Genomic DNA, 46,867 nt, shown 5'->3' with positions numbered 1-46,867 from the left:
CCCCCCAGGCCATGCGTTCGACAGGGGGAGAAAGTCATGCCAACTCCGGAGGCCGGGCGCCCCATTGCGGGACCACCAAGAAGGTAATGGGGAGGGGGGTGGGGGCGGCTCGGGCCGGGGGCGCCTGCGGCGGGCTTCTCTCCCCGCCCCACCCCTTCCCGAACTGGGGCAAGCCCCCAGACCCCGTACCGCCCTTCGGGCGGTGTCCTCAAACGCCGGACGGGCTGGCAGTGGGGGCTCAGCCCCACACTCCAGCCCCGCCGGCGTTTGAGGCGCGGGGGTTCGGGGGCAGAGCCCCCGATTCGGGATGGGGGTACCTCCCAGGCGAAGCTCTGGGGGAGGGCAGGGTGGGGAAAGAAGCCCGCCGCAGGCGCCGCCCCACACCCGCGCCCGACGCGGGCGTCAAGAACCAGCCGGCCCCGCGAGGCCCTTCGCGCGGTAGTCGCCCGGCGTCGTGCCGAACCACTTGCGGAAGGCGAGGTGGAAGCCCACCGCGCTCCGGTAGCCCACCCGCCCCGGCACCGCCCCCTGCGGCACCGATGTCTCCGACAGCAGCCGCGCCGCCTCCTGCATCCGGCGGCCGGTCAGGTGGCGGGCCGGGGACTCGCCGACCAGGGTGCGGAAGGCGGCGGTGAGGGCCGAGCGGGACATGCCCGCCTCGCGGGCCAGCGATTCGACGGTCCACGGCTCCGCGAACCGGGTCGCGACGATCACCAGGGCCTTGCTGACACCGGCGTGCCGGAGGGCCGGGAGAGCGGCGGGGTTGTCGGCCAGTTCGCGCAGCAGCGGGCGCAGGGCCAGTACGAACGCCATCTCGAAGGCGCGCAGGGTGATGAGCCGATCGCCGGGGCCGGCCGGGCGCCCCGAGGACAGCAGTCGCAGCGTGTCGCGCAGCAGCGGCTCGTCGTCGACCTGGCGGCGGTCGAGGACGAGCGCCCAGGGCAGCGCCCCGTACAGCCCGGTGGCGGCGCCGGCGTCGTAGTGCAGTCCGGCGCAGAGCAGCCGGCTCTCGGGGCCGTCGCCGCCGATGCGGATCGCGCCCGAGGTGCCGGGGCGGCGTTCGGGCAGGACGGCCCGGAGCGGCACGCCCCGGCGTTCGGGCCGGTCGGCGAGCCGGTGGGCGGTGCCAGTGGGGAAGACGGCCAGGTCTCCGGCGCGCAGCTCCAGCGGGGTGCGGCCATCGGCTCCGACCCAGCAGTGGCCGTCGACGACGTAGTGCAGCACGGCGCAGCTCTGCTCGGCGTCGCCCTCGATCGCCCAGGGGGCGTTCACGTGCCAGCGGCTGTCGAAGACCCCGGTGAGGCGCAGAGGTTTCAGCAACTCGCTGACGAGGTCCTCCATGACGAGGTCATCCATGGACGAATCCTCAACCTCCGCGCCCGTTTGTTAATTGATGCGCCGACGCCCACGTCCGCAGTCTGGAAGTGGCACGAACACCCTAACGAAGGGCCCTTACACACATGTCCGGTCACAGCCCCATGCGGGTGGCGGTCGTCGGAGCGACCGGCTACCAGGGCGGCGCCGTCGCCCGTCTGCTCACCGAGCGCGGCCACCAGGTCCGTACGCTGACCCGCAGGCCCCCGGAGGGCCGCCCCGACCTCACGCGCCTCACCTACGTCCCCGGTGACCTGGCCGACCCGCACGCCGTGCGCGATCTGCTGGCGGGCGCCACGCACGCCTCGGTGGTGATGCCGCTCGAGTACGACCCGGTGAGGATCCGCAGGTACGCGCGGAACCTGGCGGAGGCGGCGCTCGCGGCGGGGATCGTCCGGCTGGTCCACAACGCCAACACGCGCATTCCTGCGGAGATCACCGGCGTCGCCGCGTTCGAGACGCGGCGACTGGCGGAGTCCGTGCTCCGGAAGCGGCTGTGGAACAGCCCGGTGGAGCTGGTGGTGCTGCGCCCGCCGGTCTATCTGGACAACCTGTTCAGCCCGTGGAACGGCCCGGCGCTGGTGCGGGACGGCACGCTCGCCTACCCGCTGCCCGCCGACACCCCCGTCGCCTGGCTCTCGCACCGGGACCTCCCGGAGGCGGTGTGCGCGGCGCTCACCGTGCCGGACGCGGCGGGCCGTACGTACGACATCGGCGGGGCGCGCACGGTCACGGGAGCCGAGCTCGCGGCGGCGTTCGGGACGGGATTGGGCCGCGACGTGCGCTACGTACCGCTCCCCGCGGATGCCTTCGAGCACGCCCTCGCGCGGGTCGTCGGCGCGGACGCGGCGGCCGGAGTGGCCGGGATCTACCACTACATGGCCAGTGGCGGGGCGAGCCAGGATCTGCTGGCAGGGGACGGCGGTATCTCGGCGGACGCCCTCGCGCTGCGGCCGGAGCCGGTCGAGTCGTGGGTGTCGCGTATGCCGTGGCAGGTGTGGGCGGACGAGGTGGCGGCCGCACGGGACTGACACCGGGACCGACACGTGAGCTGACACGTGAACCGACATGACTGATTCCGGACCCTCATGCGCTCTTGTGGTGATTCGTTCCGCACGAGAGGCTGCCGATGACGAGCGGGAGACGAGAGGGAGGGGAACCGGACTCATGAGACCGAGGACCGCCACAGCCGGATCGACCTGTCCGCCCTGGGGCACGGGCTCCCCGAACCGGCTGCTGCGGGTGACCGGCTGACCCCTGCACCAGCCACCAAAACCGGCCCCGCCGCCACCACCGACGCGGGGCCGGTTCCTCGTTTCCGTACGGGGGCGCTCCAAGTCCTTGCGCGCCCGCCCGCGCACTACTAGGTACAGAACCACCGGATTGCCCCCCGTCCGAGCCTGGGAAGGCTCCCCCCTGGAGTTGAGCCCGACAGAGCGAGCCCCACAGAGCAAGCCGACAGAGCGAGCCCCACAGAGTGAGCCTCTTCCATTCGAGTCCATTCGAGTGAACGCGGACAGGAGCGGCCATGCCCGCAGCCCGCCAGCAGTCGACGGAGCAGTTACAAAGAACGTCCACACCCCGTGCAGCGAAACCGCCCGCTCGACCCGCCATGCCCGTACAGCCCCCAGGTGATGCCGTGAACCCGCTGATTGGCCGCATTCCCGTTTCGGACGTACACCCGCTCGTCGAGTGCGGCCGAAGGCCCGCGAAGGCGGTGGCCGGCGAGACGTTCCGGATCACCGCCACCGTCTTCCGCGAAGGACATGACGCGGTCGCCGCCAATGTCGTCCTGCGCGGCCCCGGCGGGCGCAAGGGGCCTTGGACGCCGATGCGCGAGCTCGCCCCCGGTACCGACCGCTGGGGCGCCGATGTCACTCCCGACGCCGAAGGGCGCTGGACGTACGGCGTCGAGGCCTGGAGCGATCCTCTGGCCACCTGGCGCCACCATGCCGAGATCAAGATCCCGGCCGGGATCGACACCGCGCTCGTGCTCGCCGAGGGCGCGGAGCTGTACGAGCGGGCCTCGGCCGGGGTGCCGAAGAAGGGCGGTGGCAGGGAGGCGGTGCTCGCCGTGGCCGACGCGCTGCGCGACGAGAGCCGTACGCCCGCCGAGAGACTGGCCGCGACCCTCGCCCCCAAGGTGGTGGCCGCGCTCTCCCGCTATCCGCTGCGCGAACTGGTCACGGCCTCGCCCTCGTTGCCGCTCCAGGTGGAGCGCCCGCGCGCGCTGTTCGGGTCGTGGTACGAGTTCTTCCCGCGCTCCGAGGGCGCCACAATCAAGCGCGGCAAGCCGGTCTCCGGGACCTTCAGGACCGCCGCGCAGCGCCTCGCGGCCATCGCCGCGATGGGCTTCGACGTCGTCTACCTGCCGCCGATCCACCCCATCGGCACGACCCACCGCAAGGGCCCCAACAACGCCCTGACGGCGGGCCGGCACGATGTCGGCGTCCCCTGGGCGATCGGCTCGCCCGAGGGCGGCCACGACGCGGTCCACCCGGAGCTCGGCACCCTCGACGACTTCGACGAGTTCGTGCGCCGCGCCCGCGATCTGCGTCTGGAGGTGGCCCTGGACTTCGCTCTCCAGTGCTCCCCCGACCACCCGTGGGTGCAGAAGCACCCCGAGTGGTTCCACCACCGCGCCGACGGCACGATCGCGTACGCCGAGAATCCGCCGAAGAAGTACCAGGACATCTACCCGATCGCCTTCGACCAGGACATGAAGGGCCTGGTGGCGGAGACCCTGCGGGTGCTGCGGCACTGGATGGACCACGGCGTGCGGATCTTCCGTGTCGACAATCCGCACACCAAGCCGGTGGTCTTCTGGGAGAAGGTGATCGGCGAGATCAACCGCACCGATCCCGATGTCATCTTCCTGGCGGAGGCGTTCACCCGCCCCGCGATGATGCACACGCTCGCCAAGGCCGGCTTCCAGCAGTCGTACACGTACTTCACCTGGCGCAACACCAAGCAGGAGCTGACCGACTATCTGACCGAGCTGTCCGGCGAGGCCGCGTCGTACATGCGGCCCAACCTCTTCGTCAACACGCCGGACATCCTGCACGCCTGTCTTCAGGAGGGCGGCCGTCCGGCCTTCGAGGCGCGGGCCGTGCTCGCCTCGACCCTCTCCCCCACCTGGGGCGTGTACGCCGGGTACGAGCTGTGCGAGAACACTCCACTGAAGCCGGGCAGCGAGGAGTACCTGGACTCGGAGAAGTACCAACTGCGGCCCCGTGACTGGGAGTCGGCGGAGCGCGAGGGGCGCAGCATCGCCCCGCTGATCACCGCGCTGAACCGGATCAGGCGCCGCAACCCCGCGCTCCAGCAGCTGCGGGATCTCCACTTCCACCACGCGGACAACGACTCCGTCATCGCCTACAGCAAGCGATCGGGTTCGAACATCGTTCTGGTGGTCGTCAATCTCGACCCCCACCACACCCAGGAGGCGACGGTCTCGTTTGACATGCCGGAGCTCGGCCTCGACTGGCACGAGACCGTACCGGTGCGCGATGAGCTCACCGGCGAGACCTATCACTGGGGCAGGGCCAACTATGTGCGCCTCGAGCCTGGCGTCACGCCTGCGCACATCGTCGTCCTGCGACCGTCCCCGCCGATCGGAGGGTCACCCACATCATGATCGTCAACGAGCCCGTCCACGACCTCTTCGAGGACACCCCCGCCAAGGACCGGGACCCCGACTGGTTCAAACGCGCCGTGTTCTACGAAGTGCTCGTACGGTCCTTCCAGGACAGCAACGGCGACGGCGTCGGCGACCTCAGGGGCATCACCGCCAAGCTCGACTATCTGCAGTGGCTGGGCGTCGACTGCCTGTGGCTGCCCCCCTTCTTCAAGTCGCCGTTGCGTGACGGCGGTTACGACGTCTCCGACTACACCTCCGTGCTCCCCGAATTCGGCGACCTCGCGGACTTCGTGGAATTCGTGGACTCCGCGCACCAGCGCGGAATGCGGGTCATCATCGACTTCGTCATGAACCACACCAGCGACCAGCACCCGTGGTTCCAGGAGTCCCGCAAGGATCCCAGCGGCCCGTACGGCGACTACTACGTCTGGGCCGACGACGACAAGCAGTATCCGGACGCGCGGATCATCTTCGTCGACACGGAGACCTCGAACTGGACCTTCGACCCGGTCCGCAAGCAGTACTACTGGCACCGCTTCTTCTCCCACCAGCCGGATCTCAACTACGAGAACCCGGCCGTGCAGGAGGAGATCATCTCGGCGCTGCGCTTCTGGCTGGACCTCGGCATCGACGGCTTCCGGCTGGACGCCGTGCCCTACCTCTACCAGGAGGAGGGCACCAACTGCGAAAACCTTCCGGCAACGCACCAGTTCCTGAAGCGGGTCCGCAAGGAGATCGACGCCCACTACCCGGACACGGTCCTGCTGGCCGAGGCCAACCAGTGGCCGGAGGACGTCGTCGACTACTTCGGCGACTTCCCGGCGGGCGGCGACGAATGCCATATGGCGTTCCACTTCCCGGTGATGCCGCGGATCTTCATGGCGGTGCGCAGGGAGTCGCGCTATCCGGTCTCCGAGATCCTGGCCAAGACCCCGGAGAAGCCGGCGAACTGCCAGTGGGGCATCTTCCTGCGCAACCACGACGAGCTGACGCTCGAAATGGTCACCGACGAAGAGCGCGACTACATGTACGCGGAGTACGCCAAGGATCCCCGGATGCGCGCCAACATCGGCATCCGGCGGCGCCTCGCCCCGCTGCTCGACAACGACCGCAACCAGATCGAGCTGTTCACCGCGCTGCTGCTGTCGCTGCCCGGTTCGCCGATCCTCTACTACGGCGACGAGATCGGGATGGGCGACAACATCTGGCTGGGCGACCGGGACGCCGTACGGACCCCGATGCAATGGACCCCGGACCGCAACGCGGGCTTCTCGTCGTGCGATCCCGGCCGGCTGTATCTGCCGACCATCATGGATCCGGTCTACGGCTACCAGGTCACCAATGTGGAGGCGGCGATGGCGTCGCCGTCGTCGCTGCTGCACTGGACCCGGCGGATGATCGAGATCCGTAAGCAGAACCCCGCTTTCGGGCTGGGCTCGTACACCGAACTGCCGTCGTCCAACCCGGCGGTGCTGGCGTTCCTCCGCGAGTACAAGGACGACCTCGTCCTGTGCGTGAACAACTTCTCGCGGTTCGCCCAGCCCACGGAGCTGGATCTGCGGGCCTTCAACGGCCGTCACCCGGTGGAGCTGATCGGCGGGGTGCGGTTCCCGGCGATCGGTGAGTGGCCGTACCTGCTGACGCTGGCGGGGCACGGTTTCTACTGGTTCCGGCTGCGCAAGGAGGCCGCGCCCAAGGAGACCGTGGTGAACGGGACCGTGCGGAAGGAATCCGCGAAGCCGGCGAGGACGGCGGAGCGGGCGCGGGTCGCGCGGGCGTAATCCGGCACATGCCAGCTCGTGTGCGGGGCGGTTGTCACCGCCCCGCACGGGGCACGCTCCCCCTCATATCGAGATTCCGTACCGATTCCGTACGGAGCCCGTACGGATCATCCTCAGCCGACACTCCCCCTGCCTTCGGCGGGAGGACCCCCACGCACAGCCCGGACAGCCTGTATTGTCGCAATCCGGGACACTCTTCGCATCCTGTGGTGTGCCCGGGGAAAGGACGCGATGCCATGTCGGAGGCTGCATCCACCCGCACCCCCGTGGCTCTGCTTCCCTCGCTCACCCCGCTGCTGCACGAATGGCTGCCCCGGCAGCGGTGGTTCGCGGGCAAGGGACGCCCGGTCGCCGGCTTCCTGCTGGTCTCGGCCGCCGAACTGCTGCCGGTCGACTCGACAGGTCCCGGTCTGCTGCATCTGCTCGTCCGTGTCCAGCAGCCCGGACCGGCGGGCGGCAAGGGCGCGAGCACGAAAGCCACCACCCGGGAGACCGCCGACTGCTACCAGCTGCTCCTCGGCGTACGCACCACCCTGCCGCCGCATCTCGCCTCCGCGCTGATCGGCCGCGTCACGTCGGGACCGCTGGCCGGCCGGGCCGTCTACGAGGGGCTGCACGACCCCCGGCTCGCCGCCCTGCTGCTGGAGCGGCTGCGAACCCCCGGCCGGTTCGGGCCGCTGCGCTTCGACCGGGCGGCGCCGGTGCGGGGCGGACTGCCCGCCCGGGTGCTGGACGCCGAGCAGTCCAACTCCTCGCTGGTGTACGGGGATTCGTACATTCTGAAAATCTTCCGCCGGGTGTATCCGGGCATCAACCCCGATCTGGAGCTGCCGCTCGCGCTCGCGCGGGCGGGCTGCGACCGGGTGCCCGCGCCCGTCGCCTGGTACGAGTCCGACGCGCCCGAACCGTGCACCCTGGGTGTCCTCCAGCCGTATCTGCGCGGTTCGCAGGACGGCTGGCAGCTGGCACTGAAGGCCCTCGCCGACGGTCGGGACTTCACCGGCGAGGCGCGCGCGCTGGGGCGCGCCACCGCCGAGGTGCACACCGCGCTGGCCGCCGCCCTGCCGACCGTCTCGCTCGGCCGCCCGCAGACCGAACACCTGGCGACCGCGATGAACGAGCGCCTGGACGCCGCCGTACGGGCCGTGCCCGCACTGCTGCCGTACGTACGAGGACTGCGCACCGCCTTCGACGCGATCGCCGACGCGGGGCCGGGCGGCGCCGGGCGCGCACAGCGCGGCCAGCACAGCCAGCGCATCCACGGCGATCTGCACCTCGGCCAGGCCCTGCGCACCCCGGACGGCAGCTGGTCGGTCATCGACTTCGAGGGCGAGCCGGCCCGTCCGCTCGCCGAGCGCCGCCGGGTGCAGCCGCCCGTCCGGGACATCGCGGGCATGCTGCGCTCCTTCGACTACGCGGCCCACTCGCACCGCCCCTGGAACCCCGCCTGGGCGGCGCGCTGCCGGGCGGCGTACTGCGAGGGGTACGCGGATGCCTCGGGCACCGATCCACGGGCCGAGCCGGAACTGCTGCGCGCCTACGAGACGGACAAGGCGGTCTACGAGGTCGTGTACGAGGCCCGGCACCGGCCGGACTGGCTGCCGGTCCCGATGTCGGCGATCCAGAGGCTTGCCCTTCCGGGGGGCTGACGCGCCCCGGACCCCGTGACCGCACCCCCGACACCCCGCCAAGGAGGCCGCCCCCGTGACCGCCCGCAAGCCTGCCGCCAAACCCCCCACCCCCTCCGCCCGTACCAAGGACGCCGCCGCCAAGGACACCCGTCATGGCGTACGACCGGCCGAGCCCCTCGACGGCGCCGACCGGGAGCGGCTGCTCAGCGGCGCGCACCACGACCCGCACGCACTGCTCGGCGCGCACTCGGTGCGCGGCGGACTGCTGTTCCGGGTGCTGCGCCCGTACGCGCTGTCGGTGACGGTCATCGCCAAGGGGCTGCGCGCGGAGCTGCACGACGAGGGGGACGGCTTCTTCGCCGCCGTACTGCCGCTGCGCAAGGTCCCCGAGTACGCGTTGCAGGTGGCGTACGAGGACGCGACGCTCGAGTTCGCGGACCCGTACCGGTTCCTGCCCGCGCTCGGCGATCTCGATCTGCACCTGGTCGGCGAGGGCCGCCACGAGGAGCTGTGGCAGGCGCTCGGCGCCCGGCCGATGACGCACCAGGGAGTGACCGGCACCCGCTTCACGGTCTGGGCGCCCAACGCCCGGGGGGTGCGGCTCGTCGGGGACTTCAACTACTGGGACGGCACGGCCCACGCGCTGCGCTCGCTCGGCGGGAGCGGGGTGTGGGAGCTGTTCGTGCCGGGTGTGGGCGAGGGCGCGCTCTACAAGTTCGACATCACCCGGCCCGACGGCTCCCACACCGTGCGCGCGGACCCGATGGCCCGCCGCACCGAGGTGCCGCCGGCCACGGCGTCGGTCGTGACGGAGGCGCACCACGAGTGGCACGACGAGGAGTGGATGGCGCACCGCGCCGACCGTCCCGTCCACGAGTCGCCGGTCTCGGTCTACGAGGTGCACCTGCCGTCCTGGCGGCCTGGCCTGACGTACCGCGAGCTGGCGGTCCAACTCCCGGCCTACGTCCGGGAGCTCGGGTTCACGCACGTCGAGCTGATGCCGGTCGCCGAGCACCCGTTCGGGGGCTCGTGGGGGTATCAGGTCACCGGCTTCTACGCGCCGACGTCCCGGATGGGCACCCCCGACGACTTCCGGCACCTGGTCGACGCGCTGCACCGGGCCGGCATCGGCGTGATCATGGACTGGGTGCCGGCGCACTTCCCCCGCGACGACTGGGCGCTGGCGGAGTTCGACGGGCGTCCGCTGTACGAGCACTCCGACCCGGCCAGGGCGGCGCACCCCGACTGGGGGACGCTGGAGTTCGACTACGGCCGCAAGGAGGTCCGCAACTTCCTGGTCGCCAACGCCGTCTACTGGTGCGAGGAGTTCCACATCGACGGGCTGCGGGTGGACGCGGTCGCCTCGATGCTGTATCTCGACTACTCGCGCGAGCACGGCGCATGGTCCCCGAACGAGCACGGCGGCCGGGAGAACCTGGACGCGGTCGCCTTCCTCCAGGAGATGAACGCCACGGTCTACCGGCGCTGCCCCGGCGTGGTCACCATCGCCGAGGAGTCCACCGCCTGGGACGGGGTCACCCGGGCCACCCACCATGTCGGGCCCGGCGGCTTCGGCGGTCTCGGCTTCGGCCTGAAGTGGAACATGGGCTGGATGCACGACTCGCTGGTCTACGTGTCGAAGGAGCCGGTGCACCGCAAGTACCACCACAACGAGATGACCTTCTCGATGGTGTACGCGTACAGCGAGAACTACGTCCTGCCGATCTCGCACGACGAGGTGGTGCACGGCAAGCAGGCCCTGGTGTCGAAGATGCCCGGCGACTGGTGGCAGCGGCGCGCCAACCACCGGGCGTACCTCGGTTTCATGTGGGCGCACCCCGGCAAGCAACTGCTCTTCATGGGGCAGGAGTTCGCGCAGGGTGCCGAGTGGTCGCACGAGCACGGCCCCGAGTGGTGGCTGATGGACGAGACGTACCACTCGGCGGGGGACCACCGGGGCGTGCGTGACCTGGTGCGCGAGCTGAACCGGGTCTACGCCGTGACGCCCGCGCTGTGGCAGCGGGACACCGTTCCCGAGGGCTTCGCGTGGGTCGACGGCGGGGCCGCCGAGGACAACGTCTTCGCCTTCCTCCGGTTCGACGCCCAGGGTGCCCCGCTGCTGGCGGTGTCGAACTTCTCCCCCGTCGTCCGGGAGGAGTACCGGCTGGGGGTCCCCTCCACCGTCCCCGTCTGGGCGGAGGTGCTCAACACGGACGCGGCCCGGTTCGGCGGCGGTGACGTGGGCAACCCCGACCCGCTGAAGCCGGAGTCGGTCGCCGCCCACGGTCACCGCACGAGCGTCGAGCTCACTCTGCCGCCGCTGGCGACGGTGTGGCTGAAGCCGGCGTGATCACGCCGAGCCGCTGGGTGGCCCGGGTCAGCGCCACATAGAGGTCGTTGGCGCTCATCCGGTCCGGGTCGACGACGAGGACCGTGTCGAACTCCAGGCCCTTGGCCTGGCGCGGGTCGAGCAGGACGACGGGCCGGGACAGATCCAGTGGCCCGTCGTCCCAGAGGGCGGGGTGCAGCTCGCGGGGCGCGATGACCGCGAGCCGCCCCTCGGCCGGGGCCTCGGCGCGCGCGAGCCGGGCCACCTCGGCCAGCGGGAGCGTGCTCTCCCAGGGCCGTACGCCCGTCGAACGGATGGAGCGCGGCGGGGTGAACGCCGGGTCGGTGGCTCGGCGGCGCTCGGACGCGTAGTCCATGATCTCCGCGGGCGTACGGTAGTTGACGCCGAGCCGGGCGAGCTCCCAGCGGTCGCCGACGTACGGCTCCAGGATCTCCTTCCAGGAGGCGCATCCCGCCGGGTCGGCGGTCTGGGCCGGGTCGCCGACGAGGGTCATGGAGCGGGTCGGGGCGCGGCGCATCAGCAGCCGCCAGGCCATCGCCGACAGCTCCTGCGCCTCGTCGACGATGATGTGGCCGAACGCCCAGGTCCGGTCGGCGGCGGCGCGTTCGGCGGCGCTGCGGTGATCGGCCTCCTCCTGACGCTCGGCGAAGCGTTCGGCGTCGATGATGTCGTGCGCGGCGAGGACCTCGGAATCCTCGTCGTGCTTGTCCTCGAACTCGTAGGTCCGGGACGCGTACGAGACGTCCAGTACGCCCTGCGCGTAGGCGATCTGCCGCGCCCGCTCGGCCTCGGCGGCGGCGAGGGCGGCGGAGTCGTCGTGGCCGAGGAGTTCGGCGGTCTCGTCGAGGAGGGGTACGTCGGCGGGCGTCCACGGTCCGCCCGCGCGACGCCGGATCAGCTCCGCGTCCAGGTCCGCCAGATGGGTCGGGTCCTCCAGGTAGTCCGCGAGGAACTCCTGGGGGGCGAGCGGGGGCCAGAGCGAGGTGATGGCGGCGTGGACGTCAGGGCTGGCGGCGATGGCCTTGCCGAGCTGGGCGATGTCGTCGGGCCCGAGGAAGTTCGGTCCGCCGTACGGGTCGGCGCCGATGCGGTCGGCGAGCTGGGTCGTCAGATCGTCGATGATCCGGAAGGCGAAGGTGGGCAGGGCGAGGTTGTGCGGCAGCCCGGTCTCGCGGGCCTTGTGCCGCGCCTCGACGGCCATGTCCCAGTCGAGGACCAGGTCCCCGTCGTCGTGCGCGATGACGAGCGGCTCGTCCTTCTCGGGCACCCGCTGCCGGTCGCGTACGGCTTCGGCGAGGGCACCGGCCATCTCCGCCCTTCCCTTGACCTCGGCGGCGGCGGGCGTGTCGGTGCCGGTGGCGTGGACGCCGGGGAACAGCTCGCCGACGGTCGCCAGGAGCACTCCCGTCTCACCGAGCGAGGGCAGCACCTCGCCGATGTACCCGAGGAAGGTGGGGTTGGGGCCGACGATCAGGACGGCCCGCTTGGCGAGCTGCTCGCGGTGCGCGTACAGCAGATAGGCGGCCCGGTGCAGCGCGACGGCCGTCTTCCCGGTCCCCGGCCCGCCCTCGACGACGAGCACTCCGCGCTGCGGGGCGCGGATGATGCGGTCCTGCTCGGCCTGGATGGTCGAGACGATGTCCCCCATCCGGCCGGTGCGCGCGCTGTTCAGCGCGGCGAGGAGCACCTCGTCGGCGTCGTGGGACTCGTATCCGGTGCGGGTGGGGTCGTTGAGATCCATGATCTCGTCGTGCAGCCCGGTGACCGTGCGGCCCTCGGTGGTGATGTGCCGCCGGCGCCGCAGCCCCATCGGTTCGTAACCGGTCGCGAGATAGAACGGCCGCGCGACCCGGGCCCGCCAGTCGATGAGCAGCGGGGTGCGTTCGGCGTCGTCCCGCCGGATTCCGGTGCGCCCGATGTGGTGCGTCGTGCCGTCGCGCCGGTCGATCCGCCCGAAGACCAGTCCGCTGTCGGCGGCATTCAGCGCGGCGAGCGTCGCGGAGTGCTCGATGACGGCGACATCGCGCTCGACGCGTGCCTGGCGGCCGGTGCCGTTCTGCCCGACGGCGCCCTGTACCGCGGCCTCGGCCTCGGCCCTGAGCTGGTCGAGCCGCTCATGGACGAGGGAGACGAATTGTTGTTCCTGCCGCAATTCCTCGGTTGACAATTCAGCTCCTGACGCGATACAGTGCGTTTATTGAATTTCTCCGCGCTTTACTGCAGGCTTCACCTGCGCGCGGATAGCAACTATCAAATATACGCGAATAAATACCCCGACCGTCAATTCGGTCGGGGGTTTTTGTTTGCGTAGGGCATGCCGGGCATGCGGGCGTGATCACGGAGGGACTCATGGCGGGTCGGGCGGCGGAGTTGCTGCGGGCCTGTGGCGCGGCGGGGTTGGAACACCCCGGTGGGACCCTGCTCGCCCATCTGGAGCGGGTGCGGGAGCGGCTCGCCTGGTGGGGAGCGCGGCCCGAGCTCCAGCTTGCCGGGCTGTGCCACGCCTTCTACGGGACCGACGGTTTCAGCACCTCGCTGCTGCCGCTGGAGCGGCGCGGCGAACTGGCCGCCGCCATCGGGGAGGAGGCGGAAGCACTCGTGTACTTCTACGCGAGCTGCGACCGCGAGCTCTCGTACGCCACGCTGGCCCAGGACGACGCCGTCTTCCGCGACCGGTTCACGGGCGAGACGTTCACGCCTACCCTGCGGCAACGGCAGGAATTCGCCGAACTGACCGCCGCGAACGAGCTCGACCTCGCGGAGGTCAACGACGCGTTCCGGACCGAGTGGGGCGGCCGGCTCCTCATGCTCTTCGCCCGCTTCGCACCCCTGCTGAGCGAGTCGGCGCGCAAGGACCTCCGTACCGGTCTCGACCCCGGCATCGAGGCCCGCACCGCCTTCCTCCAGGGGCTGGAGCCGGGTGAGGTCCGGCGCGGGGTCGTGTCCGGCACGGAGAGCTTCGGCGTGTTCGTGGAGCTGGGCGGCGGGAAGGACGGCTTCATCAACTGCGCCGAACTGACCTGGTCGTCCGAGTACTTCGCCCATACGTCCGAGCTGCTGAGCGTCGGCCAGGAGGTCACCGCCACCGTGCTCGAGATCAACTGGACGCGCGTCGAGGCCGAGCTGTCCCTCAAGGACCTGGAACCGGACCCGATGCGGGAGTTCGCCCGCAGCCAGCTGGGCCGGATCGTGCCCGGGGTGGTCATCACCAAGCGCGCGCCGATCGGGACCTTCGTGCGCATGCGGGACGGGATGGTGGGTCTCGTCCCCGTGGCCGACCTGGCGGAACGGGAGCCGCAGGTCGGCGACGAGGTGAGCGTCGAGGTCGTCGGCGTGAACATCAACCGCCGCCAGATCACGCTCGCGCTGCGCTGACGGCGCGCACGGAGACGTCCCGCGGGCCTCGGACGGGCCGCGGGACGTCTCCGTGGTCTCGGCGGTTCAGTTGTGGACGCCCGGCGGTTCAGTTGGCGACGCCCCGCTTGAAGGCCGACTTCGCCCAGACGTAGCCGAGCAGGGCCAGCCCGGTGCACCAGACCAGCGAGATCCAGCCGCTGTTGCCGATCTCGGTGCCCATCAGCAGGCCCCGGACGGTCTCGTTGGTCGGGGTGAAGGGCTGGTGGTCGGCGAACACGCGCATCCAGGACGGCATGGTGTCGGTGGGGACGATGGCGCTGCCCAGGAACGGGAGGAGGGTGATCGGCATAGGCAGGTTCGAGGCGGACTCGACGGTCTTGGCGACCAGCCCCATGGCCGCCGAGATCCAGGTCAGGGCGAAGGCGAGGAAGGCGAGGAGACCGGTGGCCGCCAGCCACTCCACGGCGGTGGCGTCGGGACGGAACCCGATGGCGAGGGCGACGGCGGTGACCACGGCCGTGCCGAGGGCGGTCTGGACGAGGTTGGAGAGGACGTGTCCGGTGAGGAAGGAGGCGTGGGACATCGGCATGGTCCGGAAGCGGTTGACGATGCCTTCCGTCTTGTCCATGCAGACGCCGAGCGCGGCACCGATGGAGCCGGTGGCGACGGTCATCAGGATGATCCCCGGAGCGATGTAGTCGATGTAGTCGCCCTCGAGCTGGGGCCCCTGGATTCCCGCCCCGAGCGCACCGCCGAAGGCGTAGGTGAAGAGCAGGAGAAAGAGGACCGGCATCATGATGATGGTCATGACCACGGACGGGTAGCGCACGGCGCGCTTGATGTTCCGGCGGAACATGGTGACGGAGTCACGGGCGGCGTAGGCGAGGCTGCTCATCGGGAGATCTCCTGCTTCTCGGAGCCGGTCAGGGTGAGGAAGACGTCGTCGAGGTCCGGAGTGTGCTGGGAGAGGGCCTCGGGGGTGATGCCGGCGCCGTCGAGGATGTCCAGCACGGCGCGGAGGGTGGGCACGGTGCCGTCGGAGGGGATCTGGAGGGTGAGTTCCTCGTCGTTGCGGCCGGTGGCGGCGAGGTGGGTGGCGGCCAGGTCCAGGGTCGCCGCGTCGGCGAACTTCAGGGAGATGTGGCCGCCGGGGATCAGGCGCTTGAGCTCGTCGGCGGTGCCTTCGGCGATCAGCTTTCCGCCGTCCAGTACGGCGATACGGTCGGCCAGTTGGTCGGCCTCCTCCAGGTACTGGGTGGTGAGGAAGATCGTCACGCCGTCGTCGGCGACCAGGGAGCGGATGATGTCCCACATGGTGCGGCGGGAACGCGGGTCCAGGCCGGTGGTGGGCTCGTCGAGGAAGATGATGCGCGGGTCGCCGACCAGGGTCATGGCGAGGTCGAGCTTGCGGCGCATACCGCCGGAGTAGGTGGTGACCGGCTTCTTCGCGGCCTCGGTGAGGTCGAAGCGGCGCAGCAGTTCGGCGGAGCGGCGGCGGCCCTCGGCGCGGGGCAGATGATGCAGGTCCGCCATGAGCATCAGGTTCTCCTCGGCGTTGAGGAGGTTGTCGACGGCGGCGAACTGGCCGGTGACGCCGATGATCTTCCGTACGGCATCGGGCTCGCGGCCCACGTCGTACCCGGCGAGCTGGGCGGTTCCGCCGTCGGCGGTGATCAGTGTGGAGAGGATCTGGACGGTGGTGGTCTTGCCGGCGCCGTTGGGGCCGAGCAGGGCGAAGACGCTGCCGGCCGGGATGTCCAGGTCGATGCCGCGCAGGACCTGCTTGTCGCCGTAGGACTTGGTGAGGTTGGTGGCGCGGAGGGAGGCGGGCGCCTGGGTGGCGGTCGCGTGGCGCTTGAGTTGTGATGTGGGCATGACAGATAGCTCCTTGGCGGAGTGGAAGGCAGGAGGCGGTGAGGCGGTGAGGCGGTGAGGTTACGGGCGTGGGCCGCCCTTACGGGTCAGGCGCGGCGGATGTGGATGTCACCGACCGTGGTGCGGGCGCGGAGTTCGACGGTGTCGATGGCGTCGCCGGGGCCGACGGCGTCCGTGAGGGAGTTGCGCAGGGCGCCGACGCCGGTGTGGACGTCGACCCACGCGGCGGTCGTGGCGGGGATGCCGACCTCGATGTTGCCCACGGAGCCGCGCAGGGTGACCTTGCCGCGGGTGATCCGGTCGATGCGGATGGGCCCGTTGGAGGACTTGGCCTCGACGTCGGCGTGAGCGGTGCCCACCTCGATCCGGCCGTTGGCGGCGGAGATCTCCAGCGCGCCGGTGACCTCGTCGAGCTCGGTGTCGCCGTTGCCGTTCTTGACAGTGAGGGTGCCGTCGACGCGGCCGACGGTGACCGGGCCCGCGGCGGTGATCTCGCCGGCCGCGGTGGCGCGTTCGAGGCGGATCGCGCCCAGGTCGTTCCGGAGCCGGACGCCGGCGGCCTCCTCGACGCGGATGTCGCCGACGGAGGACCTCAGACGGGTGTCACCGAACCGGCCGGTGCAGTGGAAGTCACCGACCCCGACGGTGCCCTGGAGCTCGGAGCCGGCCGGCAGGCCGATGAGGACGTCCACGGCGCCCGGCTTGTTGAACGGGGAGCGCCTGCGCGGGGCCTTGACCGTGAGGACCCCGCCCGAGCAGGTCACCGTGGTCTGCTCCGCGTCACGCACATCGTTGTCGGAGGCCGCGTTGGCGGGGAGCACCTCGACCTCGGTGTCGGTGCGGTCGGTGGCGACGATCCGCGCGGTGCCGACCTGGAGGTCGATGACGGCGGTGATCGGCTTGGGGGTGTCGAAGGAAGGCATGGCGATGTTCCCGTCCTGTCGGAATGGGTGACCAAGAAGAGGGGGAAGTGGTGCGGGGCGGGCGTGTGGGCCTGTGGGCCTGTGGGCCTGTGGGCGTCAGCGAACCCAGCCGGTGAAGCCCCGGCCGCCGCGGGCGCGGTCCGCCGCGGCGGCGGGAGCTGCGGCCGGGCGGGCCGCCGGGTCCAGCGCGGCGGCCGTGGCACGGACCAGCCAGGCGTTGACCGAGAGGCCCTCGCGGCCCGCGGCCTCCTCCAGGCGGGCCTTGAGATGGGCCGGCAGGCGGAAGTTGATACGGGCCGAGGCGCCGTCGTCGCCCTCCGGGACCGGGGGCGGGGCGAGCGGCGCGGCCACCTCGGCGCGCGGCGGGGCCTCCTCCTGCACCGGGGCCGGGGGCAGCGTGACCACGAACTCGGGGTCGGCGCCGCGCAGCCGTACGTCGACCGATCCGGGAGCCAGCTCGCGGGTCACCTCGCTCATCGCCGCGGAGAGGGCGGTGAGGAGGGTGAGCCGGGCGGCCGAGTCCAGCGGTGCGGTGAGGCGCTCGGCCAGGGCCCGGGCTTCCTCGCCGCCGGTTTCGGCGGCGACGGCGAGCTCCTGACGGAGGCGGTCGACGTACGGGGTGAGGTCCATGACGCCATCATGGCACACGTATGGCGTCATGGGTAGCCCAGATGGTGCGCGTCGAGGCGAGGAGGGGGGCGGGGCGGGGGCGAACACCACTTGACTCGGCAACAGTAACCGGAGAAACGTGCAGGTCAGAAGCGTTAGCGTCGACCCGTGGCGCCACGGCGGAAAATCTTTGGCGCCATGGCGCGCCACGCGGCGCCAGATGGCGCCATTCGGTGCCACGTGGCAGCGGATGGCGTCATGCGGCGTCCCTCTGCCGGACCGGTGCCGGGGAGACGTGCCACGCCTCAAGGCGTGGCACGTCTTCGGCGGCCGGAGCGCCGGACCTCTTGCCGGCGACGGGGAGGGTCCGGTCCGCCGCCCGGTTCGGGGGCGGCCATGGCTGCCGTCCACGTCCGGGAACGGTGGCCCCGGGGTGCGGTGGGACAGCTCAGCCGCGGCGGGCGAGGGAGAGAAGCGCGCCCGCCGCCAGCAGCGCGGCGAGGGTCGCGTAGCCGTAGGTGAGGGTGGAAGCGGCGGCGACGCCGGCGACGAGCAGGGGGCCGCCCGCGTCGCCGAGTTCACGGCCGAGTTCGGCGGAGCCCATGGTCTGGCCCATGCGCTCTTCCGGCGTCGCGGCCGCCAGAGCCGCGAAGCCGAGCGGGGTGATCAGTCCGGTGCCGGTGCCGATGAGAGCGGCGGCGGCCAGCACGCCGGTCAGGCCGGGCAGCATCGCGGCGGCGAGACCCGCCGCGGTCAGCCCCAGTCCGGCGAGCAGGCCGACGCGGGTGGTCAGGCGCCCGGTGTCCAGGGCGTGGCCCGCCTTGGGCTGCACCACGGCGGCGGTCGCGGCCAGGACGGAGACGGCGGCACCGGTCGCGATGGTGCCGAGCCCGGCCGCGGCGCCGGAGACGGGCAGGAAGCCCACGCCGACGGAGAGCGCGGCGGTGGCGGCGGCAAGGCAGGCGGTGGGCGCGAGGAAGGAGCGGTCGGCCAGGCGCCGGGCGAGGTCGGCGACGGTCTGCCGCTTGCGGGGCAGCGGCGGAACGACGGGCACGGCGAGCGCGGCCCACAGCGCCACGCCGGCCGCGCACAGCGCCATCACCGTGAACAGCAGGCGCAGGCCACCGGCCCAGACCAGAACGCCGCCCAGGAGCGGGCCGAGGGTGTAGCCGATGGACTTGTAGAAGCCGTAACTGCCGAACGCGCGGCCGCGCTTGGCGGCCGGGTTGAGCCGGGCCACCATGGCGGAGGCGGAGGGGGAGAACGCGGAGGCGGCGGCGCCCTGACCGAGGCGGGCCGCCCACAGCCAGCCGGGGCTGTCCGCGACCGCGTAGAGCGCGGAGGCGGCGGCGAAGGCGATCAGGCCGCCCAGGAGGACCGGCTTGCCGCCGATGCGGTCGGCCAGCGAGCCGAAGACCGGCTTGAGAACGACCTCGGCGCCGTCGTACAGGGCGAGCAGTCCGCCCAGGACGAGCAGGGAGGTGACGGCGTCCTCGGAGAAGCCGCCGAGGTTGGCGGCGATGCCGTGCGCGCCGAAGGCGGTGGTGAATCCGGCCGCGTACAGCGGCCACATGGCCCGACGCGGGGCCGCGGATATGGGCTGCTGGGTCATCAGGCGTCCTCACCGGTGGTGTGCAGGGCGGCGAAGACGCGTTCGGCGTAGTCCTCGCACGCGGTGGCGCACCGCCTGAGCCGCGTCGCGGCCTCGGCCGCTTCCGGGGCGCCGAAGACGTCGCGCGCGGTCAGGTCGCGGTGCCAGCGGCGCAGCCGTTCCAGGCTCTGCTCCTCTTCCTCCAGCTCGGCCAGCGTGAACTTGGCGTTGCGGATCTCCTTGGCGATCTCTTCCTCGAACTTGCCGCAGTCCGCCAGGAACTCCGCCCAGTCCGCCGAGCGGGCCGCGTTGAACATCCCCCTGAACCTGGCGGCGTCCTCGGGGGTGCGGCCGGACGCCTGGAGCGTCACGCCCTGTCCGCCCGCGCTGTCGGCCAGGGCCAGGGCACGCCGGACGCCCTCGGCGAAGACCGGCACGTCCGGGACCGCCCAGATGCCCTGCCCCAGCGACAGGGCCCCGATCTTGCGCAGCTCCCGCCACACCGCCACCCGGTGCCGCGACGGCTCCGCGGGCAGCTTGATCACCAGGACCAGCCACGACGTTGCCTGCTCTGCCTCAGTCACGGCCGTGAATGTAGCAGGCGTTACACACCTTCACGTGACCCGCGGACGCGGAGCGGGTCCCGCCATCCCGCCGGGGCCCGCTCCGTACTCATGACGGTTGCGTCGTTCCCGAGGCCGTGGCCGTGTCAGAGCACGTCCTCGAGCTCCTGCAACAGCTTCCGCTTCGGCCGCGCGCCCACCATCGACCTCAGCGGCTCCCCCGCCTTGAAGACCATCAGCGTGGGCGTCGCCAGCACCGCGTACCGGGCCGTGACCTCCGGGTTCGTGTCGACGTCGAGCTGCACGACCTTGAGCCGGTCCGCCTCCTCCCCCGCTATGGCGCTGAGCACCGGATCGAGCTGGCGGCACGGCCCGCACCAGTCCGCGGTGAACTTCACCAGGACCGGGCGGTCCGCGCCCAGCACCTCGTGGTCGAAGTCCGCGTCCGTCACCGACGCGACGCCCTCTGTCTGCATCATCCGTCAACCTCCCCATTCACACTGCGGATCCGGGCCTCCCGGCAGCTCGGCCTCGGCCCGGAGAAGCTGCGCACCGACCTGGTCGCGTACCGTCTGCAGCCGACCGATCAGCTCGTCGAGCTCGGCCAGCTTGCGCCGGTACACGTCCAGCGACGCGGGACACGCGTCCCCCGCCGGGTGACCGGCCCGCAGGCACTCCACGAAGGGCCTGGTCTCCTCCAGCTCGAACCCGAAGTCCTGAAGGGTCCGGATCTGCTGGAGCAGCCGCAGGTCCTCCTCGTCGTACGTGCGGTACCCGTTCACCGAGCGCCGGGCGGGCAGCAGCCCGCGGGACTCGTAGTAGCGCAGAGTCCGCGTGGTCGTGCCCGCCCGCTCCGCCAGCTCGCCGATTCGCATGTCCACGACGGTAAGCCTTGACGTCGGCGTCAAGGCAAAGCGCCTTTCGGGACCCGGGTCAAAGGGCGACGCCACGCGCCCGCAGGAAGGCGAGCGGTGGGACCGCGAAGCCGTACACCGGTCGGGTCCGGGCCTCGAAGTGCAGGTGCGGGCCGGTGGAGTTGCCGGTGCTGCCCGACCTGCCGATCCGCTGACCCGTGCCGACACGCTGGCCCGTGTGGACGGCGAGGGCCGAGAGATGGCCGTACTGGGTGTACGTACCCGGACCGTGCTTGATCACGACGTGGTAGCCGTACGCCCCGCCCCAGCCCGCCTCCACCACGGTGCCGGAATGGACCGCCCTGACCGGAGTGCCCGTCGGGACGACGAAGTCCTGGCCGCTGTGCCGATGGGACCAGAGGCGGCCACCGATACCGAAGGGCGCCCCGAGGACGTGGCCGTCCACGGGTCTCACCCACGCCCTGCGCAGCCGCTCCGCGGCACGCGACGCACGCGCCTTGCGTTCGGCGGCCGCCTTCCGCGCGGCGTGGCGCTTCGCCGCCTCTTGGGCCCGCCGGGCCCCGGCGGCCGCGTGCCGGGCCTCGGCCGCCATGGCCGCTGTGGCCGCCGTGCGCTGGGCGTCGGCCTGGGCGCGCACCGCCGCGGCGAGCCGGAGCGCGGTGTCCGCGGCCAGTGGCCGAACCGCGGTGGACACCGGTGGCGCCGGAACCCGCGCGTCGCCGTGGGCGGGGCCGGGCACCAGGGCGAGCGTGGCCACGGCGGCTCCGGCCAGTGCGGTGGCGCGGCGACGGATCTTCACGACGGTCTCCTCCACGAGCGGGTGACGAGTGACGAGGCGCCACGCCGCTCATGCGGAGATCGGGATATTCCTGGACGAATGCTTGGATGTCCACCGCCTCGATGGAGAACACGGCGGACCACTTACGGAAGTTCAGGCGCGCCACGACGCCCCGGCCGACGGTGGACCGCCGACCGGGGCGGGACAGGCGCGAGGGGCCGACCCGCCGGCCGGTCAGGCGCGCAGGAGCGGGATGATCTGCTCCTCCTCGTACGCGAAGTGCGTCTCCAGCTCGGACTGGAGCCTGGCGAGTTCCGCGCGGAGCTCGTCGGGATCGCCCTCGTCGAGACGTGCCAGGAGGGCCTGGAGGTCGTCCAGGATCCGGGCGACCGTGGTGTGCTCGCGGCGCAGCCGGTCGAGGGCCTCCTGGACCTCCGGGGCGGTGAACTCGCGGGCGAGGTACGGGAAGAGACCGGTGTCCTCGCCCCCGTGGTGGACCGCCATCGCCGAGCAGAAGGTCAGGCAGTGCTTGCGCAGCTCGACGGTCAGCCCGGCGGCGGGCCGGGCACCCGCCCCGCCCCCGTCCCCGCCCCCGGTCGTGAGGTGCGCGTCGAGCCGCTCGCGCAGTGCCGTCAGCTCGCCCCGGAGCCAGTCGTGGATCTTGACGATCTCGTCGGCGAGGGCGTCGAGCCGGGTCGGCGGCCGGTAGTCGTCCACCGGGATCCGGTAGAGCGCGACGACCGGGATGACCCGCTCGGTCTGCTTCTGGTAGTCGGCGTAGCCGGGCGCCACCGCGACCACGCGGGCGAAGAGCTCGTCGCGCTCCGCGCCGCTCGCCGCGACGGCCGTGGCCTGCCAGGATTCGGCCCCGAGCTCGACGGTGACCTGCGGGTTCAGCAGGATGTTGCGATACCAGTCGGGGTGCCGGTCGGAGCCGCCCGCGGAGCCGACCACCAGCAGCCGGTCGCCGTCCTCGACGAAGCCGAGCGGGGTGGTGTGGGTGGCGCCGCTGCGGGCCCCGGTGGTGGTGAGAAGAAGAAGCACCCATCCCTCGAAGGGGCCGCCGAGCACTCCGGCGTTGGTGCGGAATTCGTTGATGATCTGTTCGTTGAACTGGAGAGGCAAGAGCCGTCCCTCGGTCCTCGAGCCTCCATGTCTCCGCTTTCCGGCGCGGACCGACACGCGATTCGAGTTCCCTCATGGGAGCCGACGGATGATCCGTTTGTCAATCCTGATTGACGATTGCCTCGTAGGTGGCCGCCCAGTCGCCGGTCGCGTGGCCCTTCGCGATCGCCCTGTCCGCCACGGACGTGATCGATTCCAGGTGGGACACGTCGAGGCCGCGAGTGCGTGCCGCGTGCAGGATGTGCCTGACGCCCGCGGCCATCATGCCGAGGTTGGCCTCGGCCCCCGGGTAGCTTCCGGCGTCGATGTTCGCCGCCGTGCCTTCCGCGATGGGCGGCATGATCTGGGCGATGGTGTTCATGTACGGGGCGATGTCGACGGCCTTGACGCCGTCCGCCTTGGCCAGCGCGAAGGCGTGCACCAGGCCCGAGATGCTGCCGTAGAAGAAGTCCAGCAGGGACAGGTCGTAGACGGCCGCGAGACCGGGGTCCGTACCCACGAAGACGGTGTTGCCGCCCAGCGCCTTCAGGGTGGACTCGTGGCGCTCGAACGCGTCCTGCGAGCCCGAGTGGAACAGCAGCGCGTCGGGCGTGCCGACGACGGGCGTGGGCACCATCACCGCGCCGTCGAGGTAGGCGATGGACCGCTCCGCGGCCCAGGCCGCGACCTCCCGTGAGCGCTCGGGCGTGTCCGAGGTGAGGTTGACGAGGACCCGGCCCTGGAGCGCGTCGGCCAGCGGGTCGACGATCGCCTGGACGGCGTCGTGGTCGACCACGGAGACGACGATCAACTCGCTTGCTTTCACGGCTTCTTCGGAACTCGCGGCGCGTAGGGCACCGCGCGCGACGAGGTCGTCGCCCTTGCCTGGGGAGCGGTTCCAGAGGGTGGTGGGGTGGCCGGCGTCCAGGAAGGCTCCGGCGAGGGCCTGGCCCATGGCGCCGAGGCCGATGACGGTGACGGATGCGTTTTCGGTAGGCATGTGGATCATCCTGGTGCGGCACCGTCATGCCTACAAGTACCGACAATAAAGTCGGATACCTACCTGGAGGTAATGGTCCAGGTCAGCCGCCTACGCGCCGGAACACCCCTCGCGCTCCTTCAGGAAGTCAAGGAGTCCAAATCATTGACGGACCCGGTGTCTCCATCTACAAAACAGTCTGAGAGCGCTCTCAGCCCACTCCGGCACCACCCCCCTCCCGGAGGTGTTCCTTGAGTACGAGCACGCGCACGCGCCACATCACGCGCACCCCCCTCCTCACCGCACTGCTCGCCATGACTGTCGCCCTCGCCGGCCTCCTCGCCCTCACCGGCGGCGCGGGCACGGCGCGCGGGGACGTACCCCCCGCTCCCGGCTGGAACCTGCGGTGGAGCGACGACTTCACCGGGCCGGACCGGTCCCTGCCCTCCGCCGCCCACTGGCAGATCGACACCGGCCACGGCTATCCCGGCGGCCCCGGCAACTGGGGCACCGGCGAGATCCAGAACTACACGTCCAGCCCGGACAACCTCAGCCTCGACGGCAACGGCAACCTCCGCATCACCCCGCTGCGGGACGGCGCGGGCAACTGGACCTCCGCCCGGATCGAGACCCACCGCGCCGACTTCAAGGCCCCGGCGGGCGGCACCCTGCGCATCGAGGGCCGTATCCGGATGCCGGACGTCACCGGCGACGCCGCCCTCGGCTACTGGCCCGCGTTCTGGGCACTCGGCGCGCCGTACCGGGGCAACTACTGGAACTGGCCCGGTATCGGCGAGTTCGACATCATGGAGAACGTCAACGGCATCAACTCCGTCTGGGGCGTGCTCCACTGCGGGGTCAACCCGGGTGGCCCCTGCAACGAGACCTCCGGCCTCGGCGCCAGTCGCGCCTGCCCCGGCGCGAGCTGCCAGTCCGCCTTCCACACCTACCGCTTCGAGTGGGACCGTTCCGTCTCCCCCAACGAGCTGCGCTGGTACGTGGACGACCAGCTCTTCCACAGCCTCAGCCAGAGCAGGTTCGACGCCGCCACCTGGGCGAACATGACCGAGCACGCCGGCTACTTCATCCTCCTCAACGTCGCCGTCGGCGGTGCCTTCCCCGACGCCCTGGCCGGCCGGACCCCGACCGCCGCGACCGTCCCCGGCCGTCCGATGCTCGTCGACTACGTCGCGGTCTGGACGCGGGGCGGCGGTGGCGGCACGACCCCGCCGCCGTCCGGTTCCTCGCAGCTGTATCTGCGTACGGACGGAGGCGCGGGCGACGCGACCGCCCCGGCGGCCACCGTCACGCTCGCCCCGGCGGCCGGCGGCAACCACGACGGCACCCCGCACAACCCGCAGGTGTTCACCTCAGGCCCGCTCACCCGGGCGTACAACGGCGGCTCCACCCAGTTCGACCTGCTGGTGGACGCGGGGACGACGGTCGCGGGCGGCCAGCAGGTGCGGGTGAGTTACGACCGTACGGGCGACGGCGCCTGGGACCGGACGGAGACCTACCAGTACTTCGCCACCGATCCCGTGGCCGGTTACGAGCACTACACCCAGGCGAGGGGCCTGAAGTCGGCGACCGGGACGCACGGCGACCTGACGGGCGGGAAGGTGCGGATCGAGGTGTGGAGCGCGATCGGCAACGGCGGCAGCACGCTCGGCGTCGGCAACCAGTCCCTCGTCCGTATCCCGTTCGGATGAGCGGCAGCCCGGGTCGGGCGCCGAGGGGGCCACGGCCCCCTCGACGCACTCACTCGCCCGGCGCCCTGAACTCGACCGACTTCTTCGTGGCCGCGTCGATGTCCTCGGGGCTGATCAGCGGGGTGGCCTTGGACTGCACGGCTCCGGTGGCGCGGACCGCGATGGCGGTGGCGGCCATCGAGACGTCGTCGGGCATGTCGGCGACGATGTACACGTCGTTGTCGCCGAAGGCGAAGTACATCCATTCGAGGGTGCCTCCGCACGATCGGAGGACCTTCTCGACGGCCTCCCTGCGGCCCGTACCGCCCTCGGCGAGCAGACCCTTGGTGCCGTCGGCGGTGTAGCTGGCCTGGACCAGGTATTTCGGCATGTGCGACGCCTCCCGATTCGCGTTCCGTTCCTTCACCCTCGGGCACGGGACGCGCTCCGGCCATCCGGGGACCGCCGGGCGGGTGTGTCGGTACGCCCGGCCCTGCGTGAGACCGCGGGGCCGGGCGTACGGGCGTACAGACGTACGGGCGTCACTTGGCCAGCGACGGCACTTCCTCGCGCTGCTCCGGTACGTCGGCGGGGGTGACGTCGCCGTGGTCGCCGCCGTGCTCGTCGAGCAGGGTCTCCTCGTCGAACGGCACCCGTCCGGCGAGGACTTCGGACACCCGCGCCCTGTCGATCTCCTTGGTCCAGGTGCCGACGAGGACGGTCGCGACGGCGTTGCCCGCGAAGTTGGTGAGGGCGCGGGCCTCGCTCATGAAGCGGTCGATGCCGACGATCAGGCCGACGCCGTCGACCAGCTCGGGGCGGTGCGACTGGAGCCCGCCGGCCAGCGTGGCCAGGCCCGCGCCGGTGACACCCGCCGCCCCCTTCGAGGCGATGATCATGAAGACGAGCAGCGAGATCTGCTCGCCGACCGAGAGCGGGTTGCCCATCGCCTCGGCGACGAAGAGCGAGGCCATCGTCAGATAGATCGCGGTGCCGTCGAGGTTGAAGGAGTAGCCGGTCGGCACCGTGATGCCGACGACCGGCTTGGAGACGCCGAGGTGCTCCATCTTGGCGATCAGCCGCGGCAGGGCCGACTCCGACGAGGAGGTGGACAGGATCAGCAGGAACTCCCGGCCGAGGTACTTCAGCAGCGCGAACAGGTTCACTCCGGCGACCAGCCTCAGCAGCGTGCCGAGGACGACGAAGACGAACAGCGCGCAGGTGACGTAGAAGCCGATCATGATGACCGCGAGGGACTTCAGGGCGTCGAGACCGGTCTCGCCGACCACGGCCGCGATCGCGCCGAACGCGCCGACCGGGGCCGCCCACATGATCATCGCGAGGACGCGGAAGACGAGGCGCTGGATGTGCCCGACGCCCCTGAGGATCGGCTCGCCGGTGCGGCCCATGGCCTGCAGGGCGAAGCCCACGAGCAGCGCGACCAGCAGCGTCTGGAGCACCTCGCCCTCGGTGAAGGCGGACACCAGCGTCTTCGGGATGATCCCGAGCAGGAAGTCCGCGGTGCTCTCGCTCGCGCCCTCCGCCTGCTTGGACCCCGCCTCGCGCGCCGCCTCCGTCAGATGCAGCCCGGAGCCCGGCTCCAGGAGGTTGCCCACGACGAGGCCGATGGCGAGCGCGACGGTCGACATCACCATGAAGTAGCCGAGTGCGAGACCGCCGACCGCGCCGACCTTGGCGGCCTTGCGGACCGAACCGACACCGAGCACGATCGTGCAGAAGATGACCGGCGAGATCATCATCTTGATCAGGTTGACGAAGCCGGTGCCGAGCGGTTTCAGCTCCTTGGCGACGTCGGGGGCGGCGAAGCCGACGATGATGCCGAGGACGACGGCGCCGATGACGGCGATGTAGAGATAGTGGGTCCGGTCCCGCTTCCGGACCGGGTCCCGGTCCCGCCGTGCGGCTGCGGGTTCTGGTGTGGTCGCCACGGGAATTCCTCCTCGGCCTGATGAGCATCCACGTCCCGGTGGATGTCCTCGATGCCCGCGACTATTCAGCACCGTGTGACCACGGTCACGCTTACGTGCGTTTCGTTCACGCGAAACCGGCCAGGCAGACTTGGAGCATGCACCCACGGCTACGGCGCCCCCGGAGTCTCGCCGGTCAGCTGTTCGCCATGCAGGTCGTTCTGGTGGCCGCGATCGTGGCGGGGTTCGCGCTGTTCTCGTACGTCACCGACCGCGCGCAGGCGGAGGAGACCGCGCGCAGGCAGTCGACGGCGACCGCGATCGCCGTCGCGAAGTCGCCGTCGGTCATCGAGGCGGCCCGGGGTACGAACCCGTCGGCGCGGCTCCAGCCGTACGCCGAGCAGCTGCGCAGGACGACGGGCGTCACGTTCGTCGTGGTGATGGCCCCGGACGGGACGCGCTGGACGCACCCGGAGCCGGGCGAGATCGGGCGTACGTATCTGGGGCACATCGACCGGGCGCAAGCCGGCGAGACCTTCTCCGAGACGCACATGGGCGTGCTCGGGCCGTCCGTGCGGACGGTGACCCCGGTCTACGACGGCGGCCGGATCACGGCCCTCGTCAGCGCGGGCATCACCATCGACCGGATCAGCGAGCAGATGCGCAAGCAGGTCACGGCCCTGCTGGGGATGGCGGGCGCGGCGCTGGCGCTCGGCGGGGCGGGTACGTACGTGATCAACGCGCGGCTGCGGCGGCACACGCACGGGATGAACGCGGCGGAGCTGAGCCGGATGCACGACTACCACCAGGCGACGTTGCACGCGGTGCGCGAGGGGCTGTTGATGCTGGACGGGCGGCGGCGGATCGCGCTGGTCAACGACGGTGCGTGCGAGCTGCTGGGCCTGGACCCGAAGGTGGTGGGGCGGCCGGTGGACGAGCTGGGCCTGCCCCCGGGGCTCACCGGCGCTCTGCTGGCGAGCGAACCGCGCGTCGACGAGCTGCACCTGACGGCCGACCGGGTGCTCGTCGTCTCGACGCGGCCGGTGGTGGGCGGTGAGCGCAGGGGTACGGTCGTGACGCTGCGGGACCACACCGAGCTCCAGGCGCTCACCGGTGAACTCGACTCCGAGCGCGGCTTCACCGAGGCGCTGCGCGCCCAGGCCCACGAGGCCGCGAACCGGCTGCACACCGTGGTGTCCCTCATCGAACTGGGCCGCGCGGACGAGGCCGTCGAGTTCGCCACGGCCGAGCTGGAACTGGCCCAGGCCCTCACGGACCGCGTGGTCACCGCCGTCGCCGAGCCGGTCCTCGCGGCCCTGCTGCTGGGCAAGGCCGCCCAGGCCAACGAGAGCGGGGTGGAGCTCGTGCTCGCGGACGACAGCCGCATCGACGACGGTGTCCTGCCGCCGTGGCTCCCGCAGCGGGACCTCGTCACGATCCTCGGCAACCTGATCGACAACGCGGTCGAGGCGGCTCAGGGCACCCCGGGCGCGCCCCGCGGCCCCGCCGGCGGCCGGTCCCGGGTCACCGTCACCGCCCGGACCCGCGGCGACGAGCTCGTGCTGCGCGTCACCGACAACGGGCCCGGCGTCCGGCCGGGTGACGCCGAGGCCGTGTTCGAGCGCGGATGGTCGACCCGGGGACCGGGGCGCGGGCTGGGGCTCGCCCTCGTGCGGCAGGCTGCCCATCGCAACCGCGGAACGGTGGAGATGACCCAAGTCCCCGGCGGCGGCGCCGAGTTCACCGTACGGCTGCCGCTGCGCCCGGCGGAGGTGACCGCATGAGCAGACACCCCCGGGGGCGCCGATGCGGGCTCCGCCCGCGCATCGCGGAGGTGACCGTATGACGCACGGCCCGTCGAACCAGGGGCACGACCCCCACGCGGGTGACGGCGCGAGCCCCCCGCCGCGCGACATCCGCGTACTCGTCGTCGAGGACGACCCCGTCGCCGCCGACGCGCACGCCCTCTACGTCGGGCGTGTGCCCGGGTTCGCCGTGGTCGGGGTGGCGCATTCGCGCGGGGAGGCGTCGCGGGTGCTGGAGCGGACGCCCGTGGAGCTGATCCTGCTGGATCTGTATCTGCCCGACGGGCACGGGCTCCAGCTGCTGCGCTCGCTGCGCGCCGCCGGGCACTGCGCCGACGTCATCGCCGTCACGTCCGCCCGCGATCTGGCGATCGTCCGAGAAGGAGTGTCCCTGGGTGTCGTTCAGTATGTCCTGAAGCCCTTCACGTTCGCGACCCTTCGCGACCGGCTCACCCGGTACGCGGAGTTCCGCGCGACCGCGGGCGAGGCGTCCGGGCAGGACGAGGTGGACCGGGCGCTCGCGACCCTGCGCACCCCCGGCCCCGCCGCGCTCCGCAAGGGTCTGAGCGCGCCGACGCTGGAGGCGGTGAGCCGCACGCTCCGCGACAGCCCCGGCGGTCTCACCGCGGCCGAGGCCGGCGCCGCCGTCGGGATCTCGCGGATCACCGCCCGCCGCTATCTGGAGCACCTGGTCGACGAGGGGCGGGCCGCGCGGAGCCCCCAGTACGGCCAGATAGGGCGCCCTGAGCTGCAGTATCGATGGATTCCGGCGTTCCGCTGAAAATTACCCCCTGGTACGCTACGCGGGTTGACCGGTCGGTGCGCGGCACGAAACCGGCGTATGTCCATTTCTGGACGATCCTACGAGTCGTGACCTTGGCTGAACACACCGTAGTCAATTCAGCCAAATGGGGCCTACCGTGTGCCAGTGCACTCCACCCCGCCCTTCAACGCCCCTGCCGCCCGCCGACTTCGCGAGGCGCTGGGGATGGCTCCCGGCCATGTCGCCTATGGTCTGCGCGCACAGTACGGACTCCAGATCACCCCGGAGACCGTGGTCGCCTGGGAGCGCGGGATGCTCGGGCCGTCCTCGCAGGAGCTGACGGCGCTGGCGGGAGTGCTGTGGTGCGCGCCGGGCGATCTGCTGGGCGCCGCCCGGACCCTGCGTGAGCACCGGATCTCCCGGGGGCTGGCCGCCGACGACCTGGCCCGCAGGCTGAGCATGGACGCGTCCGCGTACCAGAAGATGGAGGACACGGGCCGCTGGCGCGGCAGCGAGCGGCAGACCGCCGCGCTCGCCGAGACCCTGGGCCTGTCGCCGCGCGAGCTGCTGACCGCGACCGGCCGGAACGAGGAGCTGGCCGAGCTGCTGCGCAGTGCGGCGACGACCCGCTGGCAGGCGTACGTGCGCCCGGTGTCGAAGCTGCTGGCGATCCCCAAGCGGCATCTCGAGGACGCGCTGCGGCAGCTGCACACGGACTACCAGGCCCGCATGGTGACGACCTCCAGCTGGGGCGCTTCGGGCGGCTCGGGCGAGGAGGGCAAGGAGTTCCTGGACGGGATCGTGGACCACTTCTGGGAGCTGGCCCCGGGCTAGATCCTCACGGTGGCGGGCTCGTGGAACGCCCCTTGGTATCCGGGTCGAACGCGAACAGCTGCCCCTGCGACTCCTTCGTCACCGGCCCGTCCTCGGTCGCGCACGGCATCTGGATGATCTCCGCCCACTCCGCCGCGTCGCCCTGCTTGACCGTCATGCACAGATCGGACCATCCGACACGCAGCCGGTAGCCCCGCACCGGATCGCCGACCGGTTCCAGCCGGAACGCCTCGGCGACGCCACGCTTCCCGCACTCCTGGTCGATGAACGCGGCCCCGGGGAGCGTCGACTTGTCGTGGATGCCGGTACAGCCCGGACCGTAGTCGGGGTGCTTGGTCGTGAGCTGCCAGAGCGCCTCATACGCCTCATGTGCCTCCAGGACGAACCGCGGGACGCTGTCCGGTGAGCACCGCACCTGGAACAGCTCACCGCTCTTCTGCCCGGGGCGTTCGGCGAGGCACAGTCCGGAGTGGACGGCCCTGATCCGGACGGGGCCGGTCTTGGGGTACTTCGGGGGTACGAAGATCTCATCGGACGTCGGGCTCGCGTCGGGCGTCGGGCCCGCGTCGGGCTTCCTGTCGTCGCCGTCGCTCAGGGCGTACGTGACCGACACGGCGGCCGCGAGGACGCCGGCCACGGCGACGGCCACGGCGATGCGCACCCGGCGCGCCCCCCAGGGGCGGGCCCTCGGCTCCGGCTCGGGCAGAGCGGCCGTCCCGTCGCCCGCCTCCACTTCGCCGAGCGCCGCACCATCCCGTTCCGCCGCGGACGGGCTCTGCTCGAACACCAGCGACTCCGCCCGCCGCTCCTGTCGCACCAGGTCCTTGCGGACCCGCTGCCATGCGTCGACCACGCCCGGCCCGCAGCCGCAGGCCCGTACGAACGCCGTGAGCAGCTCCTCGCGCGGCACCGTCGTACGCGCCAGCATGTTCGCGACGGTCGAGCGGGGCAGTACGTCGCCGACCGCTTCGGCGCGCTGGGAGAGTTCCCGGTAGGTCAGCCCGGACCAGTCCTTGAGCGCCTGGAGGCGCTCGATGAATTCGGCAGGGGTGCGCGCCCCCTGTGGATCTGGCGGGTTCTCGCCATCGACGGCAACGCCGGTCATGCACAGCCTCCCCGTCGGACCGACTCGGCGGAAAACACGGGCTCGGACAGGGTTGGGACATGTCCGGGACACGTGCAAGCCTTGTAGATCCGGCCGTTCAACTCAAGAGTGGGATCCGGCAAGAAAAGCGGCCTTGATCGTCCACGGGGGAGACGATCGGGGCCGCTCCGCGTTCCTGGCCGGGCCCGTCAGAAGACCGACTCGGCCTCGTGCATCCGGTCCTCCGGCACGGTCTTCAGCCGTGCGACCGCCTCGGCCAGCGGCACCAGGGCGATCTGTGTGCCGCGCAGTGCCGTCATCCTGCCGAAATCGCCCCGGTGCGCGGCCTCCACCGCGTGCCAGCCGAAGCGGGTCGCGAGGACGCGGTCGTACGCGGTCGGCGTACCGCCGCGCTGGATGTGGCCGAGAATGACCGGCCGGGCCTCCTTGCCGAGGCGGCGCTCCAGTTCGGAGGCGAGCCGGTTGCCGATGCCGGCGAAGCGCTCGTGGCCGAACGGGTCGATCTCGCCCTTCTTGTAGTCCATGGTGCCGTCGGCCGGATGGGCGCCTTCGGCCACACAGACGACCGCGAACCTCTTCCCCCGGTCGAAGCGCTCCTCGACCATCTTCACCAGGTCGCCGGGGTCGAAGGGCCGCTCGGGCAGGCAGATGCCGTGGGCACCGGCCGCCATGCCCGACTCCAGGGCGATCCAGCCCGCGTGCCGGCCCATGACCTCGACGACCATGACGCGCTGGTGCGACTCGGCGGTGGTCTTGAGCCGGTCCATCGCCTCGGTGGCGACCGTGACGGCCGTGTCGAAGCCGAAGGTGCGGTCGGTCGCGGAGATGTCGTTGTCGATGGTCTTCGGTACGCCGACGACGGGCATCCCGGCGTCCGCGAGCATCCGGGCGGCGGTCAGCGTGCCCTCGCCGCCGATCGGGATGAGCGCGTCGAGTTCGTACCGGCGGGCCAACTCCCCGCGCTTCTCGGCGGCTTCGCGCAGCCGGGAGCGCTCCAGCCGGGAGGAGCCGAGGATGGTGCCGCCCCGGGCCAGGATGCCGCTGACGGCGTCGATGTCGAGCGGGCGGTAGTGGCCGTCGAGCAGTCCCCTGAATCCGTCCTCGAAGCCGATGACTTCGTCGCCGTGGCCGACGACGGCACGGTGCACGACCGAGCGGATCACTGCGTTCAGGCCCGGGCAGTCGCCGCCCGCGGTGAGGATTCCGATGCGCATCGTGCCGTGCCTCCTGCTCGCTGTCGGTGGTGGCGTACGAGTGGTCTGGACCTCCACCAGCACGGCGGGCGTCCTATCCACCCCCGGAGGTACTGTCAAGAGGGCAATGCCACCCTATCGAGTATTTTCCCCCACACAGCCTTGACGGCGAAGTGACGCAGGGCAACCGACACGGGGCAACCGACACAGGACAGGAGAGCACGCGTGACGCGCAGCGTGTACGTGACCGGGATCGATCGCGGAGACGGTCGCCAGGTGGTCGAGCTGGGAGTCATGGAGCTCCTGACCCGTCAAGTGGACCGGGTGGGGGTGTTCCGGCCCCTGGTCCACGACGGGCCCGATCGTCTGTTCGATCTGCTGCGCGTCCGCTACCGGCTCTCCCAGGACCCGGCGTCCGTATACGGCATGGACTACCACGAGGCCGCCGCGCTCCAGGCCGAACGGGGCACCGACGAGCTGGTCTCCCGCCTCGTCGCCCGCTTCCACGCGGTGGCGCGCGAGTACGAGGTGGTCCTCGTGCTCGGCACGGACTTCGCGGCCACCCAGCTCCCCGACGAGCTGGCGCTGAACGCCCGGCTGGCCAACGAGTTCGGCGCCTCGGTGATACCCGTGGTGGGCGGCAAGGGCCAGACGGCCGAGTCCGTGCGCGCGGAGGCCCGTAACGCCCACCGCGCCTACGAGGTCCTGGGCTGCGACATCATCGCGATGGTCGTCAACCGGGTGGCGCCGGAGGACCGCGAGGTGATCGCCGAACGGCTGGCGGCCCGCCTCCCCGTCCCCTGTTACGTCCTGCCGGACGAGCCGGCGCTCGCCGCACCCACGGTCGGCCAGATCCGCCACGCCCTGGGGGCCACCGTGCTGCTCGGGGACGGCTCCGGGCTCGCCCGGGACGCCCTCGACTTCGTCTTCGGCGGCGCGATGCTGCCGAACTTCCTGAACGCCCTGACGCCCGGCTGCATGGTGGTCACCCCCGGTGACCGCGCCGACCTGGTGGTGGGCGCCCTGGCGGCGCACTCCGCCGGCACCCCGCCCATCGCGGGCCTGCTGCTCACCCTCGACGAGCGCCCCGTCGACTCCATCCTGACCCTGGCCTCCCGGCTGGCGCCCGGCACCCCGGTGCTGTCGGTGCCCGGCGGATCCTTCCCGACCGCGACCGAACTCTCCGCGATGGAAGGGAAGTTGAACGCCGCCACACCGCGCAAGGCGGAGACCGCCCTCGGTCTCTTCGAGCGCCATGTGGACCGCGCCGGTCTGCTCGCCCGGGTCGAGGTGGCCCGCAGCGGCCGGGTCACCCCGATGATGTTCGAGCACGACCTGCTGGAGCAGGCCCGCGCCGACCGCCGCCGCGTCGTGCTGCCCGAGGGTACGGAGGAGCGGGTGCTGCGCGCCGCCGACGTACTCGTACGCCGGGACGTCTGCGATCTGACGCTGCTCGGTGACACGGACGTCATCCGCAAGAAGGCGGCCGACCTCGGCATCGACCTGTCCTCGGTCCAGCTCATCGACCCGGCGACCTCCGAGCTGCGCCAGGAGTTCGCCGAGCTGTACGCGGGACTGCGCGCCCACAAGGGCGTGACGGTGGAGCTCGCCCACGATGTGGTTTCGGACGTCAACTACTTCGGCACCCTGATGGTCGAGCAGGGCATGGCCGACGGCATGGTGTCGGGCTCGGTCCACTCCACGGCCGCGACGATCCGCCCGGCCTTCGAGATCATCAAGACCAAGCCGGGCGCCTCCATCGTCTCGTCCGTCTTCTTCATGTGCCTCGCCGACAAGGTCCTCGTGTACGGGGACTGCGCGGTCAACCCGGACCCCGACGCCGAGCAACTCGCGGACATCGCGGTGCAGTCGGCGGCCACGGCGGCCCGGTTCGGCGTCGAGCCGCGGATCGCGATGCTGTCGTACTCGACCGGTACGTCGGGCAGCGGCGCGGATGTCGACAAGGTGCGCGAGGCCACCAAGCTGGTGCGCGAACGTCACCCGGAACTGCGGATCGAGGGGCCGATCCAGTACGACGCGGCGGTCGAACCGTCCGTCGCGGCGACCAAGCTGCCGGAGTCCGAGGTGGCGGGCCAGGCGACCGTGCTGATCTTCCCCGACCTCAACACGGGCAACAACACCTACAAGGCCGTGCAGCGTTCGGCCGGCGCGGTGGCCGTGGGACCGGTGCTGCAGGGTCTGCGCAAGCCGGTCAACGACCTCTCGCGCGGCGCGCTGGTCAGCGACATCGTCAACACGGTCGCGATCACCGCGATCCAGTCCCAGACCCCGGCCACATCGGCCACGCCCCAGTCCCAGGAGCTCCCCGCATGACCGCCCACCCGTCTCCCACCACCGCCCTGCCTGACGAGCTTCGCTCGGCCCCTGCCTCGCGTGTCCTCGTCCTCAACTCCGGCTCCTCGTCGGTGAAGTACCAGCTGCTCGACATGCGCGACGGCTCCCGCCTGGCGGTCGGCCTCGTCGAGCGGATCGGTGAGGAGACGTCCCGGCTGGTGCACACCCCGCTCACCGGCGGCGGCGCGGAGAAGCGTGAGCGTACGGGCCCGATCGCGGACCACGACGCCGCCCTGAAGGCGGTCGCGGAGGAGCTGACGCAGGACGGTCTCGGCCTCGACTCCCCCGAACTGGCGGCGATCGGCCACCGGGTGGTGCACGGCGGGCTCCGCTTCACCGCCCCGACGGTCATCACGGACGAGGTGCTGGCGGAGATCGAGCGCCTGGTCCCGGTGGCGCCCCTGCACAACCCGGCGAACCTGACGGGCATCCGTACCGCCCAGGCCCTGCGCCCCGACCTTCCCCAGGTCGCGGTCTTCGACACGGCGTTCCACACGACGATGCCGGAGCACGCGGCGCGGTACGCGATCGACGTGGAAACGGCGGACGCGCACCGCATCCGCCGCTACGGCTTCCACGGCACGTCACACGCGTACGTCTCGCGCCGTACGGCCGAGTTGCTGGGCAGGCCCCTCGCGGAGGTCAACGTCATCGTCCTCCACCTGGGCAACGGCGCCTCGGCGTCGGCGGTCGCGGGCGGCCGGTGCGTGGACACGTCGATGGGCCTGACCCCGCTGGAGGGTCTGGTCATGGGCACCCGCTCCGGCGACATCGACCCGGCGGTCACCTTCCATCTGAAGCGGGTGGCGGGCATGGACGAGGACGAGGTCGACGTACTCCTCAACAAGAAGAGCGGCCTTGTGGGGCTCTGCGGCGACAACGACATGCGGGAGATCCGCCGCCGTATCGAGGAGGGCGACGAGCGGGCGCGGCTCGCCTTCGACATTTACATCCATCGCCTGAAGAAGTACATCGGCGCGTATTACGCGGTTCTCGGCCGGGTCGACGCGGTCGTGTTCACTGCGGGCGTCGGGGAGAACGCGGCTCCGGTGCGGGAAGCCGCCATCGCCGGAATGGAGGAGCTGGGGCTTGTGGTGGACGCGGACCTGAACGCCGTACGGTCGGACGAGCCGCGGTTCGTCTCGCCCGACCACGCACGGGTGGCGGTCGCGGTGGTGCCGACGGACGAGGAGCTGGAGATCGCGCAGCAGACCTTCGCTCTGGTGGGAAATGCTCTCTCCTGAGGGCTTTCTCCGGGCTTCCGGAGATTCCTTCCAAGGGCTCTTCCAAGGGCTCTCCTGAGCAGCCGCCCGCCCATTTGTACTTTCCACCAGACGGAATATTCCGCCTAGAAACAAACCGATAGGATCCGCCTTATGCGCCGTTCCAAAATCGTCTGCACACTGGGCCCCGCCGTCGACTCCTACGAGCAGCTGAAAGCTCTCATCGAGGCCGGCATGAACGTGGCCCGTTTCAACATGAGCCACGGGACCCAGGCAGAGCACCAGGAGCGGTACGACCGTCTCCGCAGGGCGGTGGAGGACACCGGCCGCCCCGTCGGTGTCCTCGCCGACCTCCAGGGTCCGAAGATCCGCCTGGAGACCTTCGCCGAGGGGCCGGTCGAGCTGGTCCGCGGTGACGAGTTCACCATCACCACCGAGGACGTCCCCGGTGACAAATCCATCTGCGGGACCACGTACAAGGGCCTGCCCGGAGACGTCGCCAAGGGCGACCAGATCCTGATCAACGACGGCAACGTCGAGCTGCGTGTCACCGAGGTCGACGGCACGCGGGTCAAGTCCATCGTCATCGAGGGCGGTGTGATCTCCGACCACAAGGGCATCAACCTGCCCGGCGCGGCGGTCAACGTCCCGGCCCTGTCCGAGAAGGACGTCGAGGACCTGCGTTTCGCCCTGCGGATGGGCTGCGACATGGTCGCCCTCTCCTTCGTCCGCGACGCCAACGACGTCAAGGACGTCCACAAGGTGATGGACGAGGAGGGCCGCCGGGTCCCCGTCATCGCCAAGGTCGAGAAGCCCCAGGCCGTCGAGAACATGGCCGACGTCGTCGCCGCCTTCGACGCGGTGATGGTGGCGCGTGGCGACCTGGCCGTCGAGTACCCGCTGGAGCGGGTCCCGATGGTGCAGAAGCGCCTCATCGAGCTGTGTCGCCGCAACGCCAAGCCGGTCATCGTGGCGACCCAGATGATGGAATCCATGATCACCAACTCCCGTCCGACCCGCGCCGAGGCGAGCGACGTCGCCAACGCGATCCTGGACGGCGCGGACGCAGTCATGCTGTCCGCGGAGTCCTCGGTGGGCGCGTATCCCATCGAGACCGTCAAGACGATGTCCAAGATCGTCTCGGCGGCGGAGGAGGAGCTCCTCGCCAAGGGCCTCCAGCCCCTCGTCCAGGGCAAGAAGCCCCGTACCCAGGGCGGCTCCGTCGCCCGCGCGGCCTGCGAGATCGCCGACTTCCTCGACGGCAGGGCCCTGGTCGCCTTCACCCAGTCCGGCGACACGGCCCGCCGGCTCTCGCGCTACCGCGCGCAGCAGCCGATCCTGGCCTTCACGACGGACGAGTCCACGCGCAACCAGCTGACCCTGAGCTGGGGCGTCGAGCCCTTCCTCGCCCCGTTCGTGGAGACGACGGACGCGATGGTCGACCTGGTGGACGCGGAGCTGTCGAAGCTCCAGCGGTTCAACGCGGGCGACACGATGGTCATCACCGCCGGCTCCCCGCCCGGCGTCCCGGGCACGACCAACATGGTTCGGGTGCACCACCTGGGCGACGGCACGAAGAGCGCCTGACGGCCGACGCCCGACGCCCGACGCCCGACGCCCGACGCCCGACGCCTCTGATCGTCGGCTTTAGGGCCGCTGGGGCCGCACTCCTCGCCGGGGTGCGGCCCCTTCGCCGTACGCGGGCTGCGCCGATCGCCCCGGGAGGTGCGGGGCGGATGGGTGACCTACGCTGGTGAGTCCGCCCTGCCCACGGCTCGGCTCGGCTCGCTCGGCCACTGACCGAAGTCAGAGGTGATTGCGAATGATCCGCATCAGAATGCTTCTGGCGAGCATCGCCGCCCTTCTGCTGCTGGTGGGTCCCACTCCCGCTGGTCAGAGCACCACCGTCCGGCAGGACTTCGATCCCGCCCTGGTGGAACGGCTCGACAAAGAGATCACCGCCACCATGAAGCAGGCCGGGGTCCCCGGCGTGAACGTCGGCCTCTGGATCCCCGGCCGTGGCACGTACGTGAAGTCGTTCGGGGTCTCCGACAAGTCGGCCGGCACCCCGATGAAGTCCGATATGTACATGCGCATCGGCAGTGTGACCAAGACGTTCACCGTCACGGGCCTGCTTCAGCTGGTCGACCAGGGCAGGATCCGGATCGACGACCCCGTCTCCCGCTACGTCCAGGGCGTCCCCGGGGGCGACCGCATCACCCTGCGCCAGCTGGCCGGGATGCGCAGCGGTCTGTTCAACTACACCGAGGACGACGAGCTCCAGAAGCTCCTGGCCGCCGACCCCCAGCGGGTCTTCACCCCCCGGCAGCTGCTCGACCGCGCCTTCGCCCATCCCCCGGACTTCCCGCCGGGCACCGACTGGCAGTACAGCAACACCAACCTGGTGCTGCTCGGCCTGGTGATCGAGAAGGTCACGGGCGAGCCTGTGGGCCGCTATCTCGAACAGCACGTGTACGCCCCGCTGGGCCTGGACCAGACCTCGTTCCCGACCAGCGGTGCGATCGGGGATCCGCACGCCCAGGGCTATACGGACTTCACACCGTCCGGCGCCACGACCACCTCCACCAACTGGGATCCCTCCTGGGCCTGGGCGGCCGGAGCCATGATCTCCGACCTGGAGGACCTCCACACCTGGGTCCCGGCCCTGGTCACGGGCCGTCTTCTCACCCCGGAAACCCAGAAGCAACGCCTGAAGTTCGGCCCGACCGGCCTCCCGGGCACCGGATACGGGCTGGGCATCATGGAGGTGAACGGCTGGATCGGGCACAACGGGGAGCTGCCGGGGTACGAGACCCTGGCCGTGTATCTGCCGTCCGTGAAGGCCACGTTGGTGATCCTGATCAACTCCGATATCGACTACCGGGGCAACGCGCTCAGTACGCTGATCGGCAAGGCCGTCACGTCCGTCGTCACGCCGGACAACGTCTTCAGCCTGCCGGCCGCGCCGCAGTCCACGAAGCCCAAGCCGACGACGACGCCGCGATGACGACAATGAGAGGTGACCCCCATCGGAGATGGGGGTCACCTCTCATTACGGTTCCCGGAGGTCTGTCAGGCCCCGCCGGTGAAGTAGTTGTGCAGCCCCGGCACGGTGAGCGTGCCGCCGAACTGGCCGGCCTGCTTGATCTTCACGTTGGTGAAGATGGCGAAGGGGACGTCCAGCGGGGGCGGGGTGTCCGGGCTGAAGGTGACCGGGATGATGCCGAAGAGGTTGCCCTTCAGCTCCTCCGTGTACATGGTCACCGTGCCGTTGCGGATGGTGGACGTGGAGCCCTTCTCCGCCTCGACGTGGATGGTCTTCCCGTTCGGTCCCACCACCAGCTGGTGAAGGTCCTTGATGTCCACCCCGCTCGCGGTGAACTTCAGCGCCTTCTTGATCTTGCCGCTGCCGGTCTGCACCTCGACGATGCCGTGGTACTTGAGGCCGTTGAGGGTGAGCTTCGAGGTCTCCAGCCGCCAGGGATCGTCCGGCAGGAGCGGGATGCCCGGCTCCAGCTTCGCGTTCGCCAACGCCTCCGGGTCGGCCTCCGGGCACGGGAAGCGCGGCTTGCCGTCGGCACCCTCGGGGATGTCCTCGTCCTTGACCGGGTCGAGGCCCTTGACCTTCTCGTCGAGCTCCTTGACCTCGGCGCCGGCCTTGTCGGCCGCGTCCTTGATGGCGTCCTTGGTGCTGTCCGCCGTATCCGTGACCGGGGTCTTCGGCTGGGAGGAGGACTCCTCCGTGGACGGCTTCGCCGTGTCGGTCGGGGTCGGGGTGGTCGGAGTCGGAGCGGGCTCCTCGTCCGGTCCGTCGAAGAAGTCCTTGATCTTCTCGCCGACACCCAGCGGGTCGAGCGGGTTCGTCGTCTTTGTGGGCGTCGGGGTCGCGGTCGGCGCCGCGGCCGGTGCGGACTGGCCGGCCGGCTTGTCGGCCGACTCGGACGCCGACGGGGACGCGCCCGGCTTCGGCTGGTCCGCGCCTTCCGAAGCATCGGCCGACTGCTCGTCGGCCGGCTTGTCCGACGCCTCGTCCGAGGGCTTCGTGGACTCCGACGCGGACGGCGACTCCTCCGGCTCCGCGGGCTCGTCCGAGCGTGTCACGCACGGCCCGGGGGCGAACGGGATGTCCTTGTCGTCGGCCAGCGCCAGCTTGGGCGTGAGACCCATGCCGACCAGGACCGCCGTGGGCATCGCGGCGAGAGCCATCGCCTTGCCCGCGGGCATCTGGAGCTTGGTCAGCAGCGACTTCCTCGGGGCCGCGTGGCGCGGCCCCCTTCTCAGGCGGGGCTCGTCGCCGTCAGCCGCGTTCAGCGGTGTTTCGTCACCCCGCACTGTTCCTCCCGCCGTTGGCGTGGGCAGTCGTATCGGTCATCGTCAGGTCCTCCCCCGCGCGCGGCTCGGGGAGGGTGGGGCCTGCGGCGTCGGCATCCGGCGCCTCGGTATCGGTCTCGGTGGGCTTGGCCGGCTTCCCGGGCGCCCATGCGATGGAGAGCGCACCACCGATCATGGCCAGCAGGAAGCCCATGACGAAGCCGCCGAAGTTGGCGACCGGGATGGAGATCAGCGCCAGCAGAATCGCGGCGACACCCGCGAACACCCGCACGATCTGGTGGAACCACATCGTCAAGCCGAGCGTGACGAGCAGTACGCCGATGATCAGCGAGCCGGCGCCCGCGGTTGTCGCCATCGACAGCGTCATCTGCCCGAGCTGGAGGCTCGCGTACGGGAAGTACGCGATGGGAATGCCGCCCAGCAGGGTCAACAGCCCCGCCCAGAACGGCCGGGTGCCCCGCCAGTCGCGGAACCGCCGCTTCAGGACGCGGATGTAGTGCTCGTTCTGCCCCGGTGACTCGGCGCTCATGGAAAGCTCCCTGGAACTGGCATTGCTTTGTGAAGAGGGAGACGGGCGGGCACGGCTGCCGTGAGCATCCACGCCCGCCCGCACGGTTTCACCGGTCAGTAGCACTCAACCTTGGGACCGTCGCCCTTGTGCAGGCTCATCTTGAGTCCGCTGAGCTTGAAGGTGCCGGCGGTGGTCGCCCAGGCCTTCTGCTCGACGTTCTCGAGCGTGGCGCTCTCGGCCTGCTGCGCGAACCCGTTCTGGTTGATGTTCGTGTCCTTGACCGCGGGACCCTTGCCGAGGCCGGGCTTGTCCGTGTCCTTGGCCGCGACGCCGATGTCGATGTTCTTGAACGTCGCGTCGGCCTTGAGCTCGGTGACGTCAAGGTAGAGGTTGTCCGCGATGACCTTGTGGTCTGCGTCCGGACCGGCCTCGAGCCTCATCGTGACCTTGCCGAAGATCGGCACGTCCGGCGTGACGACCGACTGGCACATCTTGGTGATCTCGGCGTGCTTGAACGCCGAGATGGCGACGGGCCGCGGAACGACCTGGTTGCCTTCCTTGATGTTGGCGTAGCCCATGTCCACGCCGCCGTACTGGGCGAACCCAGTACCTTCGAGGTGCTGGGCCTTGACCTTGAACTCCTGGCCGGAGACGCTGAACGACGCCGCGAGCGCGCCCTGCGCCAGGCCGACGCCGACCGCCGCCGTGGCGGCCACACTCGGCACCATGACGAGCGCGAAGCGCTTCCATCTGGTCCCACCACGAACCTGGGACATATGTATTCCTCCTTCTCGGACGTACATCTCCGGTACGAACCACACGGGTCCGTCCTGGGATGGGAGAAGTGCTACGTCCTCGGGAAGGAGAGCGCCGTGAGCACAGGCGCGAGCCGCGTCCGCTTCACCGGCGATCACCCCCGAGCGACAACCACTGGCCACGCCTTCGCGTAACCGCAACGGACAGGCCCTGCCGATCGGGCAGGAACCCCCCTGTCCACAGCCGGCGCCTCTGCCGCCGGCCCACTCGGTGGGGACCCAAAGTCGGTGAGCGCGACTGGCTGCCGGGCTGGTGCGGTATTGGACCGAGCGTCGCCGATCGTGGTGCATTCCGCGCCGCCGCACAAGGGGCTCGTTACTGACTAGTAACGGACGCATAACCACGCCGCGACGGCATGATGTCGGGCGGCCACAGAGGGTGCCCCAGGCCCGTCCGACAGAGGGGTGATTGTCCCGAAAAAGGGGACAGATCAAGGGGGTTGATTTACTGCGAGTAACAGCGGCCGCGTTTACCAAGTTTTGGTAAAACGCAGCCGCCCTTTGTCACTCTGTCGCCAAATCGGCGACCGCGCGGCGCCGGTGGACGGCGTTCGTCAGAACAGCACGCGCGCCAGCGCCGTACGCGCGGCCGTCACGCGCGGATCGTCCGGGCCGATCACCTCGAACAGCTCCAGCAGCCGCAGCCGGGCGGCGTCCCGGTCCTCGCCCGCCGTGCGCCGCACGGTCTCGACCAGGCGGCCGAAGGCGTCGTCGACGTGGCCGCCGACCAGGTCGAGATCGGCGGCGGCGATCTGCGCCTGCACGTCGGCGGGGTTGTCGGCGGCGTTCTTGCGCACGGCCGAGGGGTCCATGTCCTGGACCCGGGCGAGCAGTTCGGCCTGGGCGAGGCCGAGCTTGGCCTCCATGTTGCCCGGGTCGTCGGCGAGGACGTTCTTGTACGCCTGGACGGCACCGCCGAGGTCACCCGCGTCCAGGGCTTGGACGGCCGCTTCGAGCAGCGCGTCATAGGGGCCCACCGGCGTCTGGGCGGGGCCCGCGGCGGGCCCTTCGGCGCCGGCGTCGACGGTCAGGCCGGTGAGCCCGAAGCGCTCCTCGCCGACCTGGATCAGCTGGTCGATGGTCTGGCGGATCTGGGGCTCGGGGGCGAGGCCCTGGAAGAGCGGGAGCGCCTGGCCGGCGACCACCGCGAAGACAGCCGGGATGCCCTGGATCCCGAACTGCTGCATCAGCATCTGATTGGCTTCGACATCGATCTTGGCGAGCACGAAGCGGCCGTTGTACTCCTGCGCCAGACGCTCCAGCACCGGGCTGAGCTGCTTGCACGGCTCACACCACTCGGCCCAGAAGTCGATGACGACCGGGACCTCGGCGGAGCGCTGGATGACATCGCGCTCGAAGCCCGCCTCGTCGACGTCGATCACCAGGCTGGAGGGGGGCACGGCACCGCCGCCGCCCTGCCGGGCGGTCTCCGCGCGGGCCTGTTCCGCCTTGGCCTTGGCCTCACCGGCCGCCTTCACAGCGGCGAGGTCGACGACGCCGCTCATGGACATGTTCCTAGGCTGCATGAGTACATCCTCCCCCTTCCGTGCGCGCGAATGAAAAGCCGACCGGCTGGTTACGTACGCGGACGTACGTGCTGTGGCGCCTGGTCCCCACCGGGCGCCTGTGGTTGTCGCTTTCGCTACGGGTCGTAGCGTAACTCCCTCGACCCGCCACAGGGAGGGTTTCCCCGACGGTTCCGCCGGTGAACTCGCTCACAGCGAAGGTTCTACCTACCCACCGGTATGGTCGCCGTCATGTGTAGCCGCACCAGCCGTGCCCGTCCGAAAACGATTCGTACCGGCCGCCCCCGCAGCGCGGAGGCGGACGTCGCCATCCTCGACGCGACGAGAGCCGCGCTGGTCGAGCTGGGCTGGTCGAAGCTGACGATGGGCGACGTGGCGCACCGGGCCGGGGTGGCCAAAACCACCCTCTACCGGCGCTGGGCGGGCAAGAACGAGCTCGTCGTGGACGCCGTCGCGGTCCTCTTCGACGAGCTGGAACTTCCCGACCGCGGCTCGCTCGCCGCGGACATCGAGGGCGTGGTGCTGCAGTTCGCCACGCTGCTGGAGCGGCCCGAGGCCAGGACCGCGCTGATGGCGGTGGTCGCCGAGTCCACGCGCGACGAGCCGCTGCGCGAGCGGATCCGGGTCTCGATCGTGAGCCGGCAGAAGCGGCTGGTCCTGGAGGGCCGCGAGCGCGCCCAGACGCGCGGCGAGCTCCCGACGCAATCCGACCCGCAGGCGGCGGCCCGGACGGCGGACCTGATCTTCGACGTGATCGCGGGCGCGGTGGTCCACCGGGCGCTGGTCAGCGCGGAGCCGGTGGACGAGGACTGGGTACGGAGGTTCACCGCGGTGCTGCTGGGAGGTCTGCGGGCCGCGTAGGGCCTCCGGCCGGAACGGGATGGGGCCCTGGCACTGGCCGAGTGCCGACCGGCACGGCACCGGACCCCTGACCCGAACCCGACCAGGCCCTGGCCACGGCTTGGCCGAGCGCCGGCCGGAACGGGACCCCGGCCGGGACCGGAGCTGAGGCCGGGACCGGGACCGAGACCGAGACCGAGACCAAGACCGGGGCCAAGACCGGAGCCGAGACCGAGACCGAGACCGAGACCAAGACCGGGGCCAAGACCGGAGCCGAGACCGAGACCGGGACCGAGACCGAGACCGGGGCCGAGACCGGAGCCGGGATCGGAGCTGAGGCCCGAGCTGAGGCGGGGGGGCAGGCCGGCCCGGCCGAGGCCGAGGGGGCAGGCCGGGGCAGAGGCAGGGCCCCGTGCCGGGCCTCGGTTGCCGCCCCGGCCGGGGCCAGGCCAGACCCCAGTGCTGGGCTGGGGTTACCGCCCCGAGCGGGCCGGGGCCCGGGCCCCGGCCGGGCCGGTGGGCCGGTTCCCCTACGCCCTGCCGGGTGCGAGGCGGAGGTCGGCGCGGGGGGCCGGCATCGTGTCCGGAGCCTCCGCCGCGATGTAGTGGCTCGGGTTCGCGCTCGGACCCGCCGGGATCGCGACGCGTTCCGCCTCCCGGCGCTTCATCAGGCGGAAGCGGTTCGTGCCGGTCTGGACGACCACCGAGTGCCAGGGGGTGAGCCAGTTGTCCTCCGCCTCCAGCAGGGAGATGCCGAACTTCGGCGAGCCGCACGGCTGCGGGTGGATCGACAGCCGCAGCGAGCCCGGGTGGTGCTGCGCGATCAGGTTCGCCCAGGCGCGGCTGCGCCGCAGCACCCCGTACGCACGGCGCCGGCAGTCCTGCTGGAGCTGGGCCTTGGAGCCGGTCCAGTCGTACGTGTCCTCGACCAGGAAGCGGATCATGCCGCGGTAGTGCGCCAGGGCGGGGCCGCCCGAGCGGACCTCCTCGCGGAGGATCTCCATCGGCTCCGCGAACTCCCGTTCCAGCAGGGCGCGTTTGCGGTCGTAGCCGAGGCTTCCCCAGACCGCGTCGAGGCCGAAGGTGTCCAGATGGCGCAGCCCGTTGTCGGCGATCATCCTCCGCAGCGCGACGGCGTACGCGTCGACCCGCTGGTCGGACACCCCTACGAGGTCGCCGAAGACGTGGCCGTCGGAGCAGATCAGCAGCCGGGCGCCGGGCGGATGCAGATCGGCGATCCTCGCGCACAGATCGTCGAGGAAGCGCAGGGACAGCAGCTCACCGAGGTCGGGCAGGGCGCCGGTGACCTTGGCGGGGTTGGGGGATTTGCAGGGGAAGGCGGGGAGGGTGAGGAGGATCGGCGCGTCGGCACGTACGAACGCGCGCAGCACATCCAGTTGCTCGGGGAAGCACGCTTCCGGGGTGTGTCCGTAGACCTCCGCCGTCGGCCCGGGGGACCCCACCGGACGGCGGTGCGGCAGCAGGAGCCGCAGCAGCGCGTGGCACGTACGTTCGGTGTCGGCGCTCATGCGACGGCCTCCGCCGGCCGGAGCCGGCCGGGTTGGGCCGGGTCGCCGAGAACATGCACGCGTCGCAGATGGCGCGGCACTCCACGGCGGTACGGCTCCCGGGTGTGCAGCAGCGTGTAGTTGTCGGCGACGACGATGTCGTCCGACTGCCAGCGGTGCGCGAGGAGATGCGCCGGATCGCGTACGACCGCGCTGAGGGCGGCCAGCAGCGCCGCCTCCGCCGCCGGGTCGTCGAGGCCTTCCACATTGACCTCGGGCGGGTTGATGACGTGTTCGCCCTCGGGGACGGGTTCGAGGTAGCGCAGCACCGGATGACCCAGGACCGGGTGGGGTTCGATCAGCGGTGAGACGACCACACCACCGTAGTGCGACATCTTGCGGTTGCGGTAGCCGAGGGTGACGGACCGCCACCGGTCCACGGTGTCCGGTCCGGCCGCGGCGAGGACCCGCGTGGTGTCGCAGAACAGCGTGCGGCCGCCCTCCGCGCCGTCCGGGGCCTCGACGCAGTGGAATATCTGGAACTCGGGGATGAACTCCCGGTACATCCCGTCCCAGTGGAAGGGCATGAAGCCGGTGTCGAAGACATGGTCCGCCGGCTCCTCGTGCGCCAGGACGTCGAAGACGTTGCCGAACGGCCAGCTCAGCAGGGAGCCCCAGGAGCGGGCGTAGCCTTCGAGCCCGGACGCCCCGGCGGGCGGGGTGAAGCCGCGCAGCACCGCGATGCGGTGTTCACGGACCAGGTCGCGCAGGTACGGGACCGGCACGGCGTCGAGCGGGGTGCCGGCCCCGGCCGCGGTGAGCCGGATTCCGAACGGCCGCGACGCGGCGAGCGTCCACAGCCGCGGACTGTCGTCCGTCGTGCCGGATACGGCGACGGAAGTCGTCATCGTGGGGATCCTTACGTTGTTGGTGGGTTGTTTCCGGTCACTCGTAGGATCGGGAGACCCAGGGATGCCGGGTGTGGCTGTGGGGTTCCAGCCCAGTGGTGGC

38 protein-coding genes are annotated in these 46,867 nt (G+C 71.1%); 15 read left to right on the top strand and 23 right to left on the bottom strand.

The genetic code is table 11. The features are described from left to right. Positions 1 to 402 precede the first annotated feature (402 nt). Positions 403 to 1,356 (bottom strand): AraC family transcriptional regulator, encoded by a 954-nt coding sequence (locus ABT342_RS32030; protein ID WP_351581601.1) that lies wholly within the window; start codon positions 1,354 to 1,356, stop codon positions 403 to 405. A gap of 104 nt (positions 1,357 to 1,460) precedes the next feature. On the opposite strand from ABT342_RS32030, the gene ABT342_RS32025 reads away from it, so the two are divergent. The 5 genes from ABT342_RS32025 (at position 1,461) to glgB (ending at position 10,776) form a co-directional block, all read left to right on the top strand. Further along, a complete protein-coding gene (locus ABT342_RS32025) occupies positions 1,461 to 2,405 on the top strand; it encodes an SDR family oxidoreductase (protein WP_351581600.1) in 945 nt (314 codons plus the stop codon). 617 nt (positions 2,406 to 3,022) lie between these two features. Beyond that, a complete protein-coding gene (locus ABT342_RS32020) occupies positions 3,023 to 5,011 on the top strand; it encodes an alpha-1,4-glucan--maltose-1-phosphate maltosyltransferase (protein WP_351581604.1) in 1,989 nt (662 codons plus the stop codon). After that, positions 5,008 to 6,795 carry a maltose alpha-D-glucosyltransferase gene (treS, locus tag ABT342_RS32015; RefSeq protein WP_351581598.1) on the top strand — a complete coding sequence of 596 codons (1,788 nt, stop codon included), beginning with the start codon at positions 5,008 to 5,010 and terminating at the stop codon, positions 6,793 to 6,795. Before ABT342_RS32020 ends, treS begins: the two co-directional genes overlap by 4 nt. 236 nt (positions 6,796 to 7,031) lie before the next feature. Further along, positions 7,032 to 8,444 carry a maltokinase N-terminal cap-like domain-containing protein gene (locus tag ABT342_RS32010; RefSeq protein ID WP_351581596.1) on the top strand — a complete coding sequence of 471 codons (1,413 nt, stop codon included), beginning with the start codon at positions 7,032 to 7,034 and terminating at the stop codon, positions 8,442 to 8,444. Positions 8,445 to 8,499: 55 nt separating this feature from the next. Then, entirely contained in the window at positions 8,500 to 10,776 is a 2,277-nt protein-coding gene (gene glgB, locus ABT342_RS32005) for a 1,4-alpha-glucan branching enzyme (RefSeq protein ID WP_351581594.1), read from the top strand. Here the strand turns inward: glgB and ABT342_RS32000 are convergent. Then, entirely contained in the window at positions 10,733 to 12,943 is a 2,211-nt protein-coding gene (locus ABT342_RS32000) for a HelD family protein (protein ID WP_351581593.1), read from the bottom strand. The genes glgB and ABT342_RS32000 overlap by 44 nt on opposite strands. Positions 12,944 to 13,125: 182 nt before the next feature. Between ABT342_RS32000 and ABT342_RS31995 the strand changes: the two genes are divergently transcribed. Next, positions 13,126 to 14,151, top strand: a complete 1,026-nt coding sequence (locus ABT342_RS31995; RefSeq protein WP_351581592.1) for a DUF6817 domain-containing protein — start codon at positions 13,126 to 13,128, stop codon at positions 14,149 to 14,151. Between the two features lie 88 nt (positions 14,152 to 14,239). On the opposite strand, the gene ABT342_RS31990 is transcribed toward ABT342_RS31995, so the two are convergent. From ABT342_RS31990 to ABT342_RS31940, 11 genes are all read right to left on the bottom strand, one after another. Beyond that, positions 14,240 to 15,028: an ABC transporter permease gene (locus ABT342_RS31990; RefSeq protein ID WP_351581590.1), complete on the bottom strand. Its 789-nt coding sequence runs from the start codon at positions 15,026 to 15,028 to the stop codon at positions 14,240 to 14,242. Then, positions 15,025 to 16,008 carry an ATP-binding cassette domain-containing protein gene (locus ABT342_RS31985; RefSeq protein ID WP_351581588.1) on the bottom strand — a complete coding sequence of 328 codons (984 nt, stop codon included), beginning with the start codon at positions 16,006 to 16,008 and terminating at the stop codon, positions 15,025 to 15,027. Before ABT342_RS31985 ends, ABT342_RS31990 begins: the two co-directional genes overlap by 4 nt. An 86-nt stretch (positions 16,009 to 16,094) precedes the next feature. Further along, entirely contained in the window at positions 16,095 to 16,931 is an 837-nt protein-coding gene (locus ABT342_RS31980) for a DUF4097 family beta strand repeat-containing protein (RefSeq protein WP_351581586.1), read from the bottom strand. A 96-nt stretch (positions 16,932 to 17,027) separates the two neighbouring features. Then, positions 17,028 to 17,561: a hypothetical protein gene (locus ABT342_RS31975; protein ID WP_351581584.1), complete on the bottom strand. Its 534-nt coding sequence runs from the start codon at positions 17,559 to 17,561 to the stop codon at positions 17,028 to 17,030. Between the two features lie 427 nt (positions 17,562 to 17,988). Further along, positions 17,989 to 19,113: an MFS transporter gene (locus ABT342_RS31970; protein WP_502965652.1), complete on the bottom strand. Its 1,125-nt coding sequence runs from the start codon at positions 19,111 to 19,113 to the stop codon at positions 17,989 to 17,991. 38 nt (positions 19,114 to 19,151) lie between these two features. Then, on the bottom strand, positions 19,152 to 19,715 hold the full coding sequence (locus ABT342_RS31965; protein WP_351581580.1) for a Chromate resistance protein ChrB: 564 nt from the start codon (positions 19,713 to 19,715) through the stop codon (positions 19,152 to 19,154). Between the two features lie 125 nt (positions 19,716 to 19,840). Further along, positions 19,841 to 20,173: a thioredoxin gene (gene trxA / locus ABT342_RS31960; protein ID WP_351581577.1), complete on the bottom strand. Its 333-nt coding sequence runs from the start codon at positions 20,171 to 20,173 to the stop codon at positions 19,841 to 19,843. A gap of 3 nt (positions 20,174 to 20,176) precedes the next feature. After that, a complete protein-coding gene (locus ABT342_RS31955) occupies positions 20,177 to 20,569 on the bottom strand; it encodes a MerR family transcriptional regulator (protein ID WP_351581575.1) in 393 nt (130 codons plus the stop codon). 58 nt (positions 20,570 to 20,627) lie between these two features. Beyond that, positions 20,628 to 21,368 (bottom strand): M23 family metallopeptidase, encoded by a 741-nt coding sequence (locus tag ABT342_RS31950; RefSeq protein WP_351581573.1) that lies wholly within the window; start codon positions 21,366 to 21,368, stop codon positions 20,628 to 20,630. Positions 21,369 to 21,581: 213 nt separating this feature from the next. Beyond that, positions 21,582 to 22,472 carry a nitroreductase/quinone reductase family protein gene (locus ABT342_RS31945; RefSeq protein WP_351581571.1) on the bottom strand — a complete coding sequence of 297 codons (891 nt, stop codon included), beginning with the start codon at positions 22,470 to 22,472 and terminating at the stop codon, positions 21,582 to 21,584. 100 nt (positions 22,473 to 22,572) lie between these two features. After that, a complete protein-coding gene (locus ABT342_RS31940) occupies positions 22,573 to 23,460 on the bottom strand; it encodes an NAD(P)-dependent oxidoreductase (protein ID WP_502965650.1) in 888 nt (295 codons plus the stop codon). 284 nt (positions 23,461 to 23,744) lie between these two features. Here ABT342_RS31940 and ABT342_RS31935 point away from each other — a divergent pair, with 284 nt between their 5' ends. Beyond that, on the top strand, positions 23,745 to 25,139 hold the full coding sequence (locus tag ABT342_RS31935) for a glycoside hydrolase family 16 protein (RefSeq protein ID WP_351581602.1): 1,395 nt from the start codon (positions 23,745 to 23,747) through the stop codon (positions 25,137 to 25,139). A 49-nt stretch (positions 25,140 to 25,188) separates the two neighbouring features. Here the strand turns inward: ABT342_RS31935 and ABT342_RS31930 are convergent, their stop codons facing one another. Beyond that, positions 25,189 to 25,509 carry a GYD domain-containing protein gene (locus ABT342_RS31930; RefSeq protein ID WP_351581567.1) on the bottom strand — a complete coding sequence of 107 codons (321 nt, stop codon included), beginning with the start codon at positions 25,507 to 25,509 and terminating at the stop codon, positions 25,189 to 25,191. A 151-nt stretch (positions 25,510 to 25,660) separates the two neighbouring features. Then, on the bottom strand, positions 25,661 to 27,067 hold the full coding sequence (locus tag ABT342_RS31925; RefSeq protein ID WP_351581565.1) for a cation:dicarboxylate symporter family transporter: 1,407 nt from the start codon (positions 27,065 to 27,067) through the stop codon (positions 25,661 to 25,663). Between the two features lie 137 nt (positions 27,068 to 27,204). Between ABT342_RS31925 and ABT342_RS31920 the strand changes: the two genes are divergently transcribed. From ABT342_RS31920 to ABT342_RS31910, 3 genes are all read left to right on the top strand, one after another. Then, complete coding sequence (locus ABT342_RS31920; RefSeq protein ID WP_351581563.1) at positions 27,205 to 28,830, top strand: sensor histidine kinase; 1,626 nt, start codon at positions 27,205 to 27,207, stop codon at positions 28,828 to 28,830. Between the two features lie 58 nt (positions 28,831 to 28,888). Beyond that, positions 28,889 to 29,632 carry a response regulator gene (locus tag ABT342_RS31915; RefSeq protein ID WP_351581561.1) on the top strand — a complete coding sequence of 248 codons (744 nt, stop codon included), beginning with the start codon at positions 28,889 to 28,891 and terminating at the stop codon, positions 29,630 to 29,632. A gap of 207 nt (positions 29,633 to 29,839) precedes the next feature. Next, on the top strand, positions 29,840 to 30,448 hold the full coding sequence (locus ABT342_RS31910; protein WP_502965651.1) for a helix-turn-helix domain-containing protein: 609 nt from the start codon (positions 29,840 to 29,842) through the stop codon (positions 30,446 to 30,448). Positions 30,449 to 30,452: 4 nt separating this feature from the next. On the opposite strand, the gene ABT342_RS31905 is transcribed toward ABT342_RS31910, so the two are convergent. Then, complete coding sequence (locus ABT342_RS31905; protein WP_351581557.1) at positions 30,453 to 31,553, bottom strand: helix-turn-helix domain-containing protein; 1,101 nt, start codon at positions 31,551 to 31,553, stop codon at positions 30,453 to 30,455. Between the two features lie 188 nt (positions 31,554 to 31,741). Then, positions 31,742 to 32,767: an ATP-dependent 6-phosphofructokinase gene (locus ABT342_RS31900; RefSeq protein WP_351581555.1), complete on the bottom strand. Its 1,026-nt coding sequence runs from the start codon at positions 32,765 to 32,767 to the stop codon at positions 31,742 to 31,744. Between the two features lie 204 nt (positions 32,768 to 32,971). Here ABT342_RS31900 and pta point away from each other — a divergent pair, with 204 nt between their 5' ends. The 4 genes from pta (at position 32,972) to ABT342_RS31880 (ending at position 39,331) form a co-directional block, all read left to right on the top strand. Further along, complete coding sequence (pta, locus tag ABT342_RS31895) at positions 32,972 to 35,080, top strand: phosphate acetyltransferase (protein ID WP_351581553.1); 2,109 nt, start codon at positions 32,972 to 32,974, stop codon at positions 35,078 to 35,080. Beyond that, positions 35,077 to 36,345, top strand: coding sequence for an acetate kinase (locus ABT342_RS31890; protein ID WP_351581550.1), 1,269 nt, complete (start codon positions 35,077 to 35,079; stop codon positions 36,343 to 36,345). Before pta ends, ABT342_RS31890 begins: the two co-directional genes overlap by 4 nt. Before the next feature lie 132 nt (positions 36,346 to 36,477). Continuing rightward, positions 36,478 to 37,911, top strand: a complete 1,434-nt coding sequence (pyk, locus tag ABT342_RS31885; protein WP_351581548.1) for a pyruvate kinase — start codon at positions 36,478 to 36,480, stop codon at positions 37,909 to 37,911. A gap of 235 nt (positions 37,912 to 38,146) precedes the next feature. After that, positions 38,147 to 39,331 (top strand): serine hydrolase domain-containing protein, encoded by a 1,185-nt coding sequence (locus tag ABT342_RS31880; RefSeq protein ID WP_351581546.1) that lies wholly within the window; start codon positions 38,147 to 38,149, stop codon positions 39,329 to 39,331. Positions 39,332 to 39,396: 65 nt separating this feature from the next. On the opposite strand, the gene ABT342_RS31875 is transcribed toward ABT342_RS31880, so the two are convergent. From ABT342_RS31875 to ABT342_RS31860, 4 genes are all read right to left on the bottom strand, one after another. Continuing rightward, positions 39,397 to 40,656, bottom strand: a complete 1,260-nt coding sequence (locus tag ABT342_RS31875; protein ID WP_351581544.1) for a hypothetical protein — start codon at positions 40,654 to 40,656, stop codon at positions 39,397 to 39,399. After that, positions 40,646 to 41,185, bottom strand: coding sequence for a DUF6114 domain-containing protein (locus ABT342_RS31870; protein ID WP_351581542.1), 540 nt, complete (start codon positions 41,183 to 41,185; stop codon positions 40,646 to 40,648). The genes ABT342_RS31875 and ABT342_RS31870 overlap by 11 nt, the downstream gene beginning before the upstream one ends. Positions 41,186 to 41,280: 95 nt before the next feature. Next, on the bottom strand, positions 41,281 to 41,943 hold the full coding sequence (locus ABT342_RS31865) for a DUF6230 family protein (RefSeq protein WP_351581540.1): 663 nt from the start codon (positions 41,941 to 41,943) through the stop codon (positions 41,281 to 41,283). Between the two features lie 593 nt (positions 41,944 to 42,536). Further along, a complete protein-coding gene (locus ABT342_RS31860; protein ID WP_351581538.1) occupies positions 42,537 to 43,508 on the bottom strand; it encodes a tetratricopeptide repeat protein in 972 nt (323 codons plus the stop codon). Between the two features lie 231 nt (positions 43,509 to 43,739). Between ABT342_RS31860 and ABT342_RS31855 the strand changes: the two genes are divergently transcribed. After that, positions 43,740 to 44,369 carry a TetR/AcrR family transcriptional regulator gene (locus ABT342_RS31855; RefSeq protein ID WP_351581536.1) on the top strand — a complete coding sequence of 210 codons (630 nt, stop codon included), beginning with the start codon at positions 43,740 to 43,742 and terminating at the stop codon, positions 44,367 to 44,369. A gap of 509 nt (positions 44,370 to 44,878) precedes the next feature. Here the strand turns inward: ABT342_RS31855 and ABT342_RS31850 are convergent. Together ABT342_RS31850 and ABT342_RS31845 are read right to left on the bottom strand one after the other, a co-directional pair. After that, positions 44,879 to 45,877, bottom strand: a complete 999-nt coding sequence (locus ABT342_RS31850; protein WP_351581533.1) for an L-tyrosine/L-tryptophan isonitrile synthase family protein — start codon at positions 45,875 to 45,877, stop codon at positions 44,879 to 44,881. Continuing rightward, positions 45,874 to 46,764: a TauD/TfdA family dioxygenase gene (locus tag ABT342_RS31845; RefSeq protein ID WP_351581531.1), complete on the bottom strand. Its 891-nt coding sequence runs from the start codon at positions 46,762 to 46,764 to the stop codon at positions 45,874 to 45,876. The genes ABT342_RS31850 and ABT342_RS31845 overlap by 4 nt, the downstream gene beginning before the upstream one ends. Positions 46,765 to 46,867 lie beyond the last annotated feature (103 nt).

Source organism: Streptomyces sp. NPDC000410, from assembly GCF_040300305.1.
Classification (GTDB): domain Bacteria; phylum Actinomycetota; class Actinomycetes; order Streptomycetales; family Streptomycetaceae; genus Streptomyces.
Note: the sequence above shows the minus strand (reverse complement) of the source record. Positions and strands in the feature narration are given on the sequence as shown.

Excerpts from the sequence above, each read along its gene's own strand:
- ABT342_RS32030 (WP_351581601.1), bottom strand. The coding sequence starts at position 1,356 with ATGGATGACCTCGTCATGGAGGACCTCGTCAGCGAGTTGCTGAAACCT.
- ABT342_RS32025 (WP_351581600.1), top strand. The coding sequence starts at position 1,461 with ATGTCCGGTCACAGCCCCATGCGGGTGGCGGTCGTCGGAGCGACCGGC.
- treS (WP_351581598.1), top strand. The coding sequence starts at position 5,008 with ATGATCGTCAACGAGCCCGTCCACGACCTCTTCGAGGACACCCCCGCC.
- ABT342_RS32010 (WP_351581596.1), top strand. The coding sequence starts at position 7,032 with ATGTCGGAGGCTGCATCCACCCGCACCCCCGTGGCTCTGCTTCCCTCG.
- ABT342_RS31995 (WP_351581592.1), top strand. The coding sequence starts at position 13,126 with ATGGCGGGTCGGGCGGCGGAGTTGCTGCGGGCCTGTGGCGCGGCGGGG.
- ABT342_RS31990 (WP_351581590.1), bottom strand. The coding sequence starts at position 15,028 with ATGAGCAGCCTCGCCTACGCCGCCCGTGACTCCGTCACCATGTTCCGC.
- ABT342_RS31985 (WP_351581588.1), bottom strand. The coding sequence starts at position 16,008 with ATGCCCACATCACAACTCAAGCGCCACGCGACCGCCACCCAGGCGCCC.
- ABT342_RS31980 (WP_351581586.1), bottom strand. The coding sequence starts at position 16,931 with ATGCCTTCCTTCGACACCCCCAAGCCGATCACCGCCGTCATCGACCTC.
- ABT342_RS31975 (WP_351581584.1), bottom strand. The coding sequence starts at position 17,561 with ATGGACCTCACCCCGTACGTCGACCGCCTCCGTCAGGAGCTCGCCGTC.
- ABT342_RS31970 (WP_502965652.1), bottom strand. The coding sequence starts at position 19,113 with ATGTGGCCGCTGTACGCGGCCGGATTCACCACCGCCTTCGGCGCGCAC.
- trxA (WP_351581577.1), bottom strand. The coding sequence starts at position 20,173 with ATGATGCAGACAGAGGGCGTCGCGTCGGTGACGGACGCGGACTTCGAC.
- ABT342_RS31955 (WP_351581575.1), bottom strand. The coding sequence starts at position 20,569 with ATGCGAATCGGCGAGCTGGCGGAGCGGGCGGGCACGACCACGCGGACT.
- ABT342_RS31940 (WP_502965650.1), bottom strand. The coding sequence starts at position 23,460 with ATGATCCACATGCCTACCGAAAACGCATCCGTCACCGTCATCGGCCTC.
- ABT342_RS31935 (WP_351581602.1), top strand. The coding sequence starts at position 23,745 with ATGACTGTCGCCCTCGCCGGCCTCCTCGCCCTCACCGGCGGCGCGGGC.
- ABT342_RS31930 (WP_351581567.1), bottom strand. The coding sequence starts at position 25,509 with ATGCCGAAATACCTGGTCCAGGCCAGCTACACCGCCGACGGCACCAAG.
- ABT342_RS31920 (WP_351581563.1), top strand. The coding sequence starts at position 27,205 with ATGCACCCACGGCTACGGCGCCCCCGGAGTCTCGCCGGTCAGCTGTTC.
- ABT342_RS31915 (WP_351581561.1), top strand. The coding sequence starts at position 28,889 with ATGACGCACGGCCCGTCGAACCAGGGGCACGACCCCCACGCGGGTGAC.
- ABT342_RS31910 (WP_502965651.1), top strand. The coding sequence starts at position 29,840 with ATGGCTCCCGGCCATGTCGCCTATGGTCTGCGCGCACAGTACGGACTC.
- ABT342_RS31905 (WP_351581557.1), bottom strand. The coding sequence starts at position 31,553 with ATGACCGGCGTTGCCGTCGATGGCGAGAACCCGCCAGATCCACAGGGG.
- ABT342_RS31900 (WP_351581555.1), bottom strand. The coding sequence starts at position 32,767 with ATGCGCATCGGAATCCTCACCGCGGGCGGCGACTGCCCGGGCCTGAAC.
- ABT342_RS31890 (WP_351581550.1), top strand. The coding sequence starts at position 35,077 with ATGACCGCCCACCCGTCTCCCACCACCGCCCTGCCTGACGAGCTTCGC.
- pyk (WP_351581548.1), top strand. The coding sequence starts at position 36,478 with ATGCGCCGTTCCAAAATCGTCTGCACACTGGGCCCCGCCGTCGACTCC.
- ABT342_RS31880 (WP_351581546.1), top strand. The coding sequence starts at position 38,147 with ATGATCCGCATCAGAATGCTTCTGGCGAGCATCGCCGCCCTTCTGCTG.
- ABT342_RS31870 (WP_351581542.1), bottom strand. The coding sequence starts at position 41,185 with ATGAGCGCCGAGTCACCGGGGCAGAACGAGCACTACATCCGCGTCCTG.
- ABT342_RS31865 (WP_351581540.1), bottom strand. The coding sequence starts at position 41,943 with ATGTCCCAGGTTCGTGGTGGGACCAGATGGAAGCGCTTCGCGCTCGTC.
- ABT342_RS31860 (WP_351581538.1), bottom strand. The coding sequence starts at position 43,508 with ATGCAGCCTAGGAACATGTCCATGAGCGGCGTCGTCGACCTCGCCGCT.
- ABT342_RS31855 (WP_351581536.1), top strand. The coding sequence starts at position 43,740 with ATGTGTAGCCGCACCAGCCGTGCCCGTCCGAAAACGATTCGTACCGGC.
- ABT342_RS31850 (WP_351581533.1), bottom strand. The coding sequence starts at position 45,877 with ATGAGCGCCGACACCGAACGTACGTGCCACGCGCTGCTGCGGCTCCTG.
- ABT342_RS31845 (WP_351581531.1), bottom strand. The coding sequence starts at position 46,764 with ATGACGACTTCCGTCGCCGTATCCGGCACGACGGACGACAGTCCGCGG.